This is a genomic window from Streptomyces sp. NPDC052043 (assembly GCF_044548235.1).
GTDB lineage: Bacteria > Actinomycetota > Actinomycetes > Streptomycetales > Streptomycetaceae > Streptomyces.
Genome location: NZ_JBIUBT010000012.1, coordinates 115,344 through 170,299, shown reverse-complemented (window position 1 = coordinate 170,299; position 54,956 = coordinate 115,344). Strand labels below are relative to the sequence as shown.

Here is a 54,956-nt window from a genome sequence, read left to right as displayed (position 1 = left end):
GTTCGCCCTTGTCGACCTTGGGCGCGAGCTTGCCGGTGGAGGCCGACGGCCCGACGTTGTTGTCCTGGAGCTTCTTCAGGTACGCGAGCGCCGCGTCCTTGCCGCCGAAGTCGTGCATGGCCTTGACGAGCACGGCGGTGCCGTCGCCCGCGACACCCGGCGTGGAGTACTGGAGCTTGTTCTTGTACGTGCCGTCGAGGAGCTGCTCCCAGGTGGTGGGGGCCTGCTTGAGCTCCTTCTTGTTGTAGACGAAGCCGAAGTAGTTGTTGACCACGGAGGTCCAGGTGCCGTCGGCGGCCTTGTCCTCGCCTGCGACCTGGTCGGCGCCCTGCGGGGCGTACTTCTGCAGCAGGCCCTTGCTGTCCGCCTGCTGGATGAACGGCGGCAGGGTGACCAGCACGTCGGCCTGCGGGTTGCCCTTCTCGCGGACGGCCCGCTGGACCATCTCGCCGGAGCCGCCCTCGACGTACTTGACCTTGATACCGGTCTGCTTCTCGAAGTCCTTGAAGACGCGGTCGTACCAGCCGTCGCCGTTCTCGCCCTTGAGGCCGTCGGCGCTGTAGACGGTGACGACCTTGGCGTCGGCGGCGGAGGAGTTGCCGCCGCAGGCGGTGAGGGGGGCGGCGAGAAGACAGACGGCGGTGGCGATCTTGAGCGTGTTCTTGCGCATGGCGAGGTGAACTCCTGGCTCGATGGGGCGTGTCGGGGGTGGAGGGAGCGGGGGGGGTGGCCTAGCGGTGGGCGGCCCTGGTGCGGATCCGGGAGACGGCGAGCAGGACCAGCAGGGTCGCCGCCATGAGGACGACGGCGAGGGCGGAGCCGGCGAACAGGGAGCCGCGGTCGGTGGCCCCGTAGATCAGGACGGGCAGCGGGGTCCAGTCCGGCGGGTAGAGCATCATCGTGGCGCTCAACTCGCCCATGGACAGGGCGAAGCAGAGGCCGGCCGCAGCAGTCAGCGAGGGCAGCAGCAGCGGCAGCCGCACCCGCCACAGCACCCGGGCGGGCCCGGCGCCGAGGGAGGCGGCGGCCTGTTCGTAGACCGGGTCGAGGCGGCGCAGGGCGGCGGTGACCGACTGGTAGGCGAAGGCCGTGACCAGCACGGTGTGCGCGAGGACGACGATCCACCGGGTGCCGTTGAGCAGCAGCGGCGGCTGGGAGAAGGCGACCAGGACCGCCAGGCCCACCACCACGGAGGGCACGGCGACCGGCAGCACGAACAGGGCGTCCATCACACGCCGGTGGCTCTTCTTCAGCGCCGCGCCGGCCAGCGCCGCCCAGGTGCCGACGGTCAGGGCGAGCAGGCTCGCGCCGAGCGCGGTGAGCAGGCTGGTGGTGAGTGCCTGGAGGGCGTCGCCGTGCGTGGCCGCCTGGTAGTTGGCGGTGGTCAGGCCGGACGGCAGGACGCTGGACCAGTGGGTGGCGAAGGACGCGCCGAGGACGACGAGGAGCGGCAGCGCGAAGAGGGGGAGGAAGAGGACGAGGAAGACCGCCCACAGGGCCCACTTCGCCTTGCGGCTATGCACCAGCACGACGGCTCACCACCCGGTACAGGCCGTACAGGCCCACGGAGAGAAGGACGTTGACCACGGCGACCACGCAGGCGCCCGGGTAGTCGGACTCCAGGATCGCCTTGCTGTAGACGAGGGCCGGCAAGGTCGTGACGCCCTTGGCTCCGGTGAACAGCACGATGCCGAACTCGTTGAGGCACAGCACCAGCACGAGGCTGCCGCCGGCCGCCAGCGCGGGCAGCGCCTCCGGCAGGATGATCTGCCGGACCATGCGGGGCGCGCGGGCCCCGAGCGAACTGGCCGCCTCCAGCTGCGCGGTGTCCAGCTGCGTGAACGCGGCGAGCAGCGGCCGCATCACGAACGGCGTGAAGTAGGTGACCTCCGCCAGCAGCACACCCCACGGCGTGGTGAGGAACTGGAACGGCCCGTCGGCGGCCCCGGTGACGTCCGTCCACAGGCCGTTGGCCATGCCGACGTTGCCGTAGATGAACAGCAGGGCGAGCGTGATCAGGAAGGACGGGAAGGACAGGAAGACGTCGATGAACCGGGCCACCGCATTGGCGCCGGGGAACGGCACGAACGCGATGACCAGGGCCAGCAGGAAGCCGAGGACCAGGCATCCGGCGGTCGAGCCGAGCGCGAGCCACACGGTGGTCCACAGCGCCTCACGGAACGCGGCGGACGCGAAGACGTCGACGTAGGGCTGGACGGAGGTCCCGCCGCTGTCGGGGTGGAGGGACTGCCGGCCGACCAGGAAGAGGGGGTAGAGGAAGAACACCGCGAGGAGGACGACCGGGGGCAGGGCCCACAGCAGCCTCGGCGCCGTCCGCGGGCCGCGCCCGCGCGCCCGGGCGGGTGCCGCGTCCGGGCCGGGGCCCGCCGCCCTCTCCCCGGGACGGGCGGGCGCCGCCCGCAGGATCGGTTCAGCGCTCATCGCCGCTCACCCCCGCGGCCAGCAGCGCCGCGTCCTCGGGCGCGAAGTGCAGGCTGACCTCGTCGCCGTGGACCGGCGGGTTCCTCAGCTCGGGCAGGTCCGCCATCACCGGCTGGCCGGCCACGTCGACGTACAGCCGATGCGTGGAACCGCGCCACTGGATCTCGCTGACGGTGCCGGTGAGCCGGTTGGGTCCGTCACCGAGGCCGACCAGGTGGGGCCGTACGCACAGGGTGGCCCGCGCGCCGGCCGCCGCGCCCGCCGTGTCGACCTTCAGTTCGGTGCTCCCGAGGGCGGCGCCCCCGGCGGTCACGGTGACCGGCAGCAGGTTGGCGTTGCCGACGAAGGAGGCGGTGAACTCGTTGGCCGGGGCCCGGTACAGCTCCCGGGGCGTCCCGCACGCCTGCAGGCGCGCCTTGTCCATCACCGCGATCCGGTCCGCGAGGGTCAGCGCCTCGACCTGGTCGTGGGTGACGTACAGGATGGACACCTCGGGCAGTTCCCGGTGCAGCCGGGCGAGCTCGGTGAGCATCCCGGAGCGCAGCCGGGCGTCGAGCGCGGACAGCGGTTCGTCGAGCAGCAGGACGTCGGGCCGGATGGCCAGGGCGCGGGCGATGGCGACGCGCTGCTGCTGGCCGCCGGACAGCTCCCGCGGGTAGCGGCGCGCGTAGGCGCCCATGCCGGTCATCTCCAGGGCCTCGGCGACCCGCTCGCGGATCTCGGCCTTGGCGACCTTGCGCGCCTTGAGCCCGAAGGCCACGTTGTCCTCGACCCGCATGTGCGGGAAGAGCGCGTACTGCTGGACGACCATTCCGATGCCCCGGCGGTGGGGCGGCAGGTCCGTCACGTCCCGCTCCCCCAGCAGCACCCGTCCCGACGCGGGCCGCACGAACCCGGCGACCGCCCGCAGCGCGGTGGTCTTGCCGGACCCGGACGGCCCGAGCAGCGCCATCACCTCGCCCGGCGCGACGGTGAGGTCGAGCGAGTCGAGGACGACGTTGCGGTCGTAGGCGACCGTGACGGAGTCGAACCGGATGCTCATGTCACCGGGCTCCTCGAAGCAGGGCGGGAAGGGCGGCGACCGAGTCCAGGACGTGGGTGGCGCCCGCGGTGCGGAACTCCTCGTCGCCGTGCGCCCCGGTCCGGACCCCGGCCACCAGGCCCGCCCCGGCGCGGACGCCGGTGAGCATGTCGTAGGAGGTGTCGCCGACGACGGCCACCTGACGCACGTCGTCGGCGGCCCTGGCGCGCAGGAAGGCCTCCAGCACCATGTCCGGGTACGGCCGCCCGCGCCCGCCGGCGTCGGCCGGGCAGAGGGTGAGCGTGGCGAGGTCGCGCCAGCCGAGCGCGTCGAGGATCGTGTTCTGGGTGACGCGGGAGAAGCCGGTGGTCAGGGCGACCGCGCGGCCGTCGGCCACCATCTCCTCGATGGCCTCACGGGCGCCGGGGATCGGGGCGACGAGGCCGCCGTCGACCAGGCCGCCGTACGCCTTCTCGAAGGCGGCGTTGGCCCGCTGGGCCAGGTCCTCGGCGCCGAACAGGTGCCGGAAGACGGAGATCTTGGACTCGCCCATGGTGGCGCGGACGTAGGCGAGCTTCTCGGCGTGGTCGGCCGAGCCGGGCTCGACGCCCAGTTCGGCGGCGGCCGCGGCGAAGGCGCGCTCGACCAGGCCGCCGTCGGCGACGGTCGTGCCGGCCATGTCCAGGACGACGAGGCGGATGTCGGTCGTCGTTGTGTCGCTCATCGGTTTCTCACCAGCCCAACTCGTCGGCGGTCTTCTCGGCTATCGCGGGTGCGCAGGTCATGCCGCGCCCACCGGGCCCGGTGACCAGCCACACCCCGTCGCGGACCTGCTGCCGGTGCACCACCCGGCCGGGGTCGGTGCACTGCGCGTACACCCCGGCCCAGCGGCGCCGGATCTTCGGCAGCGGGCGGCCGAGGAAGGACTCGACGACACCGGTGAGGTGCTCGTAGGGGTCCTCGACCGTGTCGAACGCGAAGGGGTGCTCGTACTCGTGGGTGTCGCCGATGGTCAGTCCGCCGTCGGCGCGCTGCACCATCAGCAGCTGCATCCGGTGCGCGGAAGCCGTCTCGGCCTGCGCCTGCCCCGCGTTGAGCTCGTCCAGGGCCTTCGACGCGTACGCCGGGTAGTACCGGAAGCTGTCGCCGTCGGCCACCGAGGTGGTCAGCGGCTCACCGAGCGGGTCGGTCTGCATCATCTGGAGCCGGACGCGGCGGACCGGCAGGTCGGGGCCGGCGAGTTCCCGTACGAGTCCGCCGAGCCAGGCGCCCGTGCACAGCACGACCATGTCGGCGGTGTGCACGTCGCCGTGGTCGTCGCGGACGGCTCCCTCGCCGACGACCTCGCGGACCTCGCGTCCGGGCAGGAACGTGTAGTTCGGGTGCTTGAGCAGTTCGGCGCGCAGGGCCAGCTGGGCGGTGCGCGGCTCGACGGCCGCGTCGCGCTCGCAGTACAGGGCCGCGTCGTACTCCCCGCGCAGGGCCGGGTTGATGGCACGGGCCTCGGCCGGGGTCAGCAGCTTGCGACCGCGGACCGCGGCGTCCGGGCGGGCCACGACGGCCTCGGCGACGGCACGTTCGAGCTCGCCGCGCACGGGGGTCAGGGAGCCGTTGGCGCGGAAGCCCAGCGCGGGCACGCGGCCGCCGATCTCCTCCCACAGCTCCCGGGCGCGCAGGGCGGTCTCGAGTTCCTCTCCTTCCGCGCGGCCGGAGACCCATATCTGCCCGAAGTTGCGCAGCGAGGCGCCGCGCGCCTCGACCTCCCGCTCGATCTGTACGACCTCGTGGCCGCGTTCCACTGCTTGCCAGGCGTGCATGGTTCCCACCACACCGGCTCCTACGACTGTCACTCTCACGACGTCCACGTTCCTCCCGGACAGGGAACCGGAGGGGTCCTGCCGACAACGGGAGGTTGAACGAGCCGTCAAGATTGGGCTAGACCCGTTACCTTCTCGTGACCGAAAGGGAGGGTGTCGGGGCCCTGACCGTCAGCCGCGCAGGTGGGTGGTGAAGGAGAACCGGTCCCCCCGGTACAGGCTGCGCACCCGCTCCAGCGGGCGCCCCTCCGTGTCCCGTGAGACACGGTGGATCAGCAGCATGGGCACCGCGGGGGGAGTGCCGATGAGCAGGGCCTCCCGCGGGGTGGCGAGCACCGTCTCGATGCGCTCGTCGGCGTCGCCGAAGGCGATGCCGAGCCCCTGGAGGTAGGCGTAGAAGGAGGAGTCGGGGTCGAACCCGGTGTCCAGGTGCGGCACCCGGGCGACCGCCACGTAGGTGCTCTCCAGGCCGACCCGCTCGTCGTCCGCGAGGAGCACGCGCTCCAGGTGCCAGACGGGCTCGCCGCGGACGAGTCCCGTCTCGGCGGCGAGGGGGTCCGGGCAGGGGAAGCGGTCCAGGGTGACAAGGGACCGTCCGGGGGCGCGGCCCTGCCGCCGTACGCCTTCGGTGTAGCTGACCAGGGACAGCGGCTGCTCCAGCTTGGGGCCCGCGACGACCGTGCCGCGGCCCCGGCGCCGCAGCTTGCCCTCCAGGACCAGTTCGCGCACCGCCTGCCGCACGGTCTCCCGGGCGACCCCGTACTCCTCGGACAGATCGCGCTCGGTCGGGATCGGCCGGTCCTCCCCCAGTTCGCCGATGAGGTCGTCGATCCTCGCCTTCACGGCGTAGTACTTGGGGATCCGGCCGTGCTCCGGGATGCCGGAGCGCACCGGGGAGCCGGGGGCCTGGTCGTTGGGGTAGTCCACCCGGAGATCGTCGCAGATCGCGGTGCCGTACCCCGCGAGCGGGGGCGGGCCGGCCCACTGCGAGAGTAGGGCCCATGACTGGCACTCCCTTCCGCGTCGGCCTCGTCGGCTACGGCCTGGCCGGCTCCGTCTTCCACGCCCCGCTGATCGCCGCGGCGGAGGGCCTGGCCCTGGACACGGTCGTCACCTCGAACCCGCAGCGGCGGGAACAGGCCCGCGCGGACTTCCCGGACGTCCGCCTCGCCGCCGGCCCCGACGAGCTGTTCGCCCGCGCCGGCGAGCTGGACCTGATCGTCCTCGCCTCCCCGAACAAGACGCACGTGCCGCTCGCCACGGCCGCGTTGAAGGCGGGCCTGCCGGTGGTCGTGGACAAGCCGCTCGCCGGGACGGCGGCCGAGGCCCGGGACCTGGCCGCCCTGGCCGACGAGCGCGGACTGCTCCTGTCCGTCTTCCAGAACCGCCGCTGGGACAACGACTTCCTCACCCTGCGCAAGCTGGTCGCCGAGGGCGAGCTGGGCGACGTGTGGCGGTTCGAGTCCCGTTTCGAGCGCTGGCGGCCGCGGCCGAAGGGCGGCTGGCGCGAGTCCGGCGACCCCGCGGAGATCGGAGGCCTGCTGTACGACCTCGGTAGTCACCTGGTCGACCAGGCCCTGGTGCTGTTCGGCCCGGCCACCCAGGTGTACGCCGAGTCGGTGGTGCGCCGCGCGGGCGCCGAGGCGGACGACGACACCTTCATCGCGGTCACGCACGCGGGCGGCGTCCGCTCCCACCTCCACGTCTCCTCGACGGCCGCCCAACTCGGCCCCCGTTTCCGGGTGCTGGGTTCCCGGGCCGGCTACGTGAAGTACGGTCTGGACCCGCAGGAGGCCGCGCTGCGGGAGGGAAGGCGCCCGGGCCCCGAGGGCTGGGGCACGGAGGACGAGTCCCTGTGGGGTCGCATCGGTTCCGGGGAGTCCCCGCTGACCGGCGGCGGCCGCCCCGTACCGACCCTGCCCGGCGACTACCCGGCGTACTACGCCGCCGTGACCGCTGCCCTCCGCGACGGCGCCCCGAACCCGGTGACCGCGCGGGAGGCCGCCGCCGCGCTCGACGTCCTGGAGGCGGCCCGCCGCTCGGCCCGCGACGGCGTGACGGTGACGCTGTGACGAACGACGAGCGCACCGCCCCCGAGGCCACTCCGAGCATCGAGGACCTGGAGGCGCAGGAACGCCGCCTGGTCCTGCCCCGCTTCACGCACGACGACGCCTGGGCGCTGGGCTCGCTGCTGGTGGAACTGGCGCGCGAGCGGCAGGCGCCGGTCGCCGTCGACATCCACCGCGCCGGCCAGCAGCTCTTCCACGCCGCCCTGCCCGGCTCGACCCCCGACAACGACGCCTGGATCGCCCGCAAACGCCGGGTGGTGGAGCGCTACGGCTGTGCCTCCTACCTGGTCGGCGCCCGCTTCCGCGCCAAGGGCACGACCTTCGAGGTCTCCTCCCGCCTGGACCCGGACCGGTACGCGGCCCACGGCGGCTCCTTCCCGCTCCACGTCGAGGGCGCGGGCGTGATCGGCGCGGTGACGGTGTCCGGGCTGCCGCAGCTCGAGGACCACCGGATGGTGGTGGAGGCACTGGAGCGGTTCCTGGCACAGCGTTAGTGCTCTTGGGGGAAACCGCGGAATATCCGGGGACGCCCTCCGGTTGGGAGCTGCCGCAGGCGTGACGATCAGGCCACAGCCACCCCATCCGGAGGGATCGGAACCGATGAGTGACACCACAGGCCCCTCGCACCCCTTGCGGGAGACCATCGGCCGGTACGGAATCTGGAGCATCGGACTCCGCTCGGAGGACGCGGCCCGTAAAGGCGAACTCGCCGAGGCGGCGGCCGAGTTGGAGGAACTCGGATACGGAGCCGTCTGGCTGGGCGGCAACAGCACCGCCCGCAACGCCGCCCCGCTGATCGAAGCGACCCGTCGGATCGTCGTCGCCACCAGCATCCAGAGCGTCTGGCAGCAGGACGCCGCCGACAGCGCGGCGGAGTTCACCGCGCTGGAGGCCGCCCACCCCGGCCGCTTCGTGCTCGGCCTCGGCGTGAGCCACGGCCCGCGCGTGCAGCAGTACCGAAGGCCGTACTCGACGATGGTCGACTACCTGGACCGGCTCGACGAGCTCGACCGGTCGGGCAAGGGTGGCGTACCCGCCGGGCGCCGCGTGCTCGCCGCCCTGGGCCCGAAAATGCTGGAGCTGTCCCGCGACCGGGCGGCCGGCGCGATCCCGTACCTGGTCACGCCGGACCACACCGCGCAGGCCCGCGAGATCCTGGGCGGGGCGACGCTGCTGGCACCGGAGTTCAAGGTCGTCCTGGAGACCGACCCCGCCCGCGCCCGTGCGGTGGCCCGCGACTATCTCGCCCCCTACCTGGAGCTGCCGAACTACACCGACAACTTCCTGCGCCTCGGCTTCACCGACTCCGACGTCACCGGCGGCGGCAGCGACCGCCTGATCGACGCGGTGGTCGCCTGGGGCGAGGACTCCCGGATCCGCGAGCGGATCGAGGCGTTCCACACGGCGGGCGCCGACCACGTGGCGCTCCAGGTGATCACCGACGGCCCGCGCGACGCCCTGCCGCGGGAGCAGTGGCGCAGACTGGCCTCCCTGCTGGCGTGAGCGGGCCGGGTGAAGCGGACGGGGGCCGGGCCAAGGGGCTTGGGGAACCGCGCAGGCCCGCGTCAGGTGGGCGCCGCGGGCACGCGCCCACCCGCGGTGTCCCGGGTCTCACGGCCCGCCGGCCCCCACAGCCCCGCCCCGCGGAGCGCTACGCGTCCTTGAGTTCCTGCCGCTGCCGGCCCAGCCCCTCGATCTCCAGCTCGACCACGTCGCCGGCCCGCAGGTACGGCTTGGGCTCGGGCTGCCCCATCGCCACACCGGCCGGCGTCCCGGTGTTGATGACGTCACCGGGGTACAGCGTCATGAACTGGCTGACGTAGCGCACGACTTCGGCGACGGGGAAGATCTGGTCGGCGGTCGTCCCGTCCTGCTTCAGCTCGCCGTTGACCCACAGGCGCAGCGGCAGCGCCTGCGGGTCGGGCACCTCGTCCGCGGTGACCAGCCAGGGCCCGAACGGGTTGAACGTCTCGCAGTTCTTCCCCTTGTCCCAGGTCCCGCAGCGCTCGATCTGGAACTCCCGCTCGGAGACGTCGTGCGCCACCGCGTACCCGGCGACGTGCGCGAGCGCCTCCTCGTGCGACTCCAGGTAGCGGGCCGTACGCCCGATGACGACCGCCAGCTCCACCTCCCAGTCGGTCTTCACCGCGCCGCGCGGCACGAGCACGGTGTCGTTCGGCCCGACCACGGTGTCCGGCGCCTTGAAGAAGATCACCGGCTCGGCGGGCGGCTCGGCGCCGGTCTCGCGGGCGTGGTCGTGGTAGTTCAGCCCGATGCACACGATCTTGCCGATCCGGGCGAGCGGCGGCCCGATCCGGCACGCGGCCGCGTCCGGCCCGGCCTCGTCCAGCGCGGGCAGGTCCCCCGTCGCGGCGGCGGCACGGATCCGGCCGAGTGCCGCGTCGTCGGCGAGCAGGGCGCCGTCGATGTCCGGGACGATGCCCGACAGATCCCGCAGGATGCCGGTCGCGTCCAGCAGCGCGGGCCGCTCCGCACCCGCCGTACCGACTCGCAGCAGCTTCATGTGTCCCAACTCCCTCGCTCGCGGGCGCCCGGCCGATGAGGGCGACCTGGGTGCGGCAGACGCGGTCATCGGAGGGCTGGTCGATCGTCCAAGGTCGACCAGCCCTCCGCAAGAGCGCGTTCAGGTACTGGACCGTAGCCCCGGCCGGGAGCGGGGCCGTGCGTCCGCGCTCACCGGTACAGCAGGAACCGCTCGACCGTGCTCCACGCGGTACTGGTCACCACGTAGAGCGCGGCGGCCAGCGGCACCACCGCCACGGTGACCAGCGTGAAGAAGGACATGTACGGCATGACCTTGCCGACCGCGCCCGCGGCGCCGCCGCCCACGCCCGCCGTCACGGTCGTGTCCAGGGAGTTCCTCGCCCGGAGGAAGTTGAACGCGGCGACGACGGCCACCACCGCGAACAGCCCCAGGTACACCGCCCCGGCCGCCCCGAACACCCCGTCCCCGGCCAGCGCGTCGGCCCACCGCCCGCCGAGCGGCGCGGCCAGCAGCCGGTGACCGAGCAGCCCGTCGCCGTCCGCGGCCGGGGTCGAGAACAGGTGGTAGAGCAGGAAGAAGGCGGGCAGTTGCAGCAGGCTGGGCAGGCAGCCCGACAGCGGCGACACCTTCTCCTCGGCGTGCAGGTCCAGGACGGCCTTCTGCAGCCTCGCGGGGTCCTTCCGGTACTTCCTGCGCAGCTCGTCGATCCGCGGCTGCAACGCGGCCTTCGCCTTCTGCCCGCGCGCGGCGGCCCGGGAGAGGGGGTGCAGGAGGAGTCGTACGAGCGCGGTGAACAGGACGATCGCGGCGGCGGCCGCGGAGGCGTGGAACAGCGGCTGGAGCAGGTCGGCGAGCCGCTCGACCAGGGTGGCGAAAACGGACATGGGTGAGCCCTCCGGGGGTCTCGTCGTGCCGGGCGTGCGCGAGGGGCGCGTGGGATGGCGGCATGACGACCCGCGCGGGGTCACGAGGTGATGTGTGCGTGCCCTACACGGTGGTCGCCGGAAGGGCGCACCCGGGCGCCCGGGGCCGCGGCCGGCCCGCCGCGTCGGGATCGCGCTGCGGCAGGAAGGCCGTGCGGCGGTCCCGGTCCCGGATGGCGGTGCGCACCCGGGTGGGCGGCACGGCGGGCGCGCAGCGGGAGGCGAGCACCGCGCAGACGACGAGCGCGGAACCGGCGGCGGCGGTCGCGGCGAGCGCGACGGCCAGGGTCCCGGACAGACCGCCGGCGTCGAACAGGACGACCGGCAGCAGCAGGAGGGGCAGGAGGAGGGACAGGAGCAGCGGCACGGCGGCGGGACGCGGGGCGAGGCGACTGCGGATCACGTCGACTCCCTCCCCGTGGGCGTGCGGTGCGGTGCTCCGTCGCCGACTGCCGGCGAGCGGCGGGCGGCTTCGGTTCACCGAATCGGTGTACAGCTCGTTATACAGGATCGGTCTCGAGCGGTTGCAGCAGCCGTCGCGGCTCGAGCAGCGCCCGGCTGACCGGATCCGCCGGGTCCGGGTCGAGTCCGGGTCCCGGTTCCATGAGGACGTCCTCGACCGGTACGACGGTTGCGCAGGCGGGGCACTCGCCGTACGACCCGAGTTCGGTGCCGCACTCCGCGTGCCGGAAGCAGCGCAGCTGGGCGCCGGTGAAGTGCTCGCGCCCCCACAGGCCGAGCGCCCGCAGGGTGGGCCACAGCGCGATCCCGCGCTCGGTGACGACGTACTCGTCCCGGGGCGGCGCGTCCTGGTACCGCCGCTTCTCCAGGATCCCCTCCGCCGTCAGCGTCTGGAGGCGGGCGGCGAGGACCGCGCGGGGGATGCCGAGGTGGACCAGGAAGTCGTTGTACCTCCGGACGCCGTACAGCGCGTCGCGCACGACGAGCAGCGTCCAGCGCTCCCCGATGACCTCCAGCGCGCGGGCGATCGAGCACTCCTGCGTCGCGTAGTCCTTGCCCAGTGCCATGCCGTCCACTGTAGCCACTTTCCCTACCATTGGTTCAATGAACGAACTGAGGGTGCTACGGTTCTGGAAGAGGTCGGTTCAATGACCGAACTCGCATGACGTCTTCGCTCCGCCCAGCCCCGGAAGGACAGGTTCATGACCGGGCTGAACTCTCCCGCGACCTCCACCCCGGCGGTCACCACCCCGGCGGTCACCACCCGCACCGCCGCCCCACGCCTCAGGCGTCGGGACGGGCCCCCGCGCCCCCGGGCCACCCTGGCCGTGACCAGCGCGGCCACCGCCGTCGCCCTGATGACGTACACGGCGCCGATGGTCACCCTGCCCGGCACCGCGGCCGCCCTGCACACTCCCCTCTCCGCCCAGGCGTGGCTGCTCAACGGCACCCCGCTGGGCCTGGCCGCCCTCCTCCTGATCGCCGGCAGCCTGGCCGACGACCACGGGCGCCGCCGCGTCTTCCTCGCCGGCACCCTGGCCCTGGGCCTGACCACGGTGCTGGGCGCCCTGGCGACGTCGACCTGGCAGTTCACGCTGGCCCGCATCGCCCAGGGCGCGGCGAGCGCGGCCCTGCTGGCCAGCAGCCTGGGCCTGCTCGTGCACGCCTTCCCCACCCCGCGCGGCCGACTCCGCGCGACCGGCGTCTGGGGCGCCTTCGTGAGCGGCGGCATAGCGGTCGGCCCACTGGTCACGGGCGCCCTGCCGAACTGGCGGGCGGCCTACGCCGTCCTGGGCGCCGCCACCCTGGTCACGGCCGCGCTCGGCACCCGCGCACTGTCGGAGTCCCGCGCGCCGAGGGGCGGCCGCCCGGACGTCCTCGGCGCACTGGCCTTCGGACTGGCCCTGGTGACCCTGGTGGCCGCCCTGACCCTGGGCCGGGACGGCTGGCTGCGGGCGCCGGTGGGTCTGCTGCTCGCGGCGGCCGTGGCGCTGCTCGGGGTGTTCGCACTGCTGGAACGCCGCACCGGCACGCCGATGATCGATCTGTCCCTGCTGCGCCGCCCCCGTTTCCTGGCCTCCTCGGCGGGCGGACTGTTCACCGGCCTGGCGGTGATCGGCCTCTTCAGCTTCCTGCCGGCCCTGGTGCAGCAGACGCTGGGCCTGTCGCCGATGACCACCGCGTGGCTGTTGCTGCTGTGGTCCGGCACGAGCTTCGCGGTGGCCCTCCAGGCCAGGCACCTGGCGGGACGGGTGCCGCCGCGCGGGCAACTCGTCCTGGGCTTCGTCCTCCACGCGGCCGGCGTCCTGACGATGCTCGGCGCGATCGGCTCCGGCTCCTGGCTCCGCCTGCTGCCGGGCCTGCTGGTGGGCGGCGCGGGCAGCGGCCTGCTGAACGCCGCGCTGCCCCTGCTGTCGGTGGAGTCGGTCCCGCCGGACCGCGCGGCGATGGGCTCCGGCGCCCAGCAGACCCTCCGCTACATCGGCTCCTGCGCCGGAGTCGCCCTGACCATCGCCCTCGTCACCTCGACGGGCAGCCCGGCACGGGGTGCCGACGTGGCGATGGTGGTGTCGGCGGGGCTCGCGGTGGTGGGCGCGGTGAGCGTGGGGCTGTCCGGGGAGCGGAGGGTCTCGCGGGAGCGAAGGTGAGGGCGCGGGCGCGTGCGGAGGGGGCGCGGGGTGAGGGCGTCCGGACGGGGCGTGTGCACAGGGGCGGAAAGCGTACGCGGAGGGCGTACGCGGAAGGGGAGCGGACAGGGGTGGGCGGCGTACGGACGGGGGTGGGCGGCGCATGTACGGGGGGTGAGGCCCTGGCCTGTGGATACCTCACGTTTGTCGCTGTCCGGCAGTACGGTGTCCCCCATGCGCCCCGCCACGCCCGCTGAAGACGCCGACCACGCCACCGAAGCGGCCCGCCTCGAGCGGACCGCCGATCTGTACCCCGAGGACGCCGAGGCCCTCCTCCTCCAGGCCGCGGCCCACCGGGAACTGTCCGGCGACCGCCCCGCCGCGACGGCCCTCTACGACCGTCTGCTGTCCTCCTCCACCGGCCTGGAGAACCCGCATCTGGTCCGGGCCCTCAAGGCCGCCAACCTCTGGGAGTACGGCCACGAGGCGGAGGCGAGAGCGATCATCGAGGGTGTCCGTGCCGCGGCGCCCCGCGACCCGGCCCCCTGGGTGATCGTCGCCGAGTCCCTGGAGACCCACGACGAACTCGAAGCGGCGCAGGAGACGTTCACGCAGGGCGCGGAGCTGCTCCTCGCGAACGCCCAGCAACCCCCGCACACCACCCACCCCCTGCTCTTCGGCCGCCACCGCGTCCGCCGCATGCTGGGCGCGGCCCACGACGACTGGGACATGCTGGCCGACACGCTGCACAGCTCCCCGGTCTCCCTGGACGAACTCCACGACCCCAAACGCGTCTGGTCCCTCGGCTCGGAGAACCCGGCCGAGCTGAAAGCGGAGATCGCCCGCCTCCGCGCCGAACTCGGCGCCTACCGCTCGGCCCTCTCCCGCCCCTTCCCGGTGGCGGTCCTCCACTGGCCGGCCGAGGAACTGTCCGAACTCCTCACGGCCTATGCTGGCCTCACGTCCGAATACCCCTCCCGCGAGGCCCACTTGGCGACGATAGAGGCGTCCCTGCGCGAGCTGGCCTCCTCCGGCACCCCCAACCTGGGCATCGTCACGGGCACGGTCCCCTCCTACGAGGCCTTCGCCGCCTCGGAGGCCGCCTCCCCGTCCGATCCCGCCCTGCTGCCCCAGTACGCGACGACCCTGGCGGCCCGGGGCCGGGCGGTCGCCTGGCCACCGCAGCGGGGGGCGGGGTGCTGGTGCGGGTCGGGGCAGGCGTACGGGGAGTGCCACGGGATGACCGGACCCGCCGAGCCCGCCGGAACCGTCTGAGCGGGCCGGAGACGACCGGTTCCCGTCCCGTTCGCCGCCGCCCGTCCCCGCCGGGCGGTGCGCGTCCCGGGCGGGACGACTCACGCCGAACGCGGCCCTGATCACGACCTCCGCAGCACGCCTTAAGGTGCTGCCTGTTGGTCGACTCGTCCGATCAGATGACCAACGGGTCCGGAGATGTGGGTATGGGGATCGGGGGGAAAGAGGGGGATGAGGGCCGATGAACAACGCCCGTGCGACTGAGGTGTTCCAGCCGCTGCTGCCGGACGATCCGCTCGTGGTTGCCGGTTACCGCCTCGCCGCCCGGCTGGGCGCGGGGGGCATGGGTCGGGTCTACCTGTCGCACACGCAGGGCGGCAGGCCGGTGGCGCTCAAGGTGATCCGGCCGGAACTGGCCGACGACCCGGCCTTCCGGCGCCGTTTCCGCCGGGAGATCACCGCGGCCCGGCGGGTCCGGGGCGCGTACACCGCCGAGTTGATCGACGCCGACGCGGACGGCGTACCGCCCTGGCTGGCCACGCTGTACGTGCCCGGGCCCTCCCTGACCGAGGCCGTCGCCCGGCGCGGGCCGCTCCCGGTTCCGGCGGTGCTGTGGCTGATGGCGGGCGTGGCCGAGGCGTTGCAGGCCATCCATGACGCGGGCATCGTGCACCGGGACCTGAAGCCGTCGAACGTGCTGCTGGCCGCCGACGGACCGCGCGTGATCGACTTCGGCATCGCGCTGGCCTCCGACGCCACCTCGCACACCACCACGGGCGCCACCGTCGGCACGCCGTCGTTCATGGCCCCCGAGCAGGCGTCCGCGGGCGAGGTCACGGCGGCGACCGACGTCTTCGCGCTCGGCCAGACGGCGGCGTTCGCGGCCCTGGGCGAGCCGTTGTACGGGGACGGCCCCGCGGTCAGCGTGCTGTACCGGATCGTGAACGACGAACCCGACCTCTCCCTTCTGCCCGAGCAGCTCCGTCCGCTGATCGCCCGGTGCCTGGCCGCGGATCCGGAGGATCGTCCCGCCCCGGCGGAGATCGTCGAGTGGTGCCGGCAACGGCTGGGCGGGGACGCCGACGCGGGCGGCGGACCGGCCGTCTGGCAGGAGATCGCGGGACCGGAGGTGACGGTCCCGCCCCCGGTCCCCAACCCCACCCAGGGCTACCCCCTGCCTTCGGCCGGCTGGCCGTACCCGGCGGGCCCGGTCCCACAGGCCGCGTGGACGCGACCGCCGATGCCTCCCGACCCGAACGAGCGACGCGCCCGCAGACGCCGCAACGCACTGATCGCGACCGCCTCCGTGACGGCGGGAGCGCTGCTGGTGACAGGCTTGGCGTGGACGGTCATGGACGCGGCGAACCGGCTCCGCCACTCAGGCGCAGGCCGGGGTGCGGCCACATCCTCGACGCCCCCGCCGGGGGCGTCCGCAGGGTCTTCGGCATCCGCACCGGCCTCCGGAGCTGACAAGCGTGCACCGGCAGCGTCGCGCCCCTCCGAGCCGCGGGCTGAACCGTACGCATTCCAGTGGCTGGACGAGAAGAACTCACTGGACATCAAGGAACCGGTCGAGCGCAAGGACCGCAAGGGGGACATCCGCTTCGTCTGCAAGGAGACCTGCGCGCTGGAGAGCGACACCAGCCTGTTCGTCATGCTGTACAGCAAGCCGGGGGCCACCCTCGATTCGTGCCGTCGCGCCCTCACCGACCCCGAAGGTCGCAGGCTTCCGCTGGCCTTGGTGGCGGCCGGCAGCGAGATCTGTGTCAAGCACCCCTCGGGAGACATCGCACTGCTCGTAATTCAGACGAAGTCGGACGCGCTGCCAAAGGGCGGGTTCAGCTTCATGACCGCGGACATGACGGTCTGGCGGGCGGCCTAGCCGGCCCGTTCCCTTCGCCTCACCGAAGGGTCAACGGGGAGGCGGACAAGGGTTTTTCCAAGGGTGTTTCTGTGTCAGGCTGATGCTCTGCGACAGGGGGAACCACTCCATGCGACCCATGCGGATCGTCGTCACCGTCGAGGCGGCGGACGGTGATGCCGAGGAAACGGACGCACTCACCTGTGACCTGCAGGAGGAGTTGCTGTTGCTCGACGCGGCCGAATCCGTCGCACGCCCGGAGGGAGAAGCAGCCCCGATCGGCGCCAAGAGCGGCACGGCCACGACACTCGGAGCTCTGCTCGTCACCGGGGTGTTCTCGCGCACGGCACTGAACGCGATGGTCAGCCTGGTGAGCGAGTGGCGGCAGCGGGCGCAGGCCCGGCGGGTGGAACTCACCGAGGGCGAGGACTCGTTGATCGTCGAGGGCCTTTCGGGCAGTGACCAGAAGGCCCTGATCGAGGCGTGGCTCCAGCGGCGTTCCGGCAGCAGCCGGCAGCCGTAGGCACGTGGAGACACCTTGAGCCGCGTCGCCCTGCTCATCGCCACCACCGACTACCTCGACTCCGGGCTGCGCCGCCTGCGCTCTCCCGCGTCCGACGCACGTCGTCTGGGCGCGCTGCTGGAAGACCGGACGGTCGGCTACTTCGACCGGGTCATCCCGCTGGTCAACGAGTCGAAGGCCGAGATCGAGGAGCACATCGAACGGGTGCTGCGCGATCTCGTGCCGAACGACACACTGCTGATCTACGTGTCCTGCCACGGGATCAGGGACAAGCACGGACGCCTGTTCTTCACGACGCTGCGCACCAAACGGGACCTGCCCGAGTCGACCGCGATCTCCGCGCGGTTCATCGAGGAGCAGACGAGCCGCTGCCGCGCCCGGCGCAAGGTACTCCTGCTCGACTGCTGCTTCGGCGGGGCGTACATCCAGGGGATGGCGCCCTTCGCGCCCGACGACGGTGAGCTGTCGGCGCAGGCGGCCGGCAAGGGCACGTACGTCATGACGGCCTCGGACGTCCTCGAGTTCGCCTTCGAGGGCGAGACGGTGAAGAGCCGCTCGGGAACCTTCCACTCCGTGTTCACCGAAGCGGTGATCGACGGCCTGAGCACCGGACGGGCGGACATCGACAACGACGGTGTGATCACCGCGCACGAGCTGTTCCAGCACATCGAACGGCACGTCCGGGACAGCGGGGCCCCGCAGACACCGACCGAGTTCCGCTCCGGCGTGCAGGGCAACATCCCCATCGCCAAAGCCGCGTTGTGGCACCAGGGGCGTGCCGCGGAGGCCGATCCCTTCGTGGGCGACGGCCTCACCCTGGGCGAGTTGCTGCCGGCGCTCGCGGCCAGTCCCGAACGCGGTCTGTGCGCCCCCGACTGGCCGCCGAACGGACAGCTCAGGGTGCCCCTGGGGAGGATGTACGACCCGGCACAGGGCCTCCAGGAGACGTTGACGCTGGACCTGTCCGGGGGCGCGCCGCACATCGGCGTCGTGGGCAGCAGGTGGAGCGGCAAGACGTCGGTCCTGCGCACCCTCGCCTGTTCCCTGGCGCTGACCCACACCCCGGACGAAGTGCAGATCTACGGGCTGCACGGCGAACCGGACGGAATGATGCGCCTGGACGCCCTGCCGCACGTGGGCATGGTGGCCGACTACGCCGGCAGCGACGACGTACGCGTCCTCGTCGACGGCATCATGGCCACGCTGAAACGACGCGAGCGGCTCTGTGACGCCTTGCGCATCCGGTCCCCGAAGGTCTTCCGCCAGAAGCGGATGCAGGGAGTGCTGCAGGGCGAGTCGAACGGGGAGGTGTTCCTCCTCGTCGACTCCTGGCCGGACTTCGCGGCACGCTATCCCGACGAGTCCCGCCTGTTGCTCCGCGTCGCTCAGCAGGGTGTCTACTACGGCATCCACCTCGCGGTCTCCGCCGACCGGTGGTCGGACCTGCCCCAGGACCTCTTCCTGCACCTCGGCACATGGGTCGAACTCGCCCTCGCCGACCCGCGGGAGTCGCGGATCGACAGCGACCTCGCCGGGGGTATCCCGCCGGGGCAACCGGGGTTCGGACTGACACGGGGACGACGCTACGTCCGGCTCGCCGTCCCCACCCTGGCCCGAACGGGCAACCCGGGGGAAACGGCCACGCCCCCGCAGTCCTCCTTCGGTGACGAGGGGGAGGAACTCGACGCGCTCCTGCACAAGGTGGCCGCGGCGTGGCAGCGGCCCGGAGCCCAGCCGCTGAGCACCTTCAAGGACAGCGACGACCCCACCCCTCGTCTACTGGATCTGCTGCCGCTCCCCGAGGACTGGGAGACCGCCCCCTCGTCCGCGTGGATTCCGAGGTCGGCTCAGAGACTCACCACCCCGGTGGGCGTCGACACCAACGGCGCCCCTGTGATGCTGGACATCAGGGAGTCCGCGCTGGGGGGCTGGGGTCCACACGGCCTGTGCGTCGGCACCACCGGTTCCGGCAAGTCGGAGCTGCTGCGCACCCTGGTCCTCGGACTGGCGGTCACCCACTCCCCCGAGACGCTGAATTTCGTCCTCGTGGATTTCAAGGGCGGCGCCACCTTCACGGGAATGGCACGCCTGCCGCATGCGGCGGCGGTCGTCACCAACCTCGCCGACGAGCCGTCCCTGGTCGACCGCATGGGCGACTCGATCCGCGGCGAACTCAACCGGCGCCAGGAGTTGCTGCGCAGTGCGGGCAACTACGCCAACATCCACGACTACGAGCGAGCACGCGCGGCGGGCACCGCGCTGCTGCCGCTGCCGACGCTCGTCCTGGTCATCGACGAGTTCGCGGAACTGCTGTCCGCCGAGCCCGATTTCCTGGAGGTGCTCATCCTGATCGGCCGCATCGGCCGTTCGCTGGGCATTCATCTGCTGCTGGCCTCCCAGCGCCTGGAGGCGGGGCGGCTGCGCGGTCTGGAGACCTATCTGTCGTACCGCATCGGTCTGCGCACCTTCTCGGCCGAGGAGTCCCGGGCCGTACTGGGCGTGCCGGACGCCTACCAGCTGCCCTCGGTGCCCGGCTCCGGCTACCTGAGGTACGACATGGACCACATGGTCGGCTTCCGGGCGGCCTACGCCTCCGGCTGGAGCGGGGCGGACACGCGCGCCGCTGACAGCGAGTCACCGATGGAAGTCATCCTGAGCCGCCTGGAGAACCAGGGCCCCTCGGCCCACCAGATCTGGCTGCCGCCGCTGGACCGGACGCCGACGCTCGACGAGCTGCTTCCGGGCCTGACGGCCGTCGAGGGCCGTGGTCTGACACAGCCCGGCCGTCCGGACGCGGCCCAGCTCGTCGTGCCGCTGGGCCTGGTGGACAAGCCGTTCGAGCAGCAACGCGAGATCCTCATGGCCGACTTCTCCGGCGCCGCGGGCAACATGCTGATCACCGGCGGCCCGCGGTCCGGCAAGTCGGATCTCCTCCGTACCCTTGTGGCGTCCTTCGCCCTCACCCACACTCCGCGGGAAGTCCAGTTCTACGGGCTCGACTTCGGCGGCGGCGGCCTGTCCGCCGTGGCGGAACTTCCCCATGTGGGCGGTGTCGCCTCCCGTCTCGACCCGGAGCGGGTCCGACGGACCGTGGCGGAGGTCTCCGCGATCCTTACCCGGCGCGAGGAGTACTTCCGGGCGGGCGGCATCGACTCCATGGCCACCTACCGGCGCCGCCGAGCGCTCGGGGAGATCACCGACCAACCATGGGGGGACGTCTTCCTGATCATCGACGACTGGCGAGGCTTCCGCCAGGACTACGAGACGATGGAGGAGACCGTCACCGACATCGCCTCGCGCGGCCTCGGCCACGGCATCCACGTCGTCCTCACCACGCACCGCGCCGCGGACGTACGTCCGGTGCTCAGGGACCAACTACTGCAGCGGCTGGAACTGCGGCTCGACGACCCCAAGGAGTCGGAGTTCTCCACCACCGTCGCCGCGCACGTTCCGGTGGGCGTACCCGGCCGCGGCCAGACGCCGGAGAAGCTGCACTTCATCGCGGCGGCGCCACGCATCAACGGTCTTCTCCCCGGGGGCGATCTGCCCGACGCCACCGCCGCCATGAGCCGGTTCGTCGCCCAGGCCTGGCAGGGTCCGCCGGCCCCACCGGTCCGGCTGCTCCCCCGCGAGCTGCCCGCCGCCCAACTGCCGAAGGGCTACGACCACCCCGAGTACGGCATCGCCTTCGGCATCGACGAGGACACCCTGCAACCCGTCTTCGTCGACTTCGAGACCGACCCCTTCTTCCTGGTCCTCGGCGAGAGCGAGTCCGGGAAGACCGCGCTGCTGCGACTGCTGGCCAAACAGATCTGTCTGCGCTACCGGCCCGACGAAGCGCGCATCGTCGTCGCCGACTACCGGCGGTCCCTGCTCGGCAGCATCCCGGACTCACACCTGGCCGAGTACGCCGCCGTGCCCCGCACCGTGGACACGCACATGACAGCGCTCAAGGATCTCTTCGAGCAGCGCGCTCCGACGCCGGACATCACTCCGCAGCAGTTGCGCAACCGCAGCTGGTGGTCCGGCCCGCGGGCGTTCGTGATCGTCGACGACTACGACCTGGTCTCGACCTCCACGGGCAACCCGCTGGCCGTCCTCACCGAGTACCTGCCCTTCGCCCGCGACGTCGGCGTCTGTTTCATCATCGCCCGCAACTCCACCGGCGCCTCCCGTGCCGCCTACGAGCCGTTCATGCAGCGCGTCAGGGAACTGGGCGCCCAGGGCGTGGTCCTCTCGGGCGACCCCACCGAGGGCGAGATCCTCGGCACCGTCCGGGCCCGCCCCCTCCCCCCGGGCCGCGGCTACTTCGTCTCCCGCCGCAGGGGCACACCTCTGATCCAGGTGGGGTGGCAGCCGGAACAGTGAGCTCGGCATCACTCCCTGGCTCACCTTCTGGTGGGCCCCGGGCTGTCGGTGGCTCCTGTTACAACAGAGCCACCGACATACGGCCAAGGGGGGCGTGGTGACGAAAGCACAGGATGCGGGACAGCCGGTCGCCGGCGTGTACGAGAAGCTGATCACCCAGCGCGTGCACGATGAGCTGGGGCAGCTCGAGGCCATGGGGTGGAAGGCCGTCGACGCCGAGGTCAGCGAGGAATCCTCACCACATGTGCTGGCCCGCCATGTCAGTGAAGTGGTCGCCCGTAGGCTCAACCAGCTCCCGACAGACCAGCGGGTTCCCTTCGTCAACAAGGTTCTGGAGTCCCTGGCCACCGGTACGGACCACCACAGCGACGCCGAGCCCGTCAGCACGGTTGCCGAGGGCCCACGGCAGTTGCTCGCCCTCGCCGAGCGAGAGGCACCAGGCGCCTACGCGATCCGTCCGCTCACTCCGCTGTCCGAGACCTCGCTGCTCACGAACTCGCCAGAGGACTTGAGTCTCGGTGGGGAGCTGCGCGCCGAGCTCGCGACCGCGGACCGTATCGACCTGCTCTGCGCGTTCGTGAAGTGGTACGGCATCCGGGTCCTGGAGGACGCTCTACGCGCCGCCAAGGAGCGCGGCGTAGCGATCCGCGTCATCACGACCACATACATGGGCGCCACCGACCGGCACGCGCTCGACCGGCTGGTGCGGGACTTCGGCGCGACCGTCAAGGTCAACTACGAGATCCGCTCCACCCGCCTGCATGCCAAAGCCTGGCTGTTCCGGCGCGAGACGGGCTTCGACACCGCCTACGTCGGCAGCTCGAACCTGTCCAGGGCCGCGCTGCTCGACGGCCTGGAGTGGAACGTGCGGCTGTCGTCCGTCGCCACACCCGCCGTACTGGACAAGTTCGAGGCGACCTTCGACTCGTACTGGAACGACACCGCCTTCGAGACCTACGACCCGGACCTGCACGGTGAACGCCTCGACGGGGCGCTGTCCCAGGCGAGTGGCACCAACTCCACCACCGACCTGAAGATCAGCCTGTCCGGCCTGGAGGTACGCCCCTTCTCGCACCAGCGGGACATGCTGGAGCGGCTCACCGTCGAGCGGGAGCTCCGTGGACGGCACCGGAACCTGCTGGTCGCGGCCACCGGTACCGGGAAGACGGTGATGGCCGCCCTGGACTACCGCAGCCTGTGCCGGAAGACGGACGGCAGCCGACCGAAGCTGCTCTTTGTGGCCCACCGCAAGGAGATCCTCAAGCAGTCCCTACGCACCTACCGGGAGGTGCTGAACGACGCGTCGTTCGGGGAGCTGCTGCACGCGGGGCACGATCCGCGCGAGTGGAACCATGTCTTCGCCAGCGTCCAATCGCTCAATGTCCAACGCCTTGAGCGACTGGCTTCCGATCACTTCGACATCATCGTCATCGACGAGTTCCACCACGCCGTCGCGACCACGTATCGGCGGGTCATCGACCACTTCACGCCGAAGGAACTCCTCGGCCTGACGGCGACACCCGAGCGGATGGACGGACTCAACGTCCAGGACGAGTTCTTCGACGGCCGGATCGCCGCTGAGATGCGCCTTTGGGAAGCCCTGGAGAACGACCTCCTGTGCCCCTTCCACTACTTCGGCATCCCTGACGGCACCGATCTGACGAACCTGGGCTGGCAGAAGGGTTCGTACGCCGACCAGGAGCTCGGCAACCTCTACACGGGCAACCACGCCCGCGCCCGGATCGTGGTGAAGCAGATCCAGGACAAGGTTTCCCACCCGGGAGCCATGCGCGCGCTCGGCTTCTGCGTGACCAAGGCGCACGCCCACTTCATGGCCGACTTCTTCCGCGCGGCCGGCTTCCAGGCCGTGGCGCTCGACAGTGACTCACCGGCTGACGTGCGCGCCCAGGCGCTGTCCGACCTGGGCGAGGGCAAGCTCCAAGTGATCTTCTCCGTCGACCTGTTCAACGAGGGAGTCGACATCCCCGACGTCGACACGCTGCTCCTCCTCCGCCCCACCAACAGCGCCACCGTCTTCCTGCAGCAACTGGGCCGGGGGCTGAGGCGCACCGAGACGAAACCAGTGCTCACCGTCCTCGACTTCATCGGGCAGCACAGGGCTGAGTTCCGCTTCGAGGAGCAGTTCCGGGCACTGACCAACCTGTCGCGTAACCGGCTCGTCGAGCACATCGAGCACGACTTCCCGCAGCTGCCATCCGGTTGCCAGATCATCCTGGAGGGCAAGTCGAAGGACCTCATCCTCGACAACATCCGGGCCCAGGTAAACGCCACGGTGAAGACATTGGTGAAGGAGGTCAGGGCTTACAGCACTCCACGCCTTGCCGACTACCTCAGAGAGAGCCGCCGAGAGATCAAGGAGCTCTACAAGAGCGAGAACTCCTGGACGACCGTCCTGCGCCGGGCCGGCCTGATCGAGGAGCCCGCGCCGGATGGGGAAGCGGCGCTACTCAAGCGGGTCCACGCTTTCCTCCACGTGGACGATCCGGAGCGCGCGGACGCCTACCTCCGCCTCCTCCACGATGACGCCCCACCGTACGAGGGCATGGGTCCGGCCGAACAGTCCTACGCCCGCATGCTGTTCTTCAACCTCTGGGACAACGCGGGAGGCTTCACCAGCTTCCAGGACGGTCTTGAGTCCCTTCGCTCTCAGCGGGCGTTCCGTGACGAGCTGAGGCAGGTGCTGTCACACGTCATCGAGCAGGCCGACCACTTCCCCATCGCGCTGTCCGGCCACCTCAGCCAGGTCCCGTTGAAGGTTCACAGCGCCTACAACCGCTCGGAAATCCTCGCCGCCCTCGGTGTGGCCCGCTTCGGCGGGCAGATGCCCCGCTCCTTCGCGCAGGGCGTCCAGTGGGTCGAGGACCTCCAGACGGACGCCCTGCTCATCACGTTGGACAAGAACGAGAAGGACTTCTCGCCCACCATCCGGTACAGGGACTACGCGTTGAGCTCGACGCTGTTCCACTGGGAGTCGCAGAACTCAACAGCCGAGAGCTCCCCAACCGGGATGCGCTACCAGCAGCACAAGCAGCGCGGTAGCCACGTCCTGCTGTTCATGCGGCGCTACAAGAACACCGACATAGGAAAATCCCAGCCGTGGATGCTCCTCGGCCCGGCGACATACCAGTCCCACACGGGAAGCAAGCCGATGGCGATCACCTGGCGTCTGAAGCACGACCTCCCGGCCGACGTGTGGACCTACTCGGCCATCAGGTCCAGCTGATCCACAGCACCCCTAGCAACCAGCGGGTCCGGCCCCGGCCTGGAAGTGCGGCTGGGCTCGCTCCAATACCTCGTCCGGGTCCCGGCCATGGGCGCCGAGTCAGTGGAGGAGATCGCCGATCACGCTGATCGCCGACTCCTCCGCCACCGCCGTCTCGCAGCTGCCCGCGAGAAAAGCAAGCCCTGCCAGCCAACCCGGTGAACTTCCCAGGACAGAACCTCTAGGCCACCGCGGATTCGGCCTCGTAATGCATCTGGGCCCGGTCCAGCACGTCGTCCGGGTCCAGGCCGCGCGCGGACGTCCAGTGCAGCAGGTCGGCAATCAGCTCGACCGCCGACTCCTCCAACACCGTCACGCACCGCCGCCCCTCCAGGACGGAACCACTGTGCCCCTGGTAGCTCTCGAGGGCTGCGACGGCACGCTCCACGCGCCGACAGGCGAATTCGGAACCAAGTGCAATCTCGCACCACACCGCCTTGCCGAGCGCGGTAGCAACGGTCCCCCAGTCCAGCGCCATGGCCGCGAGCAGATGCAGGCCGCGACCGCATTCCTCGTCACAGTCAGCGATGTGCAGGGAAGGCAGCGCGCAACTCTTGTCGTGCATCTCGATCCGCAGCCGCTCGCGCTTCCACTCAAGGATCAGGGTGGCCGACACGCCCTCGCCAACGTGTTTGATGACGTTCGTCGCCAGTTCCGTGACAAGCAGCTCCGTTTCGTCGGCGGCTGCTGGCACCCCCCACTGGTCCAACTGCGCTGCAGCAGCCTTCCGTAGCAGTCGGACCTCCGCCGGCAGTGCTTCAAAGGGCAGAACACAACGGTGCGGGCAGTCCTTCGTGCCGGTACCAGGCATGAGCATCCCTCCTCCCACGCCACGCGCATGCTGCGCCCACCGTGTCTGTACGGCTGCATTGCGTAGCGACCCGTAGCGAGGATGGCACAGAGAACTCTCACTGTGTAACTTCTCACGGGAATCTATCGAGTGAATCCCGTGGTGGGCCGACTGCCTCGCTGCCTAGCCTGTTCAGGCCCCGAGCCGCTGCCCGGGGGTACCCGCAGAGGAGCCCCATGTCCGTAAGGACCACCACACGCCGCCGTCAACTGGGTGCGATGCTGCGCAAGTTGCGCGCGCGCAAGGGGATGACCCTGGAGGAGGCCGGCCGACTGGTCGACGTGTCGAAGGCGACGGTCAGCCGGTACGAGACCCAGGCGGGCCCGGTCAAGTGGATCGTCGTCGACGCGCTGTGCCGTGAGTACGGAGCCACCGACTCCGAACGGGAAGCCGTGGTCAGGCTGGCCAAGGACGCCAAGCAGCAAGGCTGGTGGAGTTCCTTCGCCGACTCCATCCCGGAGAGCATGAACCTGCTGCTCACACTGGAGGACGAGGCTGTACGCGAGGACCACTTCTCGTGTGTCTACGTTCCGGGGCTCCTCCAGACACGCGCCTACAGCACTGCCCTGCAGAAGGCCAACGAGATCCCACTGCAGCCGTCCGAGATCGAACGACTGGTGGACATCCGCATGAAACGCCAGGAGATTCTCAACCGGCCGAAGCCTCCTCGCCTGTGGGCAATCCTCGACGAGTCAGTCATCCGCCGGGTCGTCGGGTCGCCCGAGACCATGAAGGAGCAGCTCGGCCGACTCCTGGAAGCGAACGACTCCCCTCACATCACGCTTCAGGTGCTGCCGTTCTCCAAGGGCGCCCACTCCGCCGCCCTCGGCAGCTTCGTGATCCTCGGCGGCACCGAGTCAGCCCTCGACGTGGTGTACGTCGACTTTCACACCGGCTCGCTCTTCCTGGAGAAGGACGAGGAACTGGAGCGATACAGACTTGCGTTCGAGTACCTCCGCGCACAAGCGTTGGACATGGAGGCTTCCTCCGCCGTGATCCATCGCGCCCGCAAGGAGCTGTGAATGCCTGTCAGTCCCCGACCCACCTCCGACCTCGTCTGGTTCAAGTCGTCGTACAGCGGCGGCAACACGACCGAGTGCGTAGAGGCCGCCTTCGTCCCGTCCGGTGTGCTCGTGCGGGACTCCAAGCGGCCCGAGCAGGCACACCTCACCCTGTCGGCAGAGGCCTGGACGGGCTTCGTGGCTGGTGCGCGCATTAGCCAACTTGCCTACGGACACGGCTTTTCGACGCCCTAATAGAACGTATCGCGCACTTGGTCATCGCAGCGCCTCGACGCCCGCGCCAGTGGCCGGAGCCACGCCTGTCGTCTCGTGCAGTGCCGTGTCACAGGGCTATCGGCCGATACACCAAGGCCCGGTCGACCACCTCGTCGACCGAGAGTTCTCGCTCCGGCGGCCAGAGGGTCAGGTCACTGACGTGCCCGGTTGGACATGCCAGGGTCCTGTCGAGCATGTCCAGCCAGTTGGCCTTGATCCCGCACCTCGCGTCCTGTCCGGCGAGGCTCTCTCCAACCCTGCTCGGCCGAGCAGCAGTTCGGCACCCTCGCCACTGTGAAGCGCACCCGCCGTCCCCACCTGACCATCATGCTCTACCGCTGGGACGCCGAGGCCCGCAGCGTGCACGGCGCGGGTCCACCGGCGAGTTTGGTCTCAATCGGGTGACTTTCACCGTTTCAGGGCAACTGCACACGTCCTTCACTGGTCACACCAGGGCAACACGTAACAACCTGTCCCAGAGGAACCAATGAACCAGCACTACCCGCAACAGCCCCAGCAGCCCCAGCAGCCCGGTTGGGGTGGCCCGCAGCAGCAGCCAGGGGTGTCCATGCCCCAGCCACCGAAGAAGCGCAGTGCGGGCAAGATCGTCGGGTTGGGCTGTCTCGGTGTCTTCGCTCTGTTCGCCGTGATCGGCATCATCGGCTCGGTCGTCGGCGACGGAGACGGCAAGAACGGCGACCACACCAGCTCCGCCAAGGGCAGCGCCCCGACCGACACCGCGTCACCGAAGTCGGCTGCCCAGAAGGGCGATGCCCCGAGCAAAGACGTCGAGGGCAGCGATCGCGCCGAGACCGGGACCTCTACCCTCGGCGGAGACATCGGCTCCTGGGTCGCCAAGATGACCAGCCACGGCGTCGCCTGGGAGAAGCAGGGTGCCAAGGAGAGCATCGCCGGCCTGCCGCCCACCCGCGACTGGTTCGGCGAAGCCAAGGGCGCCCCCTCCCTCGTCGCACACGCCATCACCGACACCCACCGGGGGATCCTCAGCCTGTCCTGCAACGCCGCCGGATTCCCGAAGGGCAGGTCCTCCGAGCAGGTCGCCCTCTTCACCGACTGCGTCACGGCCGCCAACCTCGACGGCATCGACAACGCCAAGGTCCGCACCTGGATCCAGACCAAGCTGCCCGCCATGCTCGACAAGGACGGCATGCAGGTCGAAAATCTCGCATTCGGCAAGGTCGCGCTCAGCATGGACACCGCCGGAAACACCGCCGCCATCAGCATCGAGCAGCAGTAGAGGCTCGGCGCTTGGGGGATCTTGCCGCGAGCTGTCCGGTCGATCACGTGGGGAGCCGCATGGCCGGCGCGGCGGCGGCCCGCCGTACCGAGGTGGACGTCGCGCGCTCCGGGGGTGCCCTGGTGCCGCTGCTGGGCTGGACCGGCCGGTTCAGGCTACGAGCAGGCGCAGGCCGAGTTCTGCCGCGTCGAGGGCGACGAGGTCGCGGTTGCGCTCGGCCCACCGGCCTGAGGAGAGGTCGTCGCGGAGCCTGTCGACCGCCCGCTGCTCGGCCTCCGGCCCGACTCTGGTCCATACCGACACCGCGCGGCGCACATGTTCGTCCAGGTATGCCTCGGGCCGGCGCCAGTAGGCCTCGAAGAAGCCGTCAGCGCAGTCCCACGGGATGAGCAACGGCTCCGCGCGGCCCCCGATCGCGCGGGTCAGGTCGGCCAGCGAAGGCCAGTCGGCGAGCAGGTCGGCGAATTCGGGCAGGTAGTCGCGGGTCAGCCAGAACCGCTCACCCCAGCCGGTGGCACTCGCGTCGTACGTGAACACCACCACCCGGCGGGCCACGCGCCGCATCTCGCGCAGCCCCGCGACCGGATCCGGCCAGTGATGAACGGTACTGACCGCCATCGCGGCGTCGAAGGACTGGTCCTCGAACGGAAGGCTTTCCGCACTGGCGGCCACGCACGGCGCCGCGACCGCGGGACGCTGTGCCCGCATGACCGCCGACGGTTCCACCGCGATCACGTCACGGTCGGGGGGCTCGTAGGAGCCGGTGCCGGCCCCGACGTTCAGTACCGTCCGGGCGTCCCCGAGCGCATCCCAGATCCTCGCGGCGATCCGCGGCTCGGTACGCCGCGTCGCCGGGTACGCGGACCCGATGACTTCGTACAACTGCGCTCCGAACACTTTCAGTTGTTCTTCCGGCGGCGTCCTGATCCCCATGGCCCGTGCCTCCAGTTCCGTGTCGATGGCCGTCACCATGGCGGCAGCGTGGTCGCGCTGTTCCAGCAGCAGGCCGCGCAGCCGGTGCAGGTGGGCGACCGCGTCGGTGGCCGGGTCGTCGACCAGATCCGCGATCTCGCGCAGTCCGAAGCCCAGCCGCCGGTAGGCGAGCACCTCCCGCAGTCGCTCCACGTCGCCCGCCGAGTAGGCCCGGTACCCGGCCGAGGTCCGCGCGGACGGCCGCACGAGACCGATCTCGTCGTAGTGATGCAGCGTGCGGACGGTCACGTCGGCCAACTCGGCCACACGTCCCACGGTCAGGTGCTCTTCCACGCCACCGACCATGCGGCCTGACGCCACGTGAGGGTCAAGCGCTTCGCTGCCGGTACCGCGCGTCGCGCAGGGCGGTGCTCTCCTACGGGACACTCTCGCAGCCGCGCCACCAGCGGCTTGGTAGCGTATGGCTGCCGTGGTGTACGGGAAACCGGTCGGAAGCCGGTGCGGCCCTCGCCACTGTAGCCGCGGAGTTCCGCGGCCCTCGCTGACGGCTCCCGGAGCGGTCAGGGCCACTGGGTGGATCGGGAACGAGCCACCTGGGAAGGTCGGCCTCGGAGCGGTGACGCGGAAGCCAGGAGACCGGTCACGGCGCGACATGTTCCACGAGGGTTTGGAGAGCATCGTGCCCAGCGGTCCCCTGCGTCCGTTTCGATCCGTACGATCCATACACGCCGAACGTTCCCTGCGCGCCGCGCGTTTCACACGCCCCGCGCGTCCCCTACGCCCCGGCCTCGCCGCTGCCGCGCTCCTGCTCGTCGGTGCGCTCGGCGCCTGTACGGGTGCGCCCGCGGCCGAGAAGCCCGCCGCGGCGGCCGGGAGCAGCCGCCCGGCGCCGGTGAGCGTGAGCAGTTGTGGCGTCACCACGACCGTCGCGGCACCGCCGAGCCGGCTGGTCACCCTCAACCAGGGTGCCACCGAAGTGGCGTTGGCCCTCGGCCTCCAGTCGCAGATGGCCGGAACGGCGTTCCTCGACGACGCGGTCCCGTCGCAGTGGAAGTCGGCCTACGACGCCGTCCCGGTGCTGTCCAAGGAGTACCCGACCAAGGAGAAGCTCCTCGCGGCGCGCCCGGACTTCCTCTACGCCTCCTACACCACCGCGTTCAGCGACAAGGTCGCGGGCACGCGGGCGGATCTGAGCTCCAAGGGCATCGAGTCCTACCTCTCGCCGTTCGGCTGCGCCGACAGCAAGCAGGTGCCGCCGGTGTCCTTCCAGGCGGTGTGGGACGAAGTGGGCGACATCGCCGAGGTGTTCGGTGTCGCACCGCGCGCCGCCGCTCTCCAGAAGGAGCAGAAGCAGCTTGCCGGCCTCAGGGCCGAGGCGGCGGGCAAGGGCCTGAACGTGCTCTGGTACGACTCGAACACCAAGGCCCCGTTCGTCGGCGCCGGCCACGGCGGACCCCAGCTCGTGCTCGATGCCGTCGGCGCCCACAACGTCTTCGGCACGCTGCCCGGTGGCTGGAAGACCGTGAGCTGGGAGAAGGTGGCCGCGGCGGACCCGGACGTCATCGTGCTCGCGGACGCCAGTTGGGACAGCGCACAGTCCAGGATCGACTACCTGGAGCACGACCCGGTGCTCAGCAAGCTCACCGCCGTCCGGCACAAGGCCTTCGTGGTCGTGCCGTTCTCCGAGACGACGCCCGGCGTGCGCCTCGCCGACGGTGCCGCCCTGGTCTCGGCCGGCCTGAGCAAGCTGCACCCGCGTTCATGACGGTGGAGGATCGTCCCGCCGCACGGCCCGCGGGAGCGGGTCGCGCGGCGGCGGGCCTGACCGTTGCCGTGGTCCTGCTGCTGGTCACCGTCCTGCTCGGCCTCGCCGTGGGATCGGTCCACGAGCCGCCGCACGTCGTCGCCGGCGTCGTTCTGCGCCGGCTCGGCCTCGGCGACTCCCCCGTCACGCTGCTGGACGACCAGATCGTCTGGCAGCTGCGGCTGCCCCGGGTTCTGGGAGCCTCCGCGACCGGCGCGGGACTCGCGGTCTGCGGCGCGGTGCTGCAGACCCTGACGGGGAACGACCTGGCCGACCCCTACCTGCTCGGGATCTCCAACGGCGCCGCCGTCGGCGCGGTCACCGTGATCGTCCTCGGCGTCGGAGCCACCGGCGCCGCGGCGGTCGGCGCGCTCCCGGCGGCCGCCTTCGCCGGCGCCCTGCTCGCCGTCGTCGTCGTGCTGGCGCTGGCCGCCGCGCGCACCCGGTCCCTGCCGGCCGCGCGGACCGTGCTGGCCGGCATCGCGGTGGGGCAGATCTGCGGCGCGTACACGTCGTTCGTCGTGCTCGTCCTCGGTGACCGCAACGCCGCCCGCGGTGTCATGGAATGGACGCTGGGCTCGGTGGCCGGGGTGCGGTGGGGCACGGCCGTCTTCCTGACCGCGGTGGCGGTCGCCGGCACGCTGGTCATGGTCGCGGCCGCCCGGGACCTGGACGCGTTCGCGTTCGGCGAGACCGCGGCCCGCTCCTTCGGCGTCCACGTCGAACGCACCCGCTGGGCCCTGGTCGCCACGGCCGCGCTGGTGACCGCGTGCCTGGTCGCCCACACCGGCGTCATCGGGTTCGTCGGCCTGGTCGTGCCGCACGTCGTCCGCCTGGTGTGCGGCCCGCGCCACGCCCTGCTGCTGCCCCTGTCCGCGCTCCTCGGCGCGTCCCTGCTGGTGGGCAGTGACATCGTGGCGCGCTCGGTGCTCCCGGACCAGGAGATCCCCGTCGGCGTCGTCACCGCCGGGCTCGGCGCGCCGTTCTTCGCCTGGCTGCTGTGGCGCCGGACAGGCGGCGGGTCGGCCGCAGGGGGTCGGCCGTGATCAGCGCGAACCCGGTGGGGCTGCGCGCCGAGGGCGTCGGCGTGCGCGTCGACGGCGCCACGCTGCTGACGGACGTGACGCTCGGCTTCGCCCCCGGCAGGACGACCGGCCTGCTCGGGCCGAACGGGGCCGGCAAGACGACGCTGCTGCGGGCGCTGGCCGGACTGCGCCGGCCGCAGTCGGGCCGGGTCCTCCTCGACGGCGACGACCTGTACGCGCTGCCGGCCCGCCGGCGCGCGCGGCGGGTGGCCTTCATGGAACAGCAGGCCGACACCGCACTGCCGCTGACGGCGCGTCAGGTCGTCGACCTGGGGCGCACGCCGCACCGCGGCCGGTGGCCCGTCGTGGCGGGCGCGGTGGCCGACCACGAGCGGTCGGTGCTCGCCGGGGCCGTCGCCGCCACCGACGTCGGCGGGCTGCTCGACAGGACCTGGTCGTCCCTGTCCGGCGGAGAGCGCCAGCGGGTCCAGCTCGCGCGGGCCCTGGCACAGGAACCCGGGGTGCTCCTGCTGGACGAGCCCACCAACCACCTGGACCTGCGCTACCAGCTCGGTTTCCTCGAAAGCGTACGCGGGCTCGGTATCACCACCGTCGCGGCCCTGCACGACCTCGAACTCGCCGCCGCCTACTGCGACGACGTCGCCGTGCTGCTCGACGGCCGCCTGGTGGCCCATGGACCCGCCTCCGAGGTGCTCACCTCGGCCACGATCGCGCGCGTCTACGGAGTCGACGCGACCGTGGAGCGGCACCCGCGGCACGACAGACCGCACATCCGGTGGAACGGACTGCTTCCCGAGGGGCCCGCGTCATGAGCCGGAACCGTACGCGCGCCCCCTCAACGGCCCCCGACGCGGGCGGTGCCACGGTCCTGGTCGGCATGTCCCTCGCGGAGGCCAACCGCCGGGCCGAACTGGACGGAGCCGCCGCGCCGTTGGGTGCCACGACGGCGTTCCTGCAGCAGGGCGAGCCGTCCCTGTCCGCCGAGTTGACCAGGCTGGCCGACACGGGCGCGGAGACCGTCGTCCTGATCGGGGTCCGCCTCGGGGCCTCGGGTCCCGGCCACTCCTGGCTGCGGCGGATCGCGGCGTACTGGTGGCGGGAGCGCGCCGGCCACCGCCCCGGGCTGCTCGTCGCCACCCGGCTCGCGGACTCCGCGGACGCCGTGGCCGCGGCCGCGGCGTCCGTCAGGCCGGTCACCGGCGGGGAGCCCGGCCTCACCTCTCCGGCCTGGGAGGAGGTCACCGGCCACCGGCACCAGGTCCTGGTGTGCCGCGGGCCGCGCTGCACGGCCAAGGGCGCGGACGACAGCGTGCGCGCGCTGGTGGGGCGGTTGGCGGAGCACGGGCTCGGCGACGACGACGTCCTCGTGGTGCAGACGGGGTGCCAGTTCCCCTGCAACCAGGCGCCGGTGGTCAGCGTGCAGCCCGACGACGTCTGGTACGGGCACGTGGACCCGGCGGCGGCCGCCACGATCGTGGCCGACCACCTCGTCGGCGGCCGGCCGGTCGCGGCGCACCGGCTTCCGCGGCACAGGAAGGACCGGACGGGTCGCGAGGAAGGCTGATCACGGCCACCGCGGCGCCAACGCGGTCCGCCCGGGCCGGTCCGTGACGGACCGGCCCGGGCGGCGTTCCCTCCCCGGCCGTCCCCTGACGGGGAGGGAGAGTCCCCTCTCCTGCACATCCGCGCGCGGAGAGGGGAGGCGAGGGGGCGTCAGCTGCCGGCCGGCGCCTTCTCGGTGGCCTCCTGGTCGTCCTGGGCCGCTCCGGGCTGTGCGGAGGTGTCGGCGGGGGCCGGTGCCTCGAAGCCCCGCAGCGGCACCTGGCGGATGAGCACGGCGATCAGCAGGCCCGCGGCGGCCACCACCGCGCCCCAGGTGAAGACGGAGGCGACGCCGTCGGTGACGGCCTGCTGGAACACCTGGCGGGCTGCCGCGGGCAGGCTCTTGAGGATCTCCGGCGTCATCTGCGACACCGAGGCCGAGCCGCCGGAGCCGGCCGCCATGCCTCCGTGGGAGACGACGGAGTCGGTGAGGGTGGAGGCGTAGATCGAGCCCAGCAGGGAGACGCCCAGGGAGCCGCCCATGTTGCGCAGGAAGGTGGCGGCGCCGGTGGCGGCGCCCATGTCCTTGAGCGGGGCGTTGTTCTGGGCGATCAGCATGGTGGTCTGCATCAGGCAGCCCATGCCGGCGCCGAGGACGACCATGTACAGCGAGGTGACGGTGCGGGAGGTGCCGATGTCCATGGTGGCGAACAGGCCCAGTCCGGCGGCCATCAGGACCGTGCCGACGATGGGCCAGAGGCGGTAGCGGCCGGTGCGGCTGATCATCTGGCCGCCGGCCAGCGAGGTCACCATCGAGGCGAGCATCATCGGCATCAGCAGCAGGCCGCTGTTGGTGGCCGAGGAGCCCTGGACGAACTGCTGGAACTGCGGCAGGAAGGTCACTCCGCCGAAGAGGGCGAAGCCGACGATGAAGCTCAGCGCCCCGGCCAGGGAGAAGTCACGGTTGCCGAAGACCGACAGCGGCATGATCGGCTCGGCGGCGCGGCGTTCGACGAACACGAAGGCGACGAAGGCCACCACGGTCACCACCGCCAGGCCGATGATCATCGCCGAGGACCAGTCGTACTCGTTGCCGCCCCAGCTGGTGATCAGGACCAGCGCGGTGATCCAGACGGAGAGCAGGGCCGTTCCGGTCCAGTCGATGCGCACCCGGCCGGTGCCGCGCGGCAGCTTGGCCAGGGTGAACCAGCACACCAGCAGGGCGACGACGCCCAGCGGCAGGTTGACGTAGAAGGCCCAGCGCCAGCTGAGGTGGTCGGTGATGAAACCGCCGGCCAGCGGTCCGCCGATCATGGCGACCGGCATCACGGTCATCATCACGCCCTGGTACTTGCCGCGCTCACGCGGCGGCACGACCTCGGCCACCACCGCCATGACGCCGACCATCAGGCCGCCGGCGCCGAGGCCCTGGAGAGCACGGAAGCCGACCAGCTCGCCCATGTTCTGCGACATGCCGCACAGCGCCGAGCCGACCAGGAAGATCACGATGGAGGCCAGGAAGGTGATCCGGCGGCCGAGCAGGTCGCCGAGCTTGCCCCAGATCGGGGTGGCGACGGTGGAGGCCAGGATGTAGCCGGTGGTCACCCAGGCCAGGTGGTTGAGCCCGCCCAGGTCGCCCACGATCGTGGGGAGGGCGGGGGCCACGATCATGTTGTCGAGCATGGCCAGCAGCAGCGCGATGACCAGGCCGCTCATCGTCACCATGATCTCGCGGTGGGTGAAGCGGGGCGGTGACCCCTGGTCGGGGGTGGCTGCGGTCGACGCCATGGCGGTGCCTTTCTCGGGAACGGATTTCTGGCGGGTGGCGGACCAGCACGTGGCACACCCGCCCGACAGCGCCTGTCCGGGCGGGCGGTGCGGGCGAGCCTGCTTCGACATCACGGAGTCACGGCGTCACGGCTTCACCTACCGGCCGTCAAGTAAGTTACTTGCCGGACGGTAAGCTTGCAAGTGAGACCCCCCGGCGGCGAAGATCGGCCGGACGCGGCACGGACGGAAGAAGGCGGATGGCGATGGCGGGCGCGGGACACCGGCGAGGCAGCGACACCAAGGCCGAGATCCGCGAGGTGGCCCTGGAACTGTTCGCCGCGCAGGGCTACGAGGCCACCTCCCTGCGAGAGATCGCCGAGCGCCTGGGCATCACCAAGGCGGCCCTGTACTACCACTTCAAGGGCAAGGAAGACATCGTCCGCTCGCTGTTCGCCGAGCACCTGGAGGCCCTGGACGAACTCGTCGAATGGGCCCGCACGCAGCCTCCCGGCCCGCGACTGCGCGCGCAGGCCATCGACCGGATGATCGACCTGCTCTCCCAGCGGGGCCTTCAGGCGGTGCGGTTCGCCTTCGCCAACCAGCACGTCGTCAAGGAACTGCATCCCGGCCGGGAGAACGTCTTCGAGCGGCTGACCGCCCTCTTCGACGCCCTCACCGGCCCCGACGCCTCCGTGGAGGAGGCACTGCGCATCCGCATGGCTCTGTTCAGCGTCAACCTCGCCTTCTTCGCGGGCCAGGACCTGGACGCGAGCAACGAGCAGATCGTGGCCGCCGCCCGTGACATCGCTCACCTGCTGAACCCGCCGGCCGAGTGCGACACGGAGCCCGCCCCGGACGGCTCCGCAGGCCGCTCCGAGGGCAGGTAGGCTCCCCGGGCCAGTTGTCATGACCACCCAGATGGAGTCCACCATGGCCACGACCCGGCTGTCCGCAGCGACTTCGATCCTCTCGGCCGTAGCCGCCGGTGCGCTGCTCGTCGGCTGCTCGGCCTCGGTCAACATCGGAGGTTCCACGCCGAAGCTGTCCAAGGACAAGCTGGCCGACACCGTCGCCGAGAAGCTCGCCGCCACGACGGGCCGACCGAAACCGGACATCACCTGCCCCGAGAACCTCGCCGGCAAGGTCGGCACCACCACCCGGTGCACGCTCACGGCGGAGGACGGCAGCACCTTGGGCATATCGGTCACGGTGACCTCGGTCGAGGGCAAGCAGATCAACTTCGACATCAAGGCCGACGAAACGGCCTCCCCGGCCGCGAACTGACCATCGTGCGCGCGGCCGCGGCCGGGGCCGGAGGGCGGAACGGATCCCGCCGGACCACCGCCCGGGCGGCGGGGGGTCCGGGTCAGCCGAACATGCCCGGCTCGTAGTCGCCCGCGGGCTGCTGGATGATGACGTTCAGTCGGTTGTAGGCGTTGATCACGGCGATGAGGGCGACCAGGGCCGCCAGCTGGTCCTCGTCGTAGTGCTTGGCGACGTTGGCCCAGGCCTCGTCGGTGACGCCGCCCGCGGCGTCGGCGATGCGGGTGCCCTGCTCCGCCAGTTCCAGGGCGGCGCGCTCGGCCTCGGTGAACACCTTGGCCTCGCGCCAGGCGGCGACCATGCTGAGGCGTACGGCCGTCTCGCCGGCGTGGGCGGCCTCCTTGGTGTGCATGTCGAGGCAGAAGGCGCAGCCGTTGATCTGGCTGGCGCGGATCTTCACCAGCTCCTGGGTCGAGGCGGGGAGTGTCGAGTCGGACACGGTCTTGCCCGCTGCGTTGACCTGCCGGAGGAACGTGGCCGCGAAGGCGTTGCCGAAGAGGTTGAGACGGGCTTCCATCCTGGACTCCTTGTGGTGGTTCGCTCTGCTTCGCTTGGTTTTTGCCGGGTTTCGTTGCGCTTACATACCTACGACGGCGCCGGTCCGCGATGTGTGACAGACCCGCCGGGCCGATTCGTGTGACCCGCGTCTCACCGCCCCGCCGGGGCCGCGGGCCCGCCGGTTCGCCGTACGACGCGCGGGTTAGCCTGGTTTGTCCTACGAGTGCGGGAGGCAGTGATGGCCAGGGTTCCTGCGGCAGTGGTCGCCGCGAGTGGGCTCGTCGGTGGGTACGGCGTGGCCCGGTGGTCCGGGAAGCGGCAGTTGGGCGGGGCCGTGCTGGCGGCCGCCGGGGCCGCCTCCGCGTGGCAGTGGCGCCGGCAGGCCGGCGGGAAGGCCGCGGGGGCGCTCACCGCCGCCTACGTCGCCGCCTTCGCCGGGTCGCATCCGCTGGCCAAGAAGATGGGCGCCTGGCCGTCCGTGTTCACCGTCGCGGGCGCGGTCGCCCTCGCCTCCTGGGCCGTCGCCGACCGGCGGGACGCCCGGTAGGCCCCGCGCCCCGGTAGGCCCCGGTAGGCCCGCAGCGCAGCAGCGGCCGGGGTGGCGGGAATCCGTTGATCCCTGTCACTCTCGCCACTTCTTCAAGATCGGCGCGGTGCCTAGCGTCGAGGCGTGACCAAGTTCCTTCTCGCCGTGCACGTCCTGGCCGCGATCGTCGCCATCGGGCCCGTCACCGTCGCCGCCAGCATGTTTCCGCCCGCCGCGCGACGGGCGCTGGCCGCGCCCGAGGATCCGCGGGCGGCCGAGACCGTACAACTGCTGCTGCGCATCTGCCGGGTGTACGCCGTCGTCGGGGTCGCCGTCCCGGTGTTCGGGTTCGCCACGGCCAAGAACATGGGGGTGCTCGGCGACACCTGGCTGATCGTGTCGATCGCGCTCACCGCTCTCGCCGCCGTCGTCCTCGTCGCGCTGGTGCTGCCCCGGCAGACCGCCCTCGCCGAGGCCCTGGAGGAAGGGCGGGGCGCGGAGGCGGCCCCCGCCGCCACCCACCGGGCCACCGTGCGGCTCGCCATGTTCACCGGCCAGTTCAACCTGTTGTGGGCCGCCGTGACGGTGCTGATGATCGTCCGGCCGGGCTCCACGACCGGAGCCTGACGGGGCTGTCACGGCGGGCGGTGTCACGACGGGCGGTGCAGCGCCCCCGGCGGCTTCACCGCCGTCAGCGGTGTGGCGATGTCCTCCAGGGAGCGGCGTTCGGCCCTGACCGCGAGGAAGGCGGCGACCAGGCCCGCCGCGCACATCAGGGCGGCGCCGATCTGGAAGGCGAGCACGGTGTCACCGATCCTGCCGGTGCTGGTGAGCCCGGCGAAGAGGAGCGGGCCGCTGATGCCGCCGGCGGCGGTGCCGAGGGCGTAGAAGAAGGCGATGGACATCGCCCGGGTCTCCATCGGGAAGATCTCGGAGACCGTCAGGTAGGCGCTGGAGGCACCGGCCGAGGCGAAGAACAGCACCACGCACCAGCAGGCCGTCAGCGTGCCGGCGCTCAGCACACCGCGGCCGAACAGCCAGGCCGTGCCGAACAGGAGCAGGCCGGACAGCAGGTAGGTGGAGGAGATCATCACCCGGCGGCCGACCGTGTCGAAGAGGCGGCCCAGCAGCAGCGGGCCCAGGAAGTTGCCCGCCGCGATGACGGCGAAGTAGTAGCCGGTGCGGTCGGGCGGCACGTGGAAGAACTTGGCCAGGATCGCGCCGAAGCCGAAGGTGATGGCGTTGTAGAGGAACGCCTGGCCGATGAAGAGGGAGAAGCCGAGGACGGCGCGCCTGCGGTAGGCGGCGAAGACCGTGCGGGCGATCTCGACGAAGCTCACGCTGCGGCGCTGGTGGATGGTGATCCGGCTGTGCGGCACGGGGAGCGGCTCGTCCCGCTCGGTCTCGATCCGGCGTTCGATGTCGGTCACCACCTCCTCCGCCTCCCGGTCCCGGCCGTGGATCAGCAGCCAGCGCGGGCTCTCCGGGACGTGCCTGCGGACGAGCAGGATCACCAGGGCGAGGACCGCGCCGAGCGCGAACGTCAGCCGCCAGCCCAGGTCGGCGGCCAGGATGCCGGTGTTCAGGGCGAGGATCGACAGCAGGGAGCCGCCGACGGCGCCCACCCAGAAGCTGCCGTTGATGATCAGGTCGACGCGGCCGCGGTACGTGGCGGGGATCAGCTCGTCGATCGCGGAGTTGATGGCCGCGTACTCGCCGCCGATGCCGAAGCCGGTCAGGAAGCGGAAGAGGAAGAACCACCAGGCCTCGAAGGAGACCGCGGTCAGGGCGGTGGCCGCCAGATACACCGCGAGGGTGATCATGAAGAGCTTCTTGCGGCCGTAGCGGTCGGTCAGACGGCCCCAGAAGAGGGCGCCGGTGCAGGCGCCCGCCACGTAGAGGGCGGCCGCGGTGCCCGTGACCTGTGCCGAGCTGATCGACAGGCCGCTGCCGGGCTCCGACAGGCGGCTGGCGATGTTGCCGACGACCGTGACCTCCAGACCGTCGAGGATCCACACGGTGCCGAGACCGACGACGATCGTCCAGTGCCAGCGCGACCACGGAAGCCGGTCCAGGCGGGCGGGGATGTCGGTGGTCACGGTGCGGCCGGTCTCGGCCTCGGCGGTGGCCATGGGCTCCCTCCACGTCGAACGGAACGCCATGCGAGTTCCCCCGAACCGCGTGGATCACGCTCGGGGGACGGCCGATTGGACGAGGGCCGGGGCCGGGCGAGCGCCGGGTCAGGGCCCGTCCGCGGGAGGCCTACGCTCCCAGCGCCCGCGTCACCGCGTAGATCGCCACCCCGGCCAGGGAGCCCACCACCGTGCCGTTGATGCGGATGAACTGGAGGTCGCGGCCGATGTGGGCCTCGATCTTGCGGGTGGTGTGCTCGGCGTCCCAGCCGGCGACGGTGTCGGTGATCAGGGAGGTGATCTCCTTGCGGTAGGTCGTCACGACGTAGACCGCCGCGCCCTCGACCCAGGAGTCGACCTTGCCCTGCGCCTTGGAGTCCTCGGCCATCCGGGCGCCCAGGGACAGCAGCGAGGCGCGGACCCGCAGCCGCAGCTCGCTGCGCTCGTCCTCGGCCGCCGCGACGATCATCGACCGTACGGCCGTCCAGGCGGAGGCGATCAGGTCCTGGACCTCGCCGCGGCGCAGCACCTCGCCCTTGAGCCGCTCGACACGCCCGCGCGTGTCGGTGTCGGACTGGAGGTCGGAGGCGAAGTCGGTGAGGAAGCGGTCGAGCGCGCCGCGCGCCGGGTGCGAGGGCATGTCCCGCATCTCGGTGGTGAAGCGCAGCAGTTCCTTGTAGACCCGCTCGCCGACCTTCTTGTCGACGAACCTCGGGGTCCAGCCGGGCGCGCCGCCCTCCACGGCGTCCATCACGGAGTCGCTGTGCAGCACCAGCCAGTCGTGCGCGCGGGAGACGACGAGGTCGACGACCCGTTTGTGGCCGCCGTCGGCGACGATCCGCTCCAGCAGCTTGCCGATGCCGGGCGCGATCTCCTGCGTGTTGGCTCTGCGGGTGATCGCCTCGCCGACGACGGCCTGGATGTCGGAGTCGCGCAGGACGGTCAGGGCGCCGCGCAGCGCGGTGGCCAGTTCCGCGGTCACCCGGTCGGCGTGCTCCGGCTGGGCGAGCCAGGCGCCGAGGCGGCTGCCGATGCCGACGGCGCGCAGCCGCTGCCGCACGACGTCCTCGGAGAGGAAGTTCTCGCCGACGAACTCGCCCAGCGAGATGCCGAGCTGGTCCTTCTTGGTCGGGATGATCGCGGTGTGCGGGATGGGCAGGCCGAGGGGATGGCGGAAGAGGGCGGTGACCGCGAACCAGTCGGCGAGCGCGCCGACCATGCCGGCCTCGGCGGCGGCGGCGACGTACGCCGTCCAGGCGCCGGCGCCCGCGTGCTGGCCCCACTTGGCGAGCACGTACACCACGGCGACGAACAGCAGCAGCCCGGTGGCGGTCAGCTTCATGCGGCGCACCCCGCGGCGCCGCTCCTCGTCGGCGGCGCTGAACACGGTCATCGCGCGGTGGGAGACGGCGCCCGCCGTCTCCGGACCGGTCTGGGTCGTCTGTTCCATCCACTCCACCCGTTCGGTGATCCCGCGCACCATTGTCCCTTCCCGTCCGACTCCCGGAACGGAACAGGAGTTCCCGACGTCTGCCCGGAGGGGTTTCGGCCGGACCTCGTCGATCCTCCCTCGGCTCATGGCCCATCATGTGCCCATCAGACCGGAGCCCCTGGGCTCCGGCCGGCCCCGCCCGAGGAGAGCATCGACCGCATGACCGGACGTCACGGTTACGCCCTGCTGACCGCGATCGTCGCACTGATCGTCGTCATTTCCGCCGCCCTCTACGCCGGGGTCTCCTACGGCACCGGCCGCCGGGCCGCCGCCCCGGCCGACAGCCGTGGGCCGGTCCATCACGCGGCCCCGGCCTCCTCCGGTACCTGGGTCGCCACCTGGGCCGCCTCCCCGGCCGCCGCCGAGCCCGGCACGGAGACCACGGGCATGGCGGGCCGCTCGGTGCGCAACGTCGTACACACCAGCGTCGCCGGGACGAGTGCCCGTATCACGCTGTCCAACCTCTACGGCCGATCGCCGCTGAGCGTCACCCACGCCACGATCGCCCTCGCCGCCGGGGGCACCACCGCGGCCGCCGCCCCGCACACCATGCGGCGGCTCACCTTCGCCGGCGCCCCCTCGGTCGTCGTACCGTCCGGCGGGCAGGTGATGAGCGACGCCGTGTCCCTCGCCGTGCCGCGGGGCGCCGACGTCCTGGTCACCACCTACTCCCCCACCCCGTCGGGCCCGGTCACCTACCATCCGTACGCCCGCCAGATCTCGTACGTCGCCCAGGGCGACCTCGCCGAGAACGTGACCGGGACGCCGTACACCGAGCAGACGTCGGTCTGGCGCTATCTGAGCGCGGTGGACGTGCTCAGCGACGCGGCCGACGGGGCCGTCGTCGTCCTCGGCGACTCGCTCACCGACGGCGTCACCTCCACCCTCGGCGCCGACCGCCGCTGGACCGACGTCCTGTCCACCCGGCTGTGGACGGCGGTCGAGAAGGGCCGGGACGTACCGAACTACAGCGTCGTCAACGAGGGCATCAGCGGCAACCAGGTGCTGACCGGCGGGCTCGGGCGGCCCGCGGACAACCCCAGCGGGCTGAGCCGGTTCGAGCGGGACGTGCTGGAGCGGACCGGGGTCAAGGTCGTCGTCATCGACCTCGGCATCAACGACATCCTGCGCAATCCGCAGCTCGCCGACCCGGAGCAGATCACCGGTGGGCTGCGCACGCTGGTGGAGCAGGCGCACGCGCGCGGGCTGAAGGTCGTCGGGGCGACGCTGATGCCGTTCGAGGGACGCCGCGGGTACACGCCCGCCAAGGAGGAGATACGGCAGCGGGTGAACGCGGAGATCCGGAGCGGGCGGGTGTTCGACGCCGTGGTCGACTTCGACAAGGCACTGCGGGACCCCTACAACCCGCGGCGGCTGCGGGGCGAGTACGACTCCGGTGACCATCTGCACCCCAGTGACCGGGGGTACCGGGAGATGGCCGACGTGTTCGAGCCGAGTCTGCTGAAGGGCGCGGCTCGGGCACGCCTCTAGGGTCGAGAGGTCCCTTTTCCCGCCCCGGCCGCCCTCGTCCGGGGCGCTGCCCGGAGGTGGCTACCCGAGGCGGCGGCGCTCCGCCCTGCGCTCCAGCTTCTCCTGGCGGCGCTGCTCCTTCAGACGGCGCCGTTCCGCCTCGGTGATCTTTCGCCGGACGCCCACGCCGCCCCAGAAGGCCAGACCGGTCACGATCACGCGCGGGGCGCTGGGCTCGTCCGGCGTGTCGTCCTCGCGGTGGTCGAAGGCGCCCATGATGCCGATGCCACGCACGACCACCTCGACACCGGGCGGCACGATCACGTCCACACCGCCCATGATCGCCACGCAGTTGATCTCGACCTCGTGGTCGGCGAAGTTGGCGTCGCGCAGGTCGACGGCGCCGCCGCCCCAGAAGGTGAAGCAGTTGAACCGCTTGGGCACGGTCCAGCGCCCCTTGCGCTCGAACCCGCCCATGATGGCGACGGCCCACGACGAGGTACCCTCGCCACCGACCACCCGCGAGGCCCAACCGCCGTCCAGCACCGGCTGCTTGACCATGTTCACCACCGGGGCGGCCACCCCGGGCACGGGCAGGTCCCGCGTGATCGGCGTGAGTTCGCCGTACGTGCGCGCCTGGTACGCCGCCTCCAGCCGCTCCTCGAACTCGGCCATGTCGAGCCGCCCCTCGGCGAGGGCGTCCCGCAGTTGCTCGGCGACTCGTTCACGATCGGCGTCGGAAGCGCGAAGCTCCGGCAGGTCCTCCGTCATGACAGCAGCCTACGAGACCGCTTTCTCGGCGTACATCCTCGCGATGACCGCCTCGATGTCGGGCTCCCGCACCGACAGGTCCACCAGCGGGTACTCCGCCGCGATCCGCGCCACCAGGGGCGCCGCCGACTCGGCCGCCGGGAAGGCCAGCCACTGCCGGGGCCCCTCGACCCGCACCACACGCGCGGTCGGCAGCTCGATCGGCGGCAGCTCGCGTTCCAGGTCGACCACCAGGGTGCGTTCGCTCTCGCCCGCCTCGTGCAGGCCGGTGAGCGGGCCGTCGTACATCAGGCGCCCGTGGTCGATGACCATCACCCGCGAGCACAACTGCTCGATGTCCTGGAGGTCGTGCGTGGTCAGCAGCACCGTCGTGCCGCGTTCGGCGTTCACGTCGCGCAGGAACGTACGGACCTTGGCCTTGCTGATGACGTCCAGGCCGATGGTCGGCTCGTCCAGGTAGAGGACCTCCGGGTCGTGCAGCAGGGCGGCGGCGATGTCGCCGCGCATCCGCTGGCCCAGCGAGAGCTGCCGTACCGGTACGTCCAACAGGTCGCCGAGTTCGAGGAGTTCGACGCAGCGGTCGAGGTTCTCGCGGTAACGGCCGTCGGGGATCCGGTACATGCGGTGCATCAGCCGGTAGGAGTCGATCAGCGGCAGGTCCCACCACAGGGTCGTACGCTGCCCGAACACCACCCCGATGCGCCGGGCGAGCCGGGTCCGCTCGCGGGAGGGGTCGATGCCGGCGACCCGCAGCCGGCCGCCGCTGGGCGTCAGGATGCCGGTGAGCATCTTGATCGTCGTCGACTTGCCCGCGCCGTTCGGGCCGATGTAGCCGACCATCTCACCGCGCGCCACGCTGAAGGAGATCGAGTCGACCGCCCGGACCTGCCGCCGCTCACGCCGGAGGAATCCGGTCTTCCTCCGTACCTCGAAGACCTTCTCGACCCGGTCGAGGGCGATGAAACCACCGCCCGCCTCGTCCGCCCCGGCCGCACCGTCCCTGCCCTCCACACCGTCCACCGCCGTCGCCATACGCCCTGTACGCCCCTTCTCCTCTTCGTCTCGCCGGATCCCGCAGAATCCCGTCAGTTCCCGTTGGACGCCCGCCCCGGATGCCGCCGGCTCCCGTCAGTTCCCGTCAGTACCCGTCAGTTCCTGTCGATTCCCGTCAGTTCCCGGTGCTCCGGTACGACCGCAGGCCCACCCGCCAGGCCGCCCCCGCCAGGGCGCAGCACGCCACCGCGACCAGCGGCGACGCGAACGCGGTCCACCGGGGCAGGTCGAGCGGATACGGCCGCCCCAGCACGTACAGCGCGGGCAGCCAGTTGACGAAGGCCAGCGGCAGGACGAAGGTCACCCCGCGCACCAGTTCCTTCGCGAACACCGTCGGCGGGTACTGGAGCAGCGTGGTGCCGCCGTAGGTGAACGCGTTCTGCGCCTCCGAGGCGTCCTGCGCCACGAACTGGAAGGCCGCCCCGGCCACGAACACCGCGCAGAAGATCCCGCAGCCGCTGAGCACCATCACCGGCATCAGCAGCAGCTTCGGCGCCGTCCAGTCGATGTCGAGCCGTGTCAGCGCCCAGCCCAGCACCAGCGCCCCCTGCGTCACCCGGCCCAGCCGGCGCAGCGCGAACCGGTCGGCGGCCACCTGCGCGAGCACCGGTGCCGGCCGGACCAGCAGCGTGTCGAGGGTGCCGTCGCGCACCCGCCGCCCCAGCCGGTCCATGGAGCCGATCGTCAGGTCCGCCAGCCCGAAGGCGGTGCCGGACAGCCCGTACAGGAAGGCGATCTCGGGCAGTGTGTAGCCGCCGAGCGCGTCCACGCGGGAGAACATCAGCAGGATGGCCGCGAAGTCCAGCGCGCTCGCGACGAAGTTCCCGGCCGTGGTCATGACGAAGGAGGCGCGGTAGGCCATCGTCGAGCGGATCCACATCGCGGCGATCAGACAGTAGGCGCGTGCCCCCTCCACCAGCCGGTTGCCGGTCCGGTCCGTGGTGAGCTCAGCCACCCTGCACCACCACCCGCCGCGTCGCCGCCGACTGCACCAGCCGCCCCGCCCCCAGCAGCGCCACCGCCCACGCCCCCTGGAAGACGTACGTGTCCAGCGGGTCCGCGTGCCCCAGCAGGATGTCGGCGGGGGCCTGGAGCAGCGAGGACCACGGCAGCGCCCGGACCACCTCGCCCAGCGCGCCCGGGAAGACGTTCAGCGGCAGCAGCATCCCCGAGCAGAAGTACCCGGCCAGCCAGGCCATCTGCGCCACACCCGCGCCGTCCAGCAGCCAGAACGCGCTCAGCGCCACGAGGAAGCGGATCCCGAAGCCCACCAGCAGCGCCAGCGGCACCGCCCCGAGGAACGCCAGCCAGGTCACCGGGTCCGACGGCAGGTGCACCGGAAAGAACAGCGCCCCGAACGCGAAGGGCAGCACCCCGCGGCCCACCAGCTGGAACATCGCCCGGCCCGCGTCGGCCGACAGCCACCACAGCTGGAGGTCGGCGGGCCGGTACAGGTCGACCGCGATGTCACCCGTTCGGATGCGTTCCATCAACTCGTCCTCGACGCCGCCCCCGCCGATCGCCAGCGCCGCCAGGAACGCCTGCCCCAGCCACACGTACGTCACGGCCTGCGCCTGGTCGTATCCGCCCAGGTGCGGCCGGACATCCCAGAGCGCAAGGTACGTGTACACCAGGATCAGCCCGAATGCCGTATTGGTGAACACCCCGGCCGCGGTCGCTGCCCGATACGTCGCGTACCGTCTGAATCCCCCCGCCGCGACGGCGGCGTACAACCGTCCAGCGCCCACGTGCACCGCCTCCCAGGTCACGACACCGAAAGCGCGGGAGCTTAATGCGCCCGGGGCGTGACGTGCCACGCATTTTCTGGTCCGGACAGGTGACCGGGACCGGGAACGGAACGGATGCTGCGACAGTCTTCATCTGGGGGCGCCGAAGGCGCATGAGGGCGTACGGGGACGTACGACGTGAACGTACGGCGACGTACGACGTGAAAACAGGAGTCCGAGCACGACATGAGCGACGAGCCGCAGCCGCAGCAGCGGAACCAGGGCCGGCCCGACCACCGGCCACCGGCGGCGCCCGGGACCGGGGGCGAGACGGAGACCGAGACGGAGGGCTGGGCGGAGCACGGGGCGGACGGCGAGCCGGGGGACGGGGAGCCGGCGGACCACGGGGAGGCCGGACGGCCCCGGCGCACCGGCTGGCGCCGCGCCGTACCGACCTGGCGGATGGTGCTCGGCGGCGTCCTCACCGTCATGCTGCTGGTCATCGGCGCGTTCTTCCTCGGCTACTCCCTGGTGAAGATCCCGCCCGCCAACGCCCTGGCCGTCAAGCAGGCCAACGTCTACCTGTACGCCGACGGCACCGAGATCGCCCGGGACGGCGAGATCAACCGGGAGAACGTCACCCTCGCCCAGGTCTCCAAGGCCGCCCAGCACGCCGTGCTCGCCGCCGAGGACCGCGACTTCTACACCGAGTCCGCCGTCGACCCCAAGGCGATGCTGCGCGCCGGCTGGAACACCGCCCTCGGCAAGGGCAAGCAGTCCGGTTCGACGATCACCCAGCAGTACGTGAAGAACTACTACCTGGGCCAGGAGCAGACCGTCACCCGCAAGGTGAAGGAGTTCTTCATCTCGGTCAAGCTGGACCGCACCGTGTCCAAGAACGACATCCTCGAGGGCTACCTCAACACCAGCTACTTCGGCCGCAACGCCTACGGCATCCAGGCCGCCGCCCAGGCGTACTACGGCGTCAACGCCCAGGACCTCGACCCGGCCCGCGCCGCCTATCTGGCCGCGTTGGTCAACGCGCCCAGCGAGTACGACGTCGTCGCGCACCCGGAGAACAAGTCCGCCGCCCTCTCCCGCTGGAACTACGTCCTGGACGGCATGGTCAAGAAGGGCTGGCTGAGCGCCTCGCAGCGGGCCGGGATGAAGTTCCCGATGCCGAAGGAGGCCACGGTCCCCACGGGCATGTCCGGGCAGCGCGGCTACATCGTCCGCGCGGTGAAGGACTACCTGGCCGCGCACAAGATCCTGACCGAGGACCAGCTCTCCGCGGGCGGCTACCGGATCACCACGACCCTGGAGAAGAACAAGCAGGACGCCCTGGTCAAGGCCGTGAACGACCAGGTGGTGAGCAAGCTCGACAAGAAGGACCGCAAGGTCGACACCTACGTCCGGGCCGGCGCCGCCTCCGTCGACCCGAAGACCGGCGAGCTCGTCGCCATGTACGGCGGCATCGACTACGTCCAGCAGTACACGAACAACGCCACCCGCCGGGACTTCCAGGTGGGCTCCACCTTCAAGCCGTTCGTGTTCACCTCCGCCGTCCAGAACGGTTCCGAGACCCAGGACGGCCGCGCGATCACCCCGAACACGTACTACGACGGCACCAACAAGCGCCCCGTCGAGGGCTGGAGCGGTACCTACGCCCCCGAGAACGAGGACCAGCAGTCCTACGGGGACATCACCGTGAGCGAGGCCACGGACAAGTCCGTCAACGCGGTGTACGCGCAGATGGCCGCCGACGTCGGCTCCGACAAGGTCAAGAACACCGCCATCGCCCTCGGCCTGCCGGCCGACACCCCGTCGCTGTACCCCACCCCGTCCATCGCGCTCGGAGTGGCCACGGCCAGCGTCGTCGACATGGCCGACGCCTACGCCACGCTCGCCAACCACGGCCAGCACACCCCGTACACGATGATCAAGAAGATCACCAAGGACGGCACCGACACGGTCGAGCTGCCCCGGCGCACCGAGGTCCAGGCGGTCAGCCGCGAGGCCGCCGACACCACCACCGCGATACTGCGCAGCGTCGTCCAGAACGGCACCGCCACCGCCGCCCAGGCCGCCGGCCGGCCCGCCGCGGCCAAGACCGGCACCGCCGAGGAGGACCAGGCGGCCTGGTTCGCCGGCTACACGCCCGACCTCGCCACCGTCGTCTCGGTCATGGGCCAGGACCCGGACACCGCCCACCACAAGTCGCTCTACGGCGCCATGGGTCTTGCCCGCGTCAACGGCGGCGGGCCGCCCGCCCAGATCTGGGCGCAGTACACCGGGGCCGCCCTGAAGAACACCCTGGCCACGGACTTCGACCTCCAGCTCCAGCCGGGTGCCGACGAGGTCCAGCCGCCGCCCTCGGAGTCCGCCGAGGACCCGGGCGACGAGGGTCAGGACGACAACGGCGCGACCGACTCCGACACCGGCGGCCAGGACCAGGGCCAGGACGAGAGCCAGGACCCTGGGCAGAGCCAGGGCGACGGCGACACGGGCGACACCGGCGGCGACCCCTCCACCGGCGCGACCGACGGCACCCAGCCGGGCGGACCCGCCGGCGGGGAGCCCGGGGACTCCGGAGTCACCCCGCCGGGCGGCCCGGGAGGCACGCCCGGCCAAGGCGGCACCGGCACCCCGCCGGGCGGGGGCGCGGCGGCCGGTGCCTCCGGCGACGGCGGCCTGAACACCGGCCTGCAAGGCGTGTTCAGTGGCCGGACGTGACCTTGAGCCCCACCACGGACACCAGCAGCAGACTCACGAAGAAGATCCGGGCGGCGGTCGCCGGCTCCCCCAGCACCACCATGCCGACCACCGCCGCACCGGCCGCCCCGATGCCCACCCACACGCCGTAGGCGGTGCCGATGGGCAGGGAGCGGGCGGCGTAGGACAGCAGGACCATGCTGGTCACGATCCCCGCGCCGGTGAGCACGCTGGGCAGGGGGCGGGTGAAGCCGTCGGTGAACTTCATTCCGATCGACCAGCCCACCTCGAGCAGACCGGCGAGGACAAGCAGGACCCAGGCCATGACGGGCACCTCCGGGACGACGTAAGGACATGAACGGGGGTGCGTCGTCTTTGCGTTCATCCCGGTACGGCGCGTCTCGTCGGGTTAGCCCCGAGGCTAGCAAAGTCCGGAGGCCGGCAAAGAAAGGACAAAGGGGCTGGTGACCATGGTCACCAGCCCCTCGTTTCGTCTTCCTACAGATACAGGCCGGTGGAGTCCTCCGAACCCTCGAACCGGTCCGCGGCCACCGCGTGCAGATCACGTTCGCGCATGAGCACGTACGCGACCCCGCGCACCTCGACCTCGGCGCGGTCCTCCGGATCGAACAACACCCGGTCCCCCGGCTCGACGGTCCGCACGTTCTGCCCCACCGCGACGACCTCGGCCCAGGCCAGCCGGCGTCCCACCGCCGCCGTCGCGGGGATCAGGATGCCACCGCCCGAACGCCGCTCGCCCTCGCTCGTGTCCTGCCGGACGAGCACCCGGTCGTGCAGCATCCGGATGGGCAGCTTGTCGTGCTGGCTGCTGTGCTCATTTCTGTTGGCGCTCACGCCTCGAACCTACCTGCCTTCGGCACGTCGTCACGCGGTGGGGCGTCGTGCCGCTCAGCGGCGACGCCGGCGCGCGCCCAGAGCGAGCAGCCCGACCAGACCGACGGCGACGAGGGCGACCGGCACCACCCGCTCCATGCGCGGGGCGCCCTCCTCGTCCACGAACTGCGCCCGCACATCGCTCACCACCCGGTTGACCTGTACGTAGGCCCGCCCGAGCGTGTGATCGACGTGGGAGGCGACCTTGGCCTTGGCGTCCCCGACGATGGTCTTCGGGTGCACGCGCACCCCGATCTCGTCGAGCGTCTCGGCCAGCACCTCGCGGCGGCGCCTGATGTCCGCCTCGATCTCAGCCGGGGTTCTGGTGTCCGCGGTGTCCGCCACCGTGCCGCCTCCGAAGTCAACTGATGCCTGTTCGGGACAGTCTGTCAGTTCTCGCTCCGACCGCACTGTCGGCACCCCCGGTTACCCTCGGAGCGACACCGTATCCGCACGCACGAGGAGACGAGCTTCGATGACCGAGCGACTCCAGCCCGGGGACGTGGCCCCCGCCTTCGCCCTCCCCGACGCCGACGGCAAGGAGGTGTCGCTGGCCGACCACAAGGGCCGGAAGGTCATCGTCTACTTCTACCCGGCCGCCCTCACCCCCGGCTGCACCAAGCAGGCCTGCGACTTCACCGACAACCTGGACCTGCTGGCGGGCGCGGGGTACGACGTGATCGGCATCTCCCCCGACAAGCCGGAGAAGCTGGCGAAGTTCCGCGACAAGGAGTCCCTCGAGGTCACGCTGCTCGCCGACCCGGACAAGAAGGTCCTGGAGTCCTACGGCGCCTTCGGCGAGAAGAAGCTCTACGGCAAGACCGTCGTCGGCGTCATCCGCTCCACGATCGTCGTGGACGAGGAGGGCAGGGTCGAACGCGCCCTGTACAACGTGAAGGCGACCGGCCACGTGGCCAAGATCATCAAGGACTTGGGGATCTGAGGGACCGCTTCCGCCGCGGCTCGTGCGGCCCGCACCGGGTGACCGGCGCGGGCCGCCTTTGTGTTCCCCTCCGCATGCCGTGCGTGACTGTCCGATAACCGGTTCGTTACTCCGTATGGGCCATGAACACGTGGCCGAGAACGGAGGGGACCCATGGGGGCCAGCGCGTACACCAAGGAGCGCCTGGAGAAGGCGGCTCGGGGGGCACGGACACTGTCGGAGGCGTTGGAGAGGTTGGGGGTGGATCCGAAGAGCTCGACGCGGGACTACATCCGGGCGCGGATGAAGAAGTTGGGCGTGGATGTGGTGCACTTCGAGCGGGAGGGGGTGAAGTGGACAAAGGAGGTCCTTGAACGAGCGGTGGCGGCCTCCACGAACATGTGCGAGGTGCTACGCCATCTCGGGCTGGAGGTCGTGGGCGGCCACCACACCCACATCAGCCGGCGAATCAAGGCCTACGGCATCGACACGTCGCATTTCCGGGTGCCGACCCGGCGAGGGAAACTTTGGCGCCCCCGAACACCGGAAGGTCTGCTCGTCGAGCAGCCGACTGCTCAGGCCCGACGCATCCCGAGCGATCGCCTCAAGTGGGCAATGGTCGCGATGGGCGTGAACGAGCGGTGCGCTCTGTGTTGTACAGAGCCGGTCTGGCGCGGGCGTCCACTTCCTCTGGAAGTCGACCACATCAACGGCAACTGGTGGGACAACCGCATCGAGAACCTGCGGTTCATCTGCCCCAACTGCCATTCGACGACGGACAACTACCGAGGGCGTGGCAAGGGACGCGGCAAGGTCGGTGCTGCATGAGCAGCGGTGTGCAGTACACGCGCGAGCGGTTGGCGGAGGCCGCCGCGCAGTGTTCTGACATCGACCAAGTCATTGCTTTCTTCGGCACTCGGCCTTACGGCTACCTTCGCGGGTACCTTACGAAACGTTTCGATCACTTCGGCATCGACATCTCGCACTTCCGCCGCTCCGGCAACATGACCAGGCGCAAGACCCGGCCCACTCCCGAAGTACTGCGCGCTGCGATTGCGGAATCAGCTTCCATCGCCGAAGTTCTCCGCCGCCTGGACCGCCCCGACAACGAAACCCAACGCGCAATGCTTCGTGAGTGGATCGCCGAAGAAAAGCTATCGACCGCACACTTTCTGGGGCAGGCACATCAGAGAGGCAAGGCCCGCCCGGAAGCTACCAAGCGCCCTGAGGACATCCTGGTCAAACACGACGGCAGGCGACGGACAAAGACAATTTTACTGCGCCGCGCCCTCCGAGAAATCGGAGTGCCTGAGGAATGCGCGAAGTGCGGGGTCGGCCCCGAGTGGCTCGGGAGGCCCATGACTCTGGAGATCGACCACGTCAACGGGGACTGGAGTGACGACCGGCGTGAGAACCTGCGGCTGCTGTGCCCCAACTGTCATGCGATCACCAGCACGTGGTGTCGAGGGGGCAGGCAGCGAACAGCGCCCGGCGCCCAGTAGAGTATGCAGCGCTGCGGGCCCGTACCCCAGCTGGCTAAGAGGGCGCCGCTTTAGGTGCGGTGTGTCGTGGGTTCGAGTCCCACCGGGCCCACAGGGAAAATGACCCGACGCCTTCAATCGAAGGCGTCGGGTCTTTTCATGGTCAGCCCAACAGCTCCCGCACCACCGGCACCAGCGCCCGGAACGCCTTGCCGCGGTGGCTGATCGCGTTCTTCTCGTCCGGGGTCAGTTCCGCGCAGGTGCGGGTCTCGCCCTCCGGCTGGAGGATCGGGTCGTAGCCGAAGCCGTTCGTGCCCGCGGGGGCGTGGCGCAGGGTGCCTCGGAGTTCACCCTCGACCACCTTCTCCGTGCCATCGGGCAGGGCGAGGGCTGCCGCGCAGGCGAAGCGGGCGCCGCGGTAATCCTCGGTGATGTCCGCGAGCTGGGCCAGGAGCAGGTCCAGGTTGGCCTTGTCGTCGCCGTGGCGGCCGGCCCAGCGGGCCGAGAAGATGCCGGGGGCGCCGCCGAGGACGTCGACGCAGAGGCCGGAGTCGTCCGCGACCGCGGGCAGGCCGGTGGCCTGGGCCAGGGCGTGGGCCTTCAGCAGGGCGTTCTCCGCGAAGGTGACGCCGGTCTCCTTGACGTCGGGGACGTCCGGGTAGGCGTCGGTGCCCACGAGTTCGTGGGGCAGTCCGGCGTCGGCCAGGATCGCCCTGAGTTCGACGATCTTGCCGCTGTTGCGGGTGGCGAGGATCAAGCGGGTCATGCGGGGTTGCTCCTCTCCTTCTACTTCGCCAGGGCCGTCTCGAGGGCCGTGCGCTGGATCGCCGTGAGTTCGGCGCAGCCGGCCACGGCGAGGTCGAGGAGGCTGTTCAGTTCCTCGCGGGCGAAGGGTTCGGCCTCCGCGGTGCCCTGGACCTCGACGAAGCGGCCGTCGCCGGTGCAGACGACGTTCATGTCGGTCTCGGCGCGGACGTCCTCCTCGTAGCAGAGGTCGAGCAGCGGCACACCGCCGACGATGCCGACCGAGACGGCGCTGACCGTGCCGGTGAGCGGCTGCCGGCCGGCCTTGATCAGCTTCTTGCCGCGGGCCCAGGCGACGGCGTCGGCCAGCGCCACGTAGGCACCCGTGATGGCGGCGGTGCGGGTGCCGCCGTCGGCCTGGAGGACGTCGCAGTCCAGGACGATGGTGTTCTCCCCGAGTGCCTTGTAGTCGACGACCGAGCGCAGGGAGCGGCCGATGAGGCGGGAGATCTCATGGGTGCGGCCGCCGATCCTGCCCTTGACCGACTCGCGGTCGCCGCGGGTGTTGGTGGCGCGGGGCAGCATGGAGTACTCGGCGGTGACCCAGCCCTCGCCGCTGCCCTTGCGCCAGCGCGGGACGCCTTCGGTGACGGAGGCGGTGCAGAAGACCTTGGTGTCGCCGAAGGAGACGAGGACGGAGCCCTCGGCGTGCTTGCTCCACCCGCGTTCGATGGTGACCGGGCGGAGTTGTTCGGGGGTGCGGCCGTCGATACGAGACATGGCGTCGAGCGTAGTCCCCCAGGGACAAGGGGCTCCTCCCGCATCGGGAGGAGCCCCTCGAAGGTGAACCGCGGCGGACCGCGGGGTTCACATCATGTCTTCGATCTCCGCGGCGATGGGGTCGGCGTCGGTGCCGACGACGACCTGGATGGCGGTGCCCATCTTGACGACGCCGTGAGCGCCGGCGGCCTTGAGGGCGGCCTCGTCGACCAGGGAGGCGTCGTGCACTTCGGTGCGGAGTCGGGTGATGCAGCCCTCGATCTCGTCGATGTTGTCGATGCCGCCGAGCCCGGCGACGATCTTCTCAGCCTTGGTGGCCATGTTCCTTCTCCCTGATCCGAACCGCTTTGTCGCAGTAACCCATAGTTGGACCGTTTTTGCGAGCGGTCGTGCCATGGGTGCACAATGGTGCGCTCATGGCAGCGGAACCGTCCGCCGACTGGTCTACACCAGCGTAGGGGCGGTGGCCAAAACGCGGCTCGACGCCCGGCACCCTGCCCCACATCACCGACTCCGAGCTCGAATTCACACGGTGCGTAGTGGTTCGGTCGCGGGAATCACGGGTTCCTTACGCCCCCTTCATCGTGTTACAAAAGGTCTACACCACTGAGTGGTGTAGACCACCACCCGATGGAGGATGTATGAGCACCGCCAGCGCGACGGCGGCCCCGGCGAAGAAACGGGGATCCGGTCTGTTCCAAGGCCTGCAGAAGGTCGGCCGCAGCCTGCAGCTCCCGATCGCCGTACTACCGGCGGCCGGCATCCTGCTGCGTCTGGGACAGCCGGACGTGTTCGGCGCGGACGGACTCGGCTGGGACAAGGTCGCCAAGGTGTTCGCCGGCGCCGGTGGCGCGCTGCTGGATGCCTCGCTCGGCCTGCCGCTGCTGTTCTGCATCGGCGTCGCCATCGGCTTCGCCAAGAAGTCCGACGGCTCGACCGCGCTCGCCGCGGTGGTCGGTTTCCTCACCTATTACACGGTGATCCACCAGTTTCCGATCGAGGACGGTGTACCGAAGGGCGCCGAGTTCGTCTCAACCGGTCTCGGCGGTGTGTGGAAGCACGGCTCCGAGATCACCGCGGCGTCGTACCAGAACCCGGGCGTGCTGGGCGGCATCATCCTCGGTCTGCTCTCCGCCGTGATCTGGCAGCGGTTCCACCGCACCAAGCTCGTCGACTGGCTGGGCTTCTTCAACGGCCGCCGTCTGGTCCCGATCATCATGGCTTTCGTCGGTACCGCGCTGGGTGTTCTGGTCGTGGTGGGCTGGCAGCCGATCGGTGACGTGATCACCGACCTCG

At 71.1% G+C, this 54,956-nt stretch carries 53 protein-coding genes, 1 tRNA gene, 1 pseudogene and 2 riboswitches (2 of these 57 cut by a window edge); of the genes and pseudogenes, 28 read left to right on the top strand and 27 right to left on the bottom strand.

Annotation, left to right across the window (positions count from 1 at the left end; genetic code table 11):
• The 7 genes from ACIHCX_RS28125 to ACIHCX_RS28095 all read right to left on the bottom strand — a co-directional run.
• Positions 1-670, bottom strand: the 5' portion of a protein-coding gene (locus tag ACIHCX_RS28125) for a 2-aminoethylphosphonate ABC transporter substrate-binding protein (RefSeq protein ID WP_400034237.1). Its footprint begins 383 nt before the window's first position; 670 of the gene's 1,053 nt are visible here — the first part of the coding sequence; its start codon is at positions 668-670; its stop codon lies off the left edge, out of view.
• Positions 671-731: 61 nt separating this feature from the next.
• Positions 732-1,529, bottom strand: a complete 798-nt coding sequence (locus tag ACIHCX_RS28120; protein WP_400034235.1) for an ABC transporter permease — start codon at positions 1,527-1,529, stop codon at positions 732-734.
• Positions 1,516-2,442: a 2-aminoethylphosphonate ABC transporter permease subunit gene (locus ACIHCX_RS28115; protein ID WP_400034233.1), complete on the bottom strand. Its 927-nt coding sequence runs from the start codon at positions 2,440-2,442 to the stop codon at positions 1,516-1,518. Before ACIHCX_RS28115 ends, ACIHCX_RS28120 begins: the two co-directional genes overlap by 14 nt.
• On the bottom strand, positions 2,432-3,484 hold the full coding sequence (locus tag ACIHCX_RS28110; protein ID WP_400034231.1) for an ABC transporter ATP-binding protein: 1,053 nt from the start codon (positions 3,482-3,484) through the stop codon (positions 2,432-2,434). Before ACIHCX_RS28110 ends, ACIHCX_RS28115 begins: the two co-directional genes overlap by 11 nt.
• Position 3,485: 1 nt before the next feature.
• The gene (locus ACIHCX_RS28105; RefSeq protein WP_400034229.1) at positions 3,486-4,187 is read right to left on the bottom strand and encodes an HAD family hydrolase; all 702 of its coding nucleotides are present in this window, start codon (positions 4,185-4,187) and stop codon (positions 3,486-3,488) included.
• A gap of 7 nt (positions 4,188-4,194) precedes the next feature.
• The gene (locus tag ACIHCX_RS28100; protein ID WP_400034227.1) at positions 4,195-5,319 is read right to left on the bottom strand and encodes a TIGR03364 family FAD-dependent oxidoreductase; all 1,125 of its coding nucleotides are present in this window, start codon (positions 5,317-5,319) and stop codon (positions 4,195-4,197) included.
• 132 nt (positions 5,320-5,451) lie between these two features.
• Positions 5,452-6,207, bottom strand: coding sequence for a GntR family transcriptional regulator (locus tag ACIHCX_RS28095; RefSeq protein ID WP_400034225.1), 756 nt, complete (start codon positions 6,205-6,207; stop codon positions 5,452-5,454).
• Positions 6,208-6,281: 74 nt separating this feature from the next.
• Between ACIHCX_RS28095 and ACIHCX_RS28090 the strand changes: the two genes are divergently transcribed.
• From ACIHCX_RS28090 to ACIHCX_RS28080, 3 genes are all read left to right on the top strand, one after another.
• Entirely contained in the window at positions 6,282-7,352 is a 1,071-nt protein-coding gene (locus ACIHCX_RS28090; protein ID WP_400034223.1) for a Gfo/Idh/MocA family oxidoreductase, read from the top strand.
• Positions 7,349-7,843: a heme-degrading domain-containing protein gene (locus tag ACIHCX_RS28085; RefSeq protein ID WP_400034221.1), complete on the top strand. Its 495-nt coding sequence runs from the start codon at positions 7,349-7,351 to the stop codon at positions 7,841-7,843. Before ACIHCX_RS28090 ends, ACIHCX_RS28085 begins: the two co-directional genes overlap by 4 nt.
• A 106-nt stretch (positions 7,844-7,949) precedes the next feature.
• Entirely contained in the window at positions 7,950-8,852 is a 903-nt protein-coding gene (locus tag ACIHCX_RS28080; protein ID WP_400034219.1) for an LLM class F420-dependent oxidoreductase, read from the top strand.
• 148 nt (positions 8,853-9,000) lie between these two features.
• Here ACIHCX_RS28080 and ACIHCX_RS28075 read toward each other — a convergent pair whose 3' ends face one another.
• The 4 genes from ACIHCX_RS28075 to ACIHCX_RS28060 all read right to left on the bottom strand — a co-directional run bounded on the left by ACIHCX_RS28075 (position 9,001) and on the right by ACIHCX_RS28060 (position 11,806).
• Positions 9,001-9,873: a fumarylacetoacetate hydrolase family protein gene (locus tag ACIHCX_RS28075; protein WP_400034217.1), complete on the bottom strand. Its 873-nt coding sequence runs from the start codon at positions 9,871-9,873 to the stop codon at positions 9,001-9,003.
• Positions 9,874-10,043: 170 nt separating this feature from the next.
• Positions 10,044-10,739 (bottom strand): YidC/Oxa1 family membrane protein insertase, encoded by a 696-nt coding sequence (locus ACIHCX_RS28070; protein WP_400034215.1) that lies wholly within the window; start codon positions 10,737-10,739, stop codon positions 10,044-10,046.
• Positions 10,740-10,842: 103 nt separating this feature from the next.
• Entirely contained in the window at positions 10,843-11,181 is a 339-nt protein-coding gene (locus tag ACIHCX_RS28065; RefSeq protein ID WP_400034213.1) for a DUF6412 domain-containing protein, read from the bottom strand.
• Between the two features lie 97 nt (positions 11,182-11,278).
• Entirely contained in the window at positions 11,279-11,806 is a 528-nt protein-coding gene (locus ACIHCX_RS28060; RefSeq protein ID WP_400034211.1) for a winged helix-turn-helix transcriptional regulator, read from the bottom strand.
• 135 nt (positions 11,807-11,941) lie between these two features.
• Here ACIHCX_RS28060 and ACIHCX_RS28055 point away from each other — a divergent pair, with 135 nt between their 5' ends.
• From ACIHCX_RS28055 to ACIHCX_RS28030, 6 genes are all read left to right on the top strand, one after another.
• The gene (locus tag ACIHCX_RS28055; RefSeq protein ID WP_400034209.1) at positions 11,942-13,387 is read left to right on the top strand and encodes an MFS transporter; all 1,446 of its coding nucleotides are present in this window, start codon (positions 11,942-11,944) and stop codon (positions 13,385-13,387) included.
• 213 nt (positions 13,388-13,600) lie between these two features.
• Positions 13,601-14,641: an SEC-C domain-containing protein gene (locus ACIHCX_RS28050; RefSeq protein ID WP_400034207.1), complete on the top strand. Its 1,041-nt coding sequence runs from the start codon at positions 13,601-13,603 to the stop codon at positions 14,639-14,641.
• Positions 14,642-14,861: 220 nt separating this feature from the next.
• Entirely contained in the window at positions 14,862-16,502 is a 1,641-nt protein-coding gene (locus ACIHCX_RS28045) for a serine/threonine-protein kinase (protein ID WP_400034205.1), read from the top strand.
• Between the two features lie 109 nt (positions 16,503-16,611).
• Positions 16,612-17,004, top strand: coding sequence for a hypothetical protein (locus ACIHCX_RS28040; protein ID WP_400034203.1), 393 nt, complete (start codon positions 16,612-16,614; stop codon positions 17,002-17,004).
• 15 nt (positions 17,005-17,019) lie between these two features.
• Positions 17,020-21,372, top strand: a complete 4,353-nt coding sequence (eccCb, locus tag ACIHCX_RS28035; RefSeq protein ID WP_400034201.1) for a type VII secretion protein EccCb — start codon at positions 17,020-17,022, stop codon at positions 21,370-21,372.
• Between the two features lie 94 nt (positions 21,373-21,466).
• Complete coding sequence (locus ACIHCX_RS28030) at positions 21,467-24,616, top strand: DUF3427 domain-containing protein (protein ID WP_400034199.1); 3,150 nt, start codon at positions 21,467-21,469, stop codon at positions 24,614-24,616.
• 220 nt (positions 24,617-24,836) lie between these two features.
• Here ACIHCX_RS28030 and ACIHCX_RS28025 read toward each other — a convergent pair whose 3' ends face one another.
• Positions 24,837-25,466, bottom strand: a complete 630-nt coding sequence (locus ACIHCX_RS28025; protein ID WP_400034197.1) for an ATP-binding protein — start codon at positions 25,464-25,466, stop codon at positions 24,837-24,839.
• 215 nt (positions 25,467-25,681) lie between these two features.
• Here ACIHCX_RS28025 and ACIHCX_RS28020 point away from each other — a divergent pair, with 215 nt between their 5' ends.
• The 4 genes and pseudogenes from ACIHCX_RS28020 to ACIHCX_RS28005 all read left to right on the top strand — a co-directional run bounded on the left by ACIHCX_RS28020 (position 25,682) and on the right by ACIHCX_RS28005 (position 28,040).
• Positions 25,682-26,527: a helix-turn-helix domain-containing protein gene (locus tag ACIHCX_RS28020; protein ID WP_400034195.1), complete on the top strand. Its 846-nt coding sequence runs from the start codon at positions 25,682-25,684 to the stop codon at positions 26,525-26,527.
• Positions 26,528-26,761 carry a DUF397 domain-containing protein gene (locus tag ACIHCX_RS28015; protein WP_400034193.1) on the top strand — a complete coding sequence of 78 codons (234 nt, stop codon included), beginning with the start codon at positions 26,528-26,530 and terminating at the stop codon, positions 26,759-26,761.
• Between the two features lie 181 nt (positions 26,762-26,942).
• Positions 26,943-27,145, top strand: a pseudogene (locus tag ACIHCX_RS28010) (hypothetical protein); the annotation flags it as partial.
• 124 nt (positions 27,146-27,269) lie between these two features.
• Positions 27,270-28,040 (top strand): hypothetical protein, encoded by a 771-nt coding sequence (locus ACIHCX_RS28005; RefSeq protein WP_400034191.1) that lies wholly within the window; start codon positions 27,270-27,272, stop codon positions 28,038-28,040.
• Between the two features lie 150 nt (positions 28,041-28,190).
• Here the strand turns inward: ACIHCX_RS28005 and ACIHCX_RS28000 are convergent, their stop codons facing one another.
• The gene (locus tag ACIHCX_RS28000) at positions 28,191-29,318 is read right to left on the bottom strand and encodes a MerR family transcriptional regulator (protein ID WP_400034189.1); all 1,128 of its coding nucleotides are present in this window, start codon (positions 29,316-29,318) and stop codon (positions 28,191-28,193) included.
• A 108-nt stretch (positions 29,319-29,426) separates the two neighbouring features.
• A riboswitch (cobalamin riboswitch) is annotated at positions 29,427-29,633 on the top strand.
• A 238-nt stretch (positions 29,634-29,871) separates the two neighbouring features.
• Between ACIHCX_RS28000 and ACIHCX_RS27995 the strand changes: the two genes are divergently transcribed.
• The 4 genes from ACIHCX_RS27995 to ACIHCX_RS27980 are packed head-to-tail and all read left to right on the top strand — an operon-like array spanning position 29,872 to position 33,387.
• Positions 29,872-30,738, top strand: a complete 867-nt coding sequence (locus ACIHCX_RS27995; protein ID WP_400034187.1) for an ABC transporter substrate-binding protein — start codon at positions 29,872-29,874, stop codon at positions 30,736-30,738.
• Positions 30,735-31,823, top strand: a complete 1,089-nt coding sequence (locus tag ACIHCX_RS27990) for a FecCD family ABC transporter permease (RefSeq protein WP_400034185.1) — start codon at positions 30,735-30,737, stop codon at positions 31,821-31,823. Before ACIHCX_RS27995 ends, ACIHCX_RS27990 begins: the two co-directional genes overlap by 4 nt.
• The gene (locus ACIHCX_RS27985) at positions 31,820-32,635 is read left to right on the top strand and encodes an ABC transporter ATP-binding protein (protein ID WP_400034183.1); all 816 of its coding nucleotides are present in this window, start codon (positions 31,820-31,822) and stop codon (positions 32,633-32,635) included. The genes ACIHCX_RS27990 and ACIHCX_RS27985 overlap by 4 nt, the downstream gene beginning before the upstream one ends.
• Positions 32,632-33,387 (top strand): (2Fe-2S) ferredoxin domain-containing protein, encoded by a 756-nt coding sequence (locus ACIHCX_RS27980; RefSeq protein ID WP_400034181.1) that lies wholly within the window; start codon positions 32,632-32,634, stop codon positions 33,385-33,387. The genes ACIHCX_RS27985 and ACIHCX_RS27980 overlap by 4 nt, the downstream gene beginning before the upstream one ends.
• 149 nt (positions 33,388-33,536) lie before the next feature.
• Here ACIHCX_RS27980 and ACIHCX_RS27975 read toward each other — a convergent pair whose 3' ends face one another.
• Positions 33,537-35,153: an MDR family MFS transporter gene (locus ACIHCX_RS27975; RefSeq protein WP_400034179.1), complete on the bottom strand. Its 1,617-nt coding sequence runs from the start codon at positions 35,151-35,153 to the stop codon at positions 33,537-33,539.
• 245 nt (positions 35,154-35,398) lie between these two features.
• Here ACIHCX_RS27975 and ACIHCX_RS27970 point away from each other — a divergent pair, with 245 nt between their 5' ends.
• Both ACIHCX_RS27970 and ACIHCX_RS27965 read left to right on the top strand, forming a co-directional pair.
• The gene (locus tag ACIHCX_RS27970; protein WP_400034177.1) at positions 35,399-36,022 is read left to right on the top strand and encodes a TetR/AcrR family transcriptional regulator; all 624 of its coding nucleotides are present in this window, start codon (positions 35,399-35,401) and stop codon (positions 36,020-36,022) included.
• A 43-nt stretch (positions 36,023-36,065) separates the two neighbouring features.
• A complete protein-coding gene (locus ACIHCX_RS27965) occupies positions 36,066-36,419 on the top strand; it encodes a DUF4333 domain-containing protein (protein ID WP_400034175.1) in 354 nt (117 codons plus the stop codon).
• An 82-nt stretch (positions 36,420-36,501) separates the two neighbouring features.
• Here ACIHCX_RS27965 and ACIHCX_RS27960 read toward each other — a convergent pair whose 3' ends face one another.
• Complete coding sequence (locus ACIHCX_RS27960) at positions 36,502-36,975, bottom strand: carboxymuconolactone decarboxylase family protein (RefSeq protein ID WP_400034173.1); 474 nt, start codon at positions 36,973-36,975, stop codon at positions 36,502-36,504.
• A 219-nt stretch (positions 36,976-37,194) separates the two neighbouring features.
• Here ACIHCX_RS27960 and ACIHCX_RS27955 point away from each other — a divergent pair, with 219 nt between their 5' ends.
• Entirely contained in the window at positions 37,195-37,503 is a 309-nt protein-coding gene (locus ACIHCX_RS27955; RefSeq protein ID WP_400034171.1) for a hypothetical protein, read from the top strand.
• A 123-nt stretch (positions 37,504-37,626) separates the two neighbouring features.
• A complete protein-coding gene (locus ACIHCX_RS27950) occupies positions 37,627-38,109 on the top strand; it encodes a DUF2269 family protein (protein WP_400034169.1) in 483 nt (160 codons plus the stop codon).
• 23 nt (positions 38,110-38,132) lie between these two features.
• On the opposite strand, the gene ACIHCX_RS27945 is transcribed toward ACIHCX_RS27950, so the two are convergent.
• On the bottom strand, positions 38,133-39,614 hold the full coding sequence (locus ACIHCX_RS27945; RefSeq protein ID WP_400034167.1) for an MFS transporter: 1,482 nt from the start codon (positions 39,612-39,614) through the stop codon (positions 38,133-38,135).
• A gap of 130 nt (positions 39,615-39,744) precedes the next feature.
• Positions 39,745-41,064: a DUF445 domain-containing protein gene (locus ACIHCX_RS27940; protein ID WP_400034165.1), complete on the bottom strand. Its 1,320-nt coding sequence runs from the start codon at positions 41,062-41,064 to the stop codon at positions 39,745-39,747.
• Positions 41,065-41,265: 201 nt separating this feature from the next.
• Here ACIHCX_RS27940 and ACIHCX_RS27935 point away from each other — a divergent pair, with 201 nt between their 5' ends.
• Entirely contained in the window at positions 41,266-42,597 is a 1,332-nt protein-coding gene (locus ACIHCX_RS27935; protein WP_400034163.1) for an SGNH/GDSL hydrolase family protein, read from the top strand.
• A 60-nt stretch (positions 42,598-42,657) separates the two neighbouring features.
• On the opposite strand, the gene ACIHCX_RS27930 is transcribed toward ACIHCX_RS27935, so the two are convergent.
• From ACIHCX_RS27930 to ACIHCX_RS27915, 4 genes are all read right to left on the bottom strand, one after another.
• A complete protein-coding gene (locus tag ACIHCX_RS27930) occupies positions 42,658-43,347 on the bottom strand; it encodes a DUF1707 domain-containing protein (RefSeq protein ID WP_400034161.1) in 690 nt (229 codons plus the stop codon).
• A 9-nt stretch (positions 43,348-43,356) separates the two neighbouring features.
• Positions 43,357-44,379: an ATP-binding cassette domain-containing protein gene (locus ACIHCX_RS27925; protein ID WP_400034159.1), complete on the bottom strand. Its 1,023-nt coding sequence runs from the start codon at positions 44,377-44,379 to the stop codon at positions 43,357-43,359.
• Positions 44,380-44,515: 136 nt separating this feature from the next.
• Positions 44,516-45,280, bottom strand: coding sequence for an ABC transporter permease (locus ACIHCX_RS27920; protein WP_400034461.1), 765 nt, complete (start codon positions 45,278-45,280; stop codon positions 44,516-44,518).
• Between the two features lie 67 nt (positions 45,281-45,347).
• Complete coding sequence (locus tag ACIHCX_RS27915; RefSeq protein WP_400034157.1) at positions 45,348-46,148, bottom strand: ABC transporter permease; 801 nt, start codon at positions 46,146-46,148, stop codon at positions 45,348-45,350.
• Between the two features lie 225 nt (positions 46,149-46,373).
• Between ACIHCX_RS27915 and ACIHCX_RS27910 the strand changes: the two genes are divergently transcribed.
• The gene (locus ACIHCX_RS27910) at positions 46,374-48,860 is read left to right on the top strand and encodes a transglycosylase domain-containing protein (protein WP_400034155.1); all 2,487 of its coding nucleotides are present in this window, start codon (positions 46,374-46,376) and stop codon (positions 48,858-48,860) included.
• Here the strand turns inward: ACIHCX_RS27910 and ACIHCX_RS27905 are convergent.
• The 3 genes from ACIHCX_RS27905 to ACIHCX_RS27895 all read right to left on the bottom strand — a co-directional run bounded on the left by ACIHCX_RS27905 (position 48,844) and on the right by ACIHCX_RS27895 (position 50,078).
• Positions 48,844-49,164 (bottom strand): DMT family transporter, encoded by a 321-nt coding sequence (locus tag ACIHCX_RS27905; RefSeq protein ID WP_400034153.1) that lies wholly within the window; start codon positions 49,162-49,164, stop codon positions 48,844-48,846. The genes ACIHCX_RS27910 and ACIHCX_RS27905 overlap by 17 nt on opposite strands.
• Before the next feature lie 38 nt (positions 49,165-49,202).
• Positions 49,203-49,266, bottom strand: a riboswitch (guanidine-III (ykkC-III) riboswitch).
• A 71-nt stretch (positions 49,267-49,337) separates the two neighbouring features.
• A complete protein-coding gene (locus ACIHCX_RS27900) occupies positions 49,338-49,694 on the bottom strand; it encodes a GroES family chaperonin (RefSeq protein WP_400034151.1) in 357 nt (118 codons plus the stop codon).
• Between the two features lie 54 nt (positions 49,695-49,748).
• Entirely contained in the window at positions 49,749-50,078 is a 330-nt protein-coding gene (locus tag ACIHCX_RS27895; protein ID WP_400034149.1) for a DUF3618 domain-containing protein, read from the bottom strand.
• A 130-nt stretch (positions 50,079-50,208) separates the two neighbouring features.
• Here ACIHCX_RS27895 and bcp point away from each other — a divergent pair, with 130 nt between their 5' ends.
• The 4 genes from bcp (at position 50,209) to ACIHCX_RS27875 (ending at position 52,248) form a co-directional block, all read left to right on the top strand.
• Positions 50,209-50,676, top strand: coding sequence for a thioredoxin-dependent thiol peroxidase (gene bcp / locus ACIHCX_RS27890; RefSeq protein WP_400034147.1), 468 nt, complete (start codon positions 50,209-50,211; stop codon positions 50,674-50,676).
• A 153-nt stretch (positions 50,677-50,829) separates the two neighbouring features.
• A complete protein-coding gene (locus ACIHCX_RS27885; RefSeq protein WP_400034145.1) occupies positions 50,830-51,483 on the top strand; it encodes an HNH endonuclease in 654 nt (217 codons plus the stop codon).
• The gene (locus ACIHCX_RS27880) at positions 51,480-52,157 is read left to right on the top strand and encodes an HNH endonuclease signature motif containing protein (RefSeq protein ID WP_400034143.1); all 678 of its coding nucleotides are present in this window, start codon (positions 51,480-51,482) and stop codon (positions 52,155-52,157) included. The genes ACIHCX_RS27885 and ACIHCX_RS27880 overlap by 4 nt, the downstream gene beginning before the upstream one ends.
• A gap of 15 nt (positions 52,158-52,172) precedes the next feature.
• Positions 52,173-52,248, top strand: a tRNA-Leu gene (locus tag ACIHCX_RS27875).
• Between the two features lie 51 nt (positions 52,249-52,299).
• On the opposite strand, the gene rdgB is transcribed toward ACIHCX_RS27875, so the two are convergent.
• The 3 genes from rdgB to ACIHCX_RS27860 all read right to left on the bottom strand — a co-directional run bounded on the left by rdgB (position 52,300) and on the right by ACIHCX_RS27860 (position 53,981).
• Positions 52,300-52,902, bottom strand: coding sequence for an RdgB/HAM1 family non-canonical purine NTP pyrophosphatase (gene rdgB / locus ACIHCX_RS27870; RefSeq protein WP_400034141.1), 603 nt, complete (start codon positions 52,900-52,902; stop codon positions 52,300-52,302).
• Between the two features lie 20 nt (positions 52,903-52,922).
• Positions 52,923-53,660: a ribonuclease PH gene (rph, locus tag ACIHCX_RS27865; protein WP_400034139.1), complete on the bottom strand. Its 738-nt coding sequence runs from the start codon at positions 53,658-53,660 to the stop codon at positions 52,923-52,925.
• An 87-nt stretch (positions 53,661-53,747) separates the two neighbouring features.
• Positions 53,748-53,981: a glucose PTS transporter subunit EIIB gene (locus ACIHCX_RS27860; protein ID WP_400034137.1), complete on the bottom strand. Its 234-nt coding sequence runs from the start codon at positions 53,979-53,981 to the stop codon at positions 53,748-53,750.
• A 320-nt stretch (positions 53,982-54,301) separates the two neighbouring features.
• Here ACIHCX_RS27860 and ACIHCX_RS27855 point away from each other — a divergent pair, with 320 nt between their 5' ends.
• On the top strand, positions 54,302-54,956 hold the 5' portion of the coding sequence (locus ACIHCX_RS27855) for a PTS transporter subunit EIIC (protein WP_400034135.1). Its footprint extends 650 nt past the window's final position; the window shows 655 of its 1,305 coding nt (coding positions 1-655); its start codon is at positions 54,302-54,304; its stop codon lies off the right edge, out of view.

What these genes read in the sequence shown, in the direction of transcription:
- ACIHCX_RS28115 (WP_400034233.1), bottom strand. Translation starts at nt 2,442, where the DNA reads ATGAGCGCTGAACCGATCCTGCGGGCGGCGCCCGCCCGTCCCGGGGAG.
- ACIHCX_RS28110 (WP_400034231.1), bottom strand. Translation starts at nt 3,484, where the DNA reads ATGAGCATCCGGTTCGACTCCGTCACGGTCGCCTACGACCGCAACGTC.
- ACIHCX_RS28105 (WP_400034229.1), bottom strand. Translation starts at nt 4,187, where the DNA reads ATGAGCGACACAACGACGACCGACATCCGCCTCGTCGTCCTGGACATG.
- ACIHCX_RS28090 (WP_400034223.1), top strand. Translation starts at nt 6,282, where the DNA reads ATGACTGGCACTCCCTTCCGCGTCGGCCTCGTCGGCTACGGCCTGGCC.
- ACIHCX_RS28080 (WP_400034219.1), top strand. Translation starts at nt 7,950, where the DNA reads ATGAGTGACACCACAGGCCCCTCGCACCCCTTGCGGGAGACCATCGGC.
- ACIHCX_RS28075 (WP_400034217.1), bottom strand. Translation starts at nt 9,873, where the DNA reads ATGAAGCTGCTGCGAGTCGGTACGGCGGGTGCGGAGCGGCCCGCGCTG.
- ACIHCX_RS28070 (WP_400034215.1), bottom strand. Translation starts at nt 10,739, where the DNA reads ATGTCCGTTTTCGCCACCCTGGTCGAGCGGCTCGCCGACCTGCTCCAG.
- ACIHCX_RS28060 (WP_400034211.1), bottom strand. Translation starts at nt 11,806, where the DNA reads ATGGCACTGGGCAAGGACTACGCGACGCAGGAGTGCTCGATCGCCCGC.
- ACIHCX_RS28055 (WP_400034209.1), top strand. Translation starts at nt 11,942, where the DNA reads ATGACCGGGCTGAACTCTCCCGCGACCTCCACCCCGGCGGTCACCACC.
- ACIHCX_RS28050 (WP_400034207.1), top strand. Translation starts at nt 13,601, where the DNA reads ATGCGCCCCGCCACGCCCGCTGAAGACGCCGACCACGCCACCGAAGCG.
- ACIHCX_RS28045 (WP_400034205.1), top strand. Translation starts at nt 14,862, where the DNA reads ATGAACAACGCCCGTGCGACTGAGGTGTTCCAGCCGCTGCTGCCGGAC.
- ACIHCX_RS28040 (WP_400034203.1), top strand. Translation starts at nt 16,612, where the DNA reads ATGCGACCCATGCGGATCGTCGTCACCGTCGAGGCGGCGGACGGTGAT.
- ACIHCX_RS28025 (WP_400034197.1), bottom strand. Translation starts at nt 25,466, where the DNA reads ATGCCTGGTACCGGCACGAAGGACTGCCCGCACCGTTGTGTTCTGCCC.
- ACIHCX_RS28020 (WP_400034195.1), top strand. Translation starts at nt 25,682, where the DNA reads ATGTCCGTAAGGACCACCACACGCCGCCGTCAACTGGGTGCGATGCTG.
- ACIHCX_RS28015 (WP_400034193.1), top strand. Translation starts at nt 26,528, where the DNA reads ATGCCTGTCAGTCCCCGACCCACCTCCGACCTCGTCTGGTTCAAGTCG.
- ACIHCX_RS28005 (WP_400034191.1), top strand. Translation starts at nt 27,270, where the DNA reads ATGAACCAGCACTACCCGCAACAGCCCCAGCAGCCCCAGCAGCCCGGT.
- ACIHCX_RS28000 (WP_400034189.1), bottom strand. Translation starts at nt 29,318, where the DNA reads ATGGTCGGTGGCGTGGAAGAGCACCTGACCGTGGGACGTGTGGCCGAG.
- ACIHCX_RS27990 (WP_400034185.1), top strand. Translation starts at nt 30,735, where the DNA reads ATGACGGTGGAGGATCGTCCCGCCGCACGGCCCGCGGGAGCGGGTCGC.
- ACIHCX_RS27980 (WP_400034181.1), top strand. Translation starts at nt 32,632, where the DNA reads ATGAGCCGGAACCGTACGCGCGCCCCCTCAACGGCCCCCGACGCGGGC.
- ACIHCX_RS27975 (WP_400034179.1), bottom strand. Translation starts at nt 35,153, where the DNA reads ATGGCGTCGACCGCAGCCACCCCCGACCAGGGGTCACCGCCCCGCTTC.
- ACIHCX_RS27970 (WP_400034177.1), top strand. Translation starts at nt 35,399, where the DNA reads ATGGCGGGCGCGGGACACCGGCGAGGCAGCGACACCAAGGCCGAGATC.
- ACIHCX_RS27965 (WP_400034175.1), top strand. Translation starts at nt 36,066, where the DNA reads ATGGCCACGACCCGGCTGTCCGCAGCGACTTCGATCCTCTCGGCCGTA.
- ACIHCX_RS27960 (WP_400034173.1), bottom strand. Translation starts at nt 36,975, where the DNA reads ATGGAAGCCCGTCTCAACCTCTTCGGCAACGCCTTCGCGGCCACGTTC.
- ACIHCX_RS27955 (WP_400034171.1), top strand. Translation starts at nt 37,195, where the DNA reads ATGGCCAGGGTTCCTGCGGCAGTGGTCGCCGCGAGTGGGCTCGTCGGT.
- ACIHCX_RS27945 (WP_400034167.1), bottom strand. Translation starts at nt 39,614, where the DNA reads ATGGCCACCGCCGAGGCCGAGACCGGCCGCACCGTGACCACCGACATC.
- ACIHCX_RS27940 (WP_400034165.1), bottom strand. Translation starts at nt 41,064, where the DNA reads ATGGAACAGACGACCCAGACCGGTCCGGAGACGGCGGGCGCCGTCTCC.
- ACIHCX_RS27935 (WP_400034163.1), top strand. Translation starts at nt 41,266, where the DNA reads ATGACCGGACGTCACGGTTACGCCCTGCTGACCGCGATCGTCGCACTG.
- ACIHCX_RS27930 (WP_400034161.1), bottom strand. Translation starts at nt 43,347, where the DNA reads ATGACGGAGGACCTGCCGGAGCTTCGCGCTTCCGACGCCGATCGTGAA.
- ACIHCX_RS27925 (WP_400034159.1), bottom strand. Translation starts at nt 44,379, where the DNA reads ATGGCGACGGCGGTGGACGGTGTGGAGGGCAGGGACGGTGCGGCCGGG.
- ACIHCX_RS27920 (WP_400034461.1), bottom strand. Translation starts at nt 45,280, where the DNA reads ATGTGGATCCGCTCGACGATGGCCTACCGCGCCTCCTTCGTCATGACC.
- ACIHCX_RS27910 (WP_400034155.1), top strand. Translation starts at nt 46,374, where the DNA reads ATGAGCGACGAGCCGCAGCCGCAGCAGCGGAACCAGGGCCGGCCCGAC.
- ACIHCX_RS27905 (WP_400034153.1), bottom strand. Translation starts at nt 49,164, where the DNA reads ATGGCCTGGGTCCTGCTTGTCCTCGCCGGTCTGCTCGAGGTGGGCTGG.
- bcp (WP_400034147.1), top strand. Translation starts at nt 50,209, where the DNA reads ATGACCGAGCGACTCCAGCCCGGGGACGTGGCCCCCGCCTTCGCCCTC.
- ACIHCX_RS27885 (WP_400034145.1), top strand. Translation starts at nt 50,830, where the DNA reads ATGGGGGCCAGCGCGTACACCAAGGAGCGCCTGGAGAAGGCGGCTCGG.
- ACIHCX_RS27880 (WP_400034143.1), top strand. Translation starts at nt 51,480, where the DNA reads ATGAGCAGCGGTGTGCAGTACACGCGCGAGCGGTTGGCGGAGGCCGCC.
- rdgB (WP_400034141.1), bottom strand. Translation starts at nt 52,902, where the DNA reads ATGACCCGCTTGATCCTCGCCACCCGCAACAGCGGCAAGATCGTCGAA.
- rph (WP_400034139.1), bottom strand. Translation starts at nt 53,660, where the DNA reads ATGTCTCGTATCGACGGCCGCACCCCCGAACAACTCCGCCCGGTCACC.
- ACIHCX_RS27860 (WP_400034137.1), bottom strand. Translation starts at nt 53,981, where the DNA reads ATGGCCACCAAGGCTGAGAAGATCGTCGCCGGGCTCGGCGGCATCGAC.